Genomic DNA, 54,580 nt, shown 5'->3' on the forward strand with positions numbered 1-54,580 from the left:
TGCGGGCGTCGCGTTCACTGTTATAGTTCCGGCGGTCCCAGTAGTAACCGCCCATATCCTCATCGACATGGTTCACCCGGCCGCGATCCCGCTTGACCAGATAGCTGTCGGCAGAGCGCAAGGTATAGTGGTTCAGCGTGACCAGATCGTAGCCCAGCGACCGCTTGGTCGACCGCCAACTGTTCGAGGCATGCACCTGTTCCGGCATCTCGCGCCCCGATCCGTTGACCCAGCGCACCTCGGAGAGGCGCTCCTGATCCGGGTCCAGCGGCCTGTGTACGCCGATCTTGCCGTAGGGCGCGGATTTGTGGACCATCGTCTTGAATCCCCACCCCATACGGGGCTTTGGGATGAACTGCGGCGCACAGCGATCGAAGGTTTCGATGACCCAGGCGTCTTCGAAATCAGTGACTCCAGCGTTCCCGAACAGTTTCCATGTCATCGAGATCAGGTTCGGTTCATTCATCGCTGCAAACAGCTCGGGCAGGGTACCGTCGCCCACATGGATATTGATGAACTCGTCGCAATCCATGCACATGTACCAATCGGCATCCGAGATCAAAGGATGGGTGATCGCGTGGTTCAACGCGCCGCGCTGCGGCTTTTGCCCTTTGTCCGCCTTGAACGGATTATCCAGCCGCGTCACGTATCCCAGCGCCTGCAACCGGTCCAGCAGCGCGACCGTCTCGTCGGTGCAGTCGTTGGTATAGATCAGAAAATCCGTCACCCCGATTGAGCGATGATAGGCAACCCATTCCAGCAGGAAGGGGGCCTCATTCCGCATCGTTGTCACCAGCGTGATCTTGTCGCGTGACAGTGGGGCGGCGGGTTTGAGCGGCGAGAACAGCGTCTCGACCCGTTTCCGGATGCTCTCATACGCCTCTTGCGCATCATCCCCCAGCAGGATGGGATGGCCCGAGGATTGCAGAACCGGTTGTTCCTCTGGCGACGTATCTTCAGGCGGTGCGGATTCGGGTTTGTCGCTGACAAAGGGTTCACCGGTCAGTGCGGTATGGGACAGCGTCGCAAAGTCCGGCTGCACCTGGTCCGAGACGCTGTGGGACAGGATATCCTGCGCCAGAGTCTGGTAAAGCCGGTTGTACTCGGGCAGATCCTTCAGTGCATTGATCTTGGCACGATGCCAGTTGCAGCTTGCCTCATGCAATTTGGCCAGCCGTGGGTCCGAGAGCAGATCGTCGCGCATCGGTCTGGATTTCTCGAAGTGCGCCTGAATCGAGTCGTCCTGTTCATCATTGCGGTTGTGGATGTTCCAATACCCGATGCCCTGCTCGCGGTTGATGTGGTTGGTGCGACCCCGGTCGCGTTTGACCAGATAGCTGTCAAGCGAGCGGATCGAGTAGTGGTTCAACGTCACCAGATCATAGCCCCAGCTTTCCAGTGACGACCGCCAGCCCTTTTCGCGATAGCGATCGGGCATCTGGTGCCCCGATCCGTTGACCCAATGGGGCATGCCGCCGGAGACCGGTTCCAGCGGGCGGTGGATACCGAATTTCGAATAGCTCGACGGTCTGCGGGCGAAGGTCTTGAAGCCCCAGTTGTGATGCGGCACCCGCACTTTCTGCGGTGCGCAACGGTCAAACTGTTGCGGCACCGGGCTGTCGTCGAAATCGGCCACGCCGGAACAGCCAAAAAATCGCCAGGTCATCGCGATCAGCTCGGGGTTCCCGGTTGCCTCCATCAGGGACCGCAAGGTGCCCTCGGGCGTGTGGATGTTGATGTATTCATCCACGTCAAACACCATATAGGCATCTGCGGCCTGAATGATCGAATGATCCTGCGCCAGCGCCAGCGCCACACGTTGCGGTCGCTCGCCCTTGTCTATGCGCGCCGGGTTGTCGACGCGGGTGACGAGCCCACGTTCCGCCAGCAGGTCCAGAATCTCGTCCGTGCCGTCCGAGCAATCGTTGGTGTAGATCAGGAAATGCGTGAAACCCAGCCACAGGTGATAGGCCACCCAGTCCAGAATATAGGGGCCCTCGTTCTTCATGGTCGTCACACCGACAACCGATTTCAGGGGGGCTGCGTCGTCGGTTGCGGGCGTGGCCGCCGCATATTGTTTACCGTCGATCTCTTCCCTGAACACCTTTGCGAAGGCGCTGTTGGGGTCGGGGTTGGGATAGTCCCGCAAGGGCGCATTCAACGGGTTGATCCTGTGCTTGATCAGCAATTGCCCCAGCAGGCCGGTCGGATCAGGCACGCCCTTGTAGTGTTCCGCCAGAAACTTGCGCATCCGCCGACCGTACAGATGCACCGAATAGGTGTTGTCGGTGACGTAATCGCTGATCTTGTTGTTGGGTTTGACGATCTTGCGCCGGTCCTTGAATGTATAGGGATACAGCCCCTCCTGCGGGAAGGCATAGCGGTCCTCGCCGGTCTTGTGCAGGAAATGCGAGACCGCGTGCGGCCCCCAGACACCCCATGGCTGTTCGCCCGCATGAACCGGGTTGCCCGCGGCCTTCTTCTCTTCCAGTTCCAGGACGTATTTCTTGCCATACCATGTGGGGATGGCAAATTCATCCGAGCAATGGTCCAGCAGCAATTGCAGCGCTTCGCTGTCGCGGGGCAGGCCCAGCACGCCGCCATTGATGTGCTTCTTGCTTTCCCAACCAAAGAAATGACCGGTCGCGGTGACGAAAGGCTTGCGGCAATAGGCGTCCGTATCGGCCCAGATCATGCGGTCCGCACCGCGCAGCATATGATATCGGAACAGATCGGAATGCAGCGCCGGAGAACCGGTGCGCTCATGCACCAGGAACCCGGTTTCGGGCAGGATATCGGCGGCATCGCGGAACTCGACTCCATCGGGCACGCGATCCACATCCTCATATGTGTAAAGGATGGTGTGGTGTCCGGCATCTAGGAAGGATTGAACGCAGAGCTGCTCAAGAAAGCTCAGCGATCCGCGCATCCAGAGCATGCCGATTTGGTGAAGGTCTGTCATGTTCCGCCCTGAAACCTCGCCTTGGTCGTCATGGGTGCCCACCGACCGGATTTTTGACAACTCTATTGGATCAGACCGGGTGCGTCCAGCAAGCCTCAGGGAAAAGGCGGGCAACAAAACATTGCTAGAATTCGCGTGGTGTTGTGGGTAGATATGGCTGCGACAAGAAGGTGCAGTTTCAGCCAACGATAAGCGCCAGAGCAACCGACCTGAGGGTGATATGGCAAGATCGAACCGTGCGCGGCATTTCAACTTTCAACGCACGAACAAAGACACGCCCGAGTTCAGAACATGGTTTCGGGGTGAACACACAAATGCCAATCCGACCGTGGCGCGGATGATCCCGGCAGAAGCGGTGGGAAAATACGTGTTGAAGGGCTGGACCCCGAAAGAGCCGTTTATCACCCCGGACACGCAGATCACGGCATTTGGCAGCTGCTTTGCCGCAAATATCTCGGAATGGCTGTCGCGTCGGAACTACCGGGTCCTGAACAAGGACGAAGAAGCCAAGGACGCCTATGTGGTGACCTGTGGCGAAGGTATGGTGAATTCCTTCGTGATCCGCCAGCAATTCGAGTGGGCGTGGGAAAACAAGGTTTTCGAAGGAGAGCTCTGGCATGGGTACAAGGCTGAATCCTATGGTTATGACCCAGAGGTTCAGGCGGAAACCAAACGCATCTTTGACGAAACCGATGTATTTATCCTGACCTTCGGATTGTCGGAAATCTGGTATGATGAAGTCACCGGAAATGTGTTCTGGCGCACCATTCCCAAGGATGTCTATGACCCGTCACGGCACAAGTTTCGCGTCTCGACCGTTGAAGAGAACAAGGACAATCTGCGCGCAATCTACCATCTGATCCGAAAGCATCGCCCGGATGCCAAGATCCTGTTCACCCTGTCACCGATCCCGCTGATTGCGACATTCCGGGATAACTCGTGCCTGACATCGAACTCGGTCTCGAAAAGTGTTCTGCGCGTGGCTTTGGATGAAGTCGTGCGCGAGTTCAAAGACGAGGGCGTTCTGCATTACTGGCCGTCCTATGAGATCGTCACTGACGTCTTCAAACTGCCCTATGTCGCCGACCGGAGGCATCCGAAACAGGCCCCTCTGCGCTTTATCATGACCCTGTTCGAGCACACCTGGTGCGTGGACGGGGATGCCCCCAAACCTTCGTTGCTGCAAGCCTGGGCGCAAGCCGGTGCCGAGGCCGAGCTGTTCCCGCCTGCCATGTCGCGCTGCATCCTGGCCAAACGCTGGGGCAGGTTGCAGACCCTGATCGACAAGGGCGAATTCGACAGCGAGCCTGCCATCAACACAGCGCTTTTGAAGCTTGCGCAGGAACTGGTCGATGCTGCGGATGAAAGCTGAGGTACGCTGACGATGGTTGCGCCGAACACGCTGTCGATTGACGATTTCAAACTGCGCGGACAGGTCGGTATTCGCGGCACGCGCACTCTGATCAACGTGCAGGAAATTGCATCCAAAGATGGTCCATACCGGTATCTCGAGATTGGCTCGTATCTGGGTAAATCCCTTCAGCCGCATGTGATGGACGACGATTGCCTCAGCGCGCTGTCGATCGACCTGCGGCCCGACATGACCCCGGATGAGCGGGGGGCGCTGGACCAGTATCAGCATGTTACCACCCAGCATATGCTGGACGGGCTGAGGCAATATGCAAGCGACAGCCAGATGCAGAAATTGTCCACGCGTGAGACAACCTCTGCGTCGCTGCGCTCGGACCCGCCTGTGGATCGGTTTGATCTGGCCTTCATCGACGGAGAGCACACGATCACCGCGGCTTTTGCAGATTTTCTGAATGTGCTGACGGTGACGAATGCGCAATGCATCGTGGTGTTCGACGATACCCATATCATCTATCCGGCCGTCCAGAACGCCCTGTCCTATCTTGAGAGCTGCGGAACCGAACACGCGGTGGCCTTTGGGGGCGGGCACATCACTCCGATCTTCATCGGCCCCGATGCTGAAGGCCGGGCTGCGCTGTTCAAGGACAGCAATCGAATGCCGCTTGATGTGCTGGAGGCGAAGTATGACGAGGTGCTTGCCAGCAGCCATATGACGCGCAGCATGACGCGCTTCTTGCGGCAGAGCCCCGATCTGCGTAGCAAAGCTGCCCGTTGCCTACGCAATCTGGGATACCGGATTGCCGCACCCGAGGAGGGTTAGGATGGCAGCAGACAGCTCAGCCCCCGTGCCCATAGCTAACCGCGATATGCCCGACCCTTCGCACAAGTTGGATGACCCCGAAGTTACGGTTTTTACCGTGATGAAGAACGAGGGCCCCTTCATTCTCGAGTGGCTCGCGTTTCACAAATCCATCGGCATTAAGAACTTTGTGATTTTCACCAATCACTGCACCGATGGTACCGATCTGTTGCTCGACCGGTTGGATGAGAGGGGTGTGGTTACCCATCTGCAGAACCCCGCTGTGATGATGGAAAAGACATACTATCATCCCATCGCGATCAAATACGCGTTGCAAATGCCAGTGGTCAGGCGGTCCGATTATATCATCTCAATGGACGTCGATGAGTTCGTCAATATTCGCGTGGGCCAAGGGCATTTCACCGACTTGCTGCGCGCCGCCGGTCCGTTTCACGCCCTGTCGATGAGCGAACTGAACTTCACCTCAAGCGGCCACCAGAAGTTTGAAGATCACTGGATAACCGAGAACTTCAAAGTGCACGAAAATCCCCGGCCCGGGCGATGGAAAGCTGTGCGCGGCGTAAAGACCATTCTGAACGGCACCGGGGCGTTCGAACGCCCTACGAACCATCGCCCTTTATTGCGACCCGGGACAGAGAATGACGTGATCTGGCTGGACGGATCGGCCCGCCCCGTGCCGGAAGAGTTCATGACGGATGAAAAGCTCAAAAGCTACGATTGCCGGGGCGCTTATGATCTGGTTGCGCTGAACCACCATGCTTTGCGATCTGTGGATTCGTTCATGGTCAAGATGGATCGTGGCGACGCGGTCGCCAAATGGCGCAAAGTGAACCGCAAATATTACCGCGTTCGGATGCGGGGCGGGTCATCGGAAAACTGGATCGCACCTCAACTGCCTGCCGCGCGCGCTGCCGGGGCCGAATTGCTCAGCGATCCGGAAACAGCGCGACTGCATCAGCTGTGTGTGGCGCGCCACAAGGCGCGGATCGCCGAAATCGCGGATCAGCCGGAAGTGCGCGAGTTGCGGGAATGGATTGACGACAAGTATTTTTCGGAAGACAGCGACGCTTAAAGCTTGGCGCCGCGCGCCTTTGGTTCTTCCTAAGCTTCAGATTTATTAGAGTATTTGACGATGGCGATGTATTGCCAATCAGATGCACAACCAATCCCGATGTGTTGCCTGTTGAAGTCAAGCGTTCGGAAAACCGGTCGTTATTCTCTTTCGGGGATTTGGTGCCCAGGAGAGGCATTGAAACTCTATATGTGGATGTCTCAAAGAATCTCAGATAGAGATTAACTATATGAAAAAGCTTAACTTACCTCCTTCATTCGATCTCAATTAATCTCGACTAACGGCAGCACATACCATACCTAGGGGTGGACCAATAGGTGGACTGGTAGAGAGCTGTATGGCGAAAAACAAATTGAGCGCGCGCGGCGTTCTTGCATTGGAGAGCGGAAAGCACTGCGATGGCGCTGGGCTCTGGCTTGTGAAGGCAGATTCCAATAGCGGTAAGTGGGTTCTTAGACTGACGGTTTTCGGCAAACGACGGGAAATGGGCCTCGGGCGGTGGCCGGATGTTGGCTTGGCGGAGGCCCGGGAATCTGCCGATGCTGCACGGCGCGAACTGCGAGAAGGTCGAGATCCGATCAGAGAGCGGCAGAAACGACGTGTGGAAGCCCAGCGCAATTTGCATCTGTTTAGAGACATCGCTCGGGATGCGTTTGAAGCGCGGAAGTCTGCGTTGCGGGGTGGCGGAAAGGCGGGGCGTTGGTTTAGTCCGCTGGAGTTACACGTCATACCCAAACTTGGCCATGTGCCAGTTGCGGAAATTACTCAGATCGATCTGCGGGATTGCCTTGCACCTATCTGGCATGAGAAAGCCGAGACGGCTCGAAAGGCGTTGACACGGACATCTATTTGTCTGGAGCATGCAGCAGCGCTGGGCATTGATGTTGATTTGCAGGCCCCCAAGAAGGCGCGTGCATTGCTCGGCAAACCGCGTAAGGCCACCACCAACATTCCTTCGCTTGCCTGGAGTGAAGTGCCTGAGTTCTACAAAAGCTTGGACGAAGGTACAGTCACCCACCTTGCTCTGAAACTTCTGATTTTGACCGGGGTACGGTCACGGCCAATACGGTACTTGAGGGAAGAGCAGATCGACGGTGATGTCTGGACCATTCCGGCAGAGCAGATGAAAGGACGTGAGGGCGCTACTGCTGAGTTCCGTGTACCGCTTTCGAATGAAGCGCTTCATGTTCTTGGAAACGCGCGGCGACATGCTCGCAACGGCTATCTTTTTCCGAGTATTCGGAAAGGTGTGATCTCAGACGCCACGATGTCGAGATTGATGGAGCGTCGTGGCATGAGCGCCCGCCCGCATGGATTTCGTTCAAGTCTCCGTGTGTGGTTGGCGGAGGCAACCGATGCGCGTCACGAAGTTGCAGAAACCATGCTTGGTCACGTAGTGGGCAGCTCTGTTGAACGCGCCTATCGTCGAACCGACTTCCTCGACCAACGCCGTGTGTTGCTGGAGCGCTGGGCGTCCCATCTCCTCGGCAACACCGATACCGTCGTAAAACTGGCCACCGCATGAAACAGGATCGTCGGTATCTTCCCTTGTTCAACGAAGACGGCAGCTGGATAGCCCGCCCAGATCTTTATGTTTTGGTTCGGATGGGTGTGCCGGAGGACGAAGAGGAGGGAACCATATGGCAGGCTCACCAGAGCATGTCGGCACTTTCTAACAACAGCCTCTCCACTTTGAACAAAGTTGAAAGAATGCTGGAACGTCAGATCGTGCGGGGGCACATGACCGAACGTAGGTACGCTGCTTTGGTTGTCTATGAGATGTTGCGGCTCGATGTGAATGGTGTGAAACCAAGCCTGAAAAAAGCAATAAAACTCGTTACACCACTATTGTTGGAGGAACAAAGCGCCAGGCTGGAAAGCTCGGTCTCTGAGCAAGTGAGAAAGGCCTTCAGCCGTTTTCGCAATACTTGCCACCTGGAAGCCGCTTATCGATCGGATGGTCCAAGATTTCAGACATTCGAAAATGACCCGAAGAAGTTCGATGACTTCCTTGCGAAAGCGAAAGCCTTCGAGGGATTTTTAGACAGGGTGGCCGCGCACGGAAACGTGGAATGGAACCCGTGGCGCGTTCCGGAGCAAACTGCTCCTATCTTCAAAGGAAAAGTCACGAAATTGACTGCTCAAGAAAAGGCAGTCATCGGCGTAGCCTAGAAGCTTAGGGGGGGAGAAATTTTTTCTCCCCTCCCAATACCATTTTAGATCGCCTCTAGATGACTCAACGCTCATCACAACGAGGCATCTACTCACATGGCCACTGAAACAAACTCATTTGCGACCGAAATCGACCCGCTGCTTAAAGTGGCGGAGGCTGCAGAGCTGCTTGCAATCAGTGTGCCGAGTTTCTGGCGCCGCATCGCGGATGGATCTGTCCCTAAGCCAATCAAACTCGGTGGATCTTCTCGGTGGCCTCGCTCTGAAATCCTTGCTGTCATCGCTGAAGCCAAAGCCAACCGGTAACAAACCGGCCGCCAACGCTTGCGAGCGGCTATATGTCTTCCGCCGCTCTTCTTCTATCAACTGACCAGTATCCTCACGGTGGACGCTCCTGAGCACACGGTCAGCCAACCTTGTATGGAGCCTCCATGGCTGGACAAATGATTTTCGCCCAACTTTCAATTCAAGATATGCGTCGAACAATACAAGATTTGACGCTTGAAGAGCGCGGATTGCTATTCTCGTTTCTTGTCGAGAATTGTGAGGCGCAAGATTCATTGGAGCGTGACGAGGAAAGGCTTGCGTATCGTGTCGGTCTTGGCAAATCTAAAAAGTCGCTGGCGCGTCTGCTATCGTCGCTCATCAAGACTGGAAAAGTGAAAGCGACCGATGACGGAATAATGGTCGCTCTGGCGGAAAACGCGATCAATCATTTTCAAGCGAAATCCGAAAACGGCAAGTTTGCGAACTCCTGCCGAAACGACAGAGCAAAACCGAAAGCAATCTTGGAGCAAGCAAACGATGTGCAATGTGATCTGTCTAATCAGGCTACGAGCGCGCTCAGCGTGGCGGATTTGCTGAGTCACGCTGAAAAAAATAAACTCACCTTTGAATTTGATCGTCTGATCGCAGCTCTCAGAAATCTAGTGCAGAGCAAGGGCGCGTATACACTCGCTGATGCGCTTGATAGCGACGCGGCAAAACGAACGGTCGAGCGGTGGTGTACGCTCGAACTCAGCCCTGAACAAATCGTTTCAAACGTAGACAATGTGATAGCCAGAAAAGGCGATGGAGCGATAATGTCTTGGCAGTATTTTGACCGAGTGTTCCTGAACTTGGCTGAACGAAAAGCTACTGTGCATGGAATTGCCGGTCGATAGTCAATGCAGGCTTAGGCAACTACGAGTGCAACTGACCAATTCCTTTCTGCCAACAGGCCCCTAGGCAGCTCGTCCAATTTGATGCCGTCTTTTTTTGTGGGCGTATTCAAAGTCCATGGGGTCTTAGGCCGATGCTTAGAATTGCTTACATTTGGAGGTGTTTTTGAGTTTGAATCTAATGCTTCGCGAGGTGTTGTTATCACTCCAGGAAGAGTTCGATAGGGATGAGACACCGAGCTGTCAAATTTGCCCCTTTCGGACAGTTACTGGGCGCGGCAGAGAAAAAACGTGCTCCGAATGTACTGGTGGCCAGTGTCAGAATCTGCAGAACATTGGCTTGGACAATGAGGGGCAACCGCTTCCAACGCATCTACGAGCTCGCTGTGGCGCAAAAACGCGCAAAGGTTCGAGTTGTCAGCTGCCCGTCGCATCTGGGAAACGCCGATGTCGATACCATGGTGGCTTGTCTACTGGTCCTAAATCCGTTGAGGGTCGCGCTCGGATCGCCCAAGCCCAGCGAAAACGATGGGCGAAACAGAATCCCGAAAAGTGATCATGAGCGGTTTCTTGTTGTGGGCCGCAACTCGCGTGCAAAATTTCCGCGATTTTGTCGCTTACACAAGAGCCGTTCGCAAAAATGTACGAATAGTAACCGTTTCAAAGCCAGCCTCGATGTTTCGAACGAGAGCCGAACAACGACGGCTCAGAGCTGCCTTCTTCTCGCGGTAGTGTGGAGAACTAGAAACGCAAAAATCCGCAGAACTAGCCCGTTTCAAGGATTTCGTCATTTCGTGGTTTTGCGAACGCGATTTGATTTTGGCCTGGAATTGCTGCCCTAACTGCGTTGATCTGGTTCAACGCAGTCTCGGGGCCGTCTGAGAAGGCCTGTCTAGCGCGCGCAAGTTGTTCCGCCAGACCACCTGGGCTAGCAGCCGCTTTAAGTTCATTTCCATCGTTAGCAAGCGCAAAAAGGGCAAGAATTGTTGCTGCGAAGGCGAAATAGGCAATGAGTTCAGCCTCTGTTCCAAGAGCTGTCAAAGCTTCGTCTGCTTGGCGAGACTGCAACTTTTTTAGCTCAAAAGTAAGTTCTTGGAGCAGATTGATAGATTCTAACAGCTGTTCCATAAAGGCCATCGCATCGTCACATGTAGCATCGCAGTTCGCTTCAATTCTTCCTAGAACGACAATCAATCGGGCATCACCAAATAAATTACGTTGTTGCGCCGCAGCCTTGGCTCCTGCTAGGCGTGCTTTGACATCGCTTGACACTAGCCTCACGGTCACGGCTGATAGGGTTTCCGCCTCGTCATCTGAGTCCGTTGTGCTCTTCAGAAGCCGACGGCATACGCGGATCAGGTCGCGCGGTAGTCCTCCTGAAAGACAATGGCAAAGCATCAAGAAAGGTCTGGAAAGTCTAAACACGCGCCGTTCGATTAGCTTGATCGAACCGTCAAGGCTCAATGGTTCAACCCGAAGGATGTCGTCTATGGCGCTGTCAAATGCGTCACGGAACGGCAGGCCACGGAGCTCAAAGTTACTCATCGCATTGTCGGAGACAGAAATTAGATAAAAGCACCCTCCTATTCCAAACAACGCCTTAATATCGTTGAGAAACGACTGTGCTTTCTTAACGTCTTCAATCTTATCAAGTTCGTCTATTCCGATCATTACCGCCCCGGGGGAATCGCCCCGTTCATCTGACCCAACGCTCGCTACTATGGCTTCAACAAGTTGCCGATACCCGTCTACGATCTCGGGAACCGAGAGCGGGCGGCGTGCGAGCGATTGTTCGCCACTTAAGGTTCCCTTGAGTCCAAGTGGCAGCTTCAACTCGCCTCCGAATCCATGCTTGAAGTTTTGCTGAAAGGTCAACCGCTCAGCCCACTCTCGTGCCAACCTTACGGATTCTGAGTTAGAAGTTCTGTAGGATGGCCGGTTGAATGCACCTGACCGTTCAAGGCGTTCCCTAGCTGAAGAATACGAGCGAAATAGGAAGAACCCAACCACGGTCAAAAAAATCCCCGCAAGTAAGCATTGCAAAGGCGTGAGGTCTAACACCTCTGCGAGAATCAAAAGGTCGCTCTTATTTCGTTGTGTTTCGCTTTGTGGAGCCGGAGGAACATCTGAATCTATGTTGGATGGCGTATTCGTTCCAACAGTGGCATTAAATTGTGACGGCGCCTGAGTTTCTACGGAAGTTTGAGCCTCCGTACTAGCCAATCGAAAGCCCTCACCGATTTGTGTGAAAGAAATCATTAGCAAAAACAAACCGATCAGCATCGCACACGCGCTAACGTAAGCAAGCCAACGAGCTCTAAATGGAGAAATCCAGCTGCTAGAAGCTGATTTGGCACCGTTACTGAGCCTTGCCAGGTCGTATTCTCTGTCACCCAATACAGAGCGACATAGTCGCGCAAAGAGGTGAAGGATAAATTCAACTGTTTCATATTTAACGGGAGCAGAAACTAGCACCCTTACTACTCCGGGTGCAGGATCAAGCGACGATGGCCGATCACAGTATTGCCGCATCAGCGTCGTCTTACCGGCACCGCGTTCTCCGGCCAGCCCGACGCTACCACCTGGCATTAGTGCGAGCCTCGCTCTGAGATCGAGTTCGGCCTCAGTTTGTATTGCTAGCTTAGGGTCATGTATTTCGGCGAGCTGATTTCGGCTATCGGCACGTAACTCGATCTCCCAAGAAGGAGCCATATCGTTAGCTAAAGACGTTACTACTTCGCTAACGACTCTATGAGCCTCCTTTTCCAGATCCCTAACTGCCTGTTGAAGCGCAACTTCTGCTTGAAGTTTTTGGTGGTAAATTACTGTATCATCTGGTCTGCTTGTTGCCTTTATTGTGCGATAGATGAGCCATCCAATGAAGGGTACTGAGAGGGCAAACACCCAAGTTCCCAGATTTCCGGGTGCAATATTCGAGAGAAAATTCCGTAGCACTTCCGGGACAAAGGTCATCCGATCCGGATTGCCTCCAACTAAACCAGTAAGCGCGAGAGCAAGTACTACGAATCCAGCGAGAAATAGGAGCGTTATTATGGAAAATCGAAGAAAGCTGTTGATGGCGCGAGGTCGATTGGCTTCGTTTTGCAATCTATTTAGGCGTTGTTGCGCCTGAAGCCGTTTTTGCTCAAATTCTTTGAAACTAGCTTCCATTTTCGGCTGCTCAGCGCGCGCCCTTCTAGCAAGCTCCTGTAGATCAAGACCTGGATCAGCAAGGGGCGCAACATTTTGTTCTATGATTTGATCGATCAGTTCCACAATCTCTTGGGCCATCGTAACTTTAACTCCAATTGCTCGAGTGCGGCTAAAGCACCCAACTTTCGCGCGCGTTTTCATTTAATTCTTGCGGCCGTTGTATTTGCGGGCAGCCGTTATCTCGACTAGGTGTCATATCTACTTTGGAAAAAACGGCGAGATCCTACTGCTTGGTGCAGAGCAGTTCCAAATTGAAGCGCGCATGACTGAGTAGCTAAAAAGCCAGTTTAAACAAGGTAGTTGGCAAAAATTAACTGCTTGCTTTGATAACAAGACTCGGTTTGCGTGTCTTTCACCGCGAGCGGTAGAAGCGAGCACACTCTGTGAGTCGCCAAAGATCTTTTGGTTACCGTTCTCTAACATTGACATCAGGCTGCCGCAGCATTGTTTAAGTCACGGACGATTCTGATAATCTCTTGAGCCTGATCTCGACTGAAAATGCCCGCAATCCCCAGATCATCGAAATCTGTATACGGGCTCTCATAGAATGACACGGGATCAACAATGCCGCTTTCGGTCAAACTGTCGACGATCAGATCAAGGAAGTCGGTTTGATCTGCATTTAGCTGATGTCGCGAAACGAAAGTGCTAAAAGCCTGTTTGGCAGCTGCTCGATCCAAACCGGTCAGCGAACGCAGGAAACACCCAAGTCCTCCATCAACTGCCAACTCTTCTAATTGCTTCTCATCAGCGATATCTTGATCAATCAGAATCCGCTCCAATTCATTGATGTCTTGGGATGTAAGAGGCTCGCCGCGGTGTACCTTAATGAGGGTTATGTGGTCTCGATGTCGCTCCAAAAAGCGCCGAACTTTCATCTTGAAAAGCGCTTTATCCACGCCGCTGCCTACATCTGGCATGGTCATAGCACGGCCTTCACCGATCTCGTCTTCAAAGTCTGTTATTACAGTTTTTCGCTCGTTTGGCTTGATGAGCTCGGCCAAATGGCGCAAGCGGCGTCGCACCATCTCAAGAGTTTCAGGGGTAATGTCTTCCCAAAAGCTACCGGTTTGAATTTCTAGGATCAATTCTAACTCTTTTGCAACAAGGGGCACGTTGGACAACTCTTCCAGTCCTGAAGCGTAGCTAACAATACGGTACTGCAAGCGAGCAAACCCGCCCTCTTGTTTCAGGAGTTCAAGTTGCGCGCTAAGGATCAAGAGATCAAATTGTTTCGAGGGTAGGCTACCGTCTTCGTAGGCAGAGGGAAGACCAGCGACGTCTTCTAAAAGTGCCATTCGCTCGTCCAAACTCAGATCTGACCAATTCGCAGAGTCCCTAAACCTTTCAACGCTTCGGCGCTTGGCTCGAACGATGAAGTTGTCGAGCGGCATACCCATAACCTCGTCGTGGAGGCGTGTTTTAGTTGAGCCAATTAACTCCTCATGGGCGTCTTCGCCATTAGTTAGAGCTTCAATAAGCTCCACTCGCGCCACAAATAGTCGTTCGCTGATAGGTTTGGCGCTGGCGCCCTCGACCAGATTTGGATTTTCCTTGAAGAACTCCAGGTTCTGGCAGAAATCGAATATTACAAAAGCTTGCTTATCAGCGCCTGGACCAAAAAGATCCGGGCACAGGCGGGTGCCTCTTCCTACCATCTGCCAGAATTTTGTTTTTGAACGCACGATTTTAAAGAAAACAAGATTGACCACCTCAGGCACGTCAATCCCAGTATCTAGCATGTCCACCGAAACGGCTATGTGAGGCGCTTTTTCTGCTTCCGAGAAGTCGTCGATCAGGGATTGAGCGTAGGAAACGCTGTAGTCTATCAGTTTAGCAAACTCACCCTTGTAGTAGGGGTAGCTCTCATTGAAACGGTCCACGATGAATTGAGCATGTTTGCTGTTCTTGGCGAAGATAATGGTTTTGCCGAGCCTATCACCGCCAGCTACCTTGATCCCGTTTCGCATTAGGTGCTCTAGTACCTTGTCTACGGTATCCACATTGAAGAGCCACTTGTTCAAATCGGCGCTTTCAACGCGGTCGCGCTGGGTACCCTCTTCATCCCATTCAATGGCGTCCCAAGCTTCCTTTTCTTCATCGCTCAACTGATCGTATGCAATCCCTTCTCTCTGAAATTTCAGCGGAACAGATATGGTCGTCGGCGGAACCAGATAACCGTCCGCGACTGCATCATCGAGATCGTAGGCATCAGTCGGCACACCCTTCTCAAGACCAAACAGCGAGTAGGTATCTTTATCAATTTCATCGCGTGGGGTGGCTGTTAGTCCAACCAGCAGGCTGTCAAAATAGCTGAAAATTGCCCGATACTTCCGATAAACTGAGCGGTGTGCCTCGTCGATTACGATCAGATCAAAGTGGCCGGGGCCATAGCGCTTCTCCCCGTCCTTCGACTCTTCGATCAGCCCCATCATGGTGGGATAGGTTGAAAGGCAGACACGCGCACCCGAATGATCGTTTTTCTTGGGATCGTGGCGCTCCAATAGATTGGCGCAAGGTGTTGCGGGCAGATGTGCCTTGAAAGCGCTATTCGCCTGTTTAACCAATGCAATACGGTCGGCCAGAAACAGAACACGTTTGACGCGGTTGGCTCTCATCAGTTGGTCTATGAGAGCGATCACTGTTCGTGTCTTGCCGCTTCCTGTTGCCATAACCAAAAGTGCTTTGCGCTGGGCGTGTTTTTCGAATGCCTCCCCTACGCGCCGAATTGCGCGCTGCTGATAGTGGCGCCCCGCGATATCTACGTCGATATCAACGCGCGACAACGCGCGTACGTTGGTTCGCCTTTGATGAAGAAGCTGTAACTCATCTTTCTTTAGGAACCCGGAAATCTCTCGCGGTGGGTAAGCCATGTCGTCCCAGATCCAATGCTCATACCCATTTGTGGTGAAGATCACAGGCCGCCGCCCATATGCGGCTTCAAGGCAGTCAGCGTACAACTTCGCCTGCTGTTGCCCTGTCCTACTGTCCTTTTTGGTGCGTTTTGCCTCGACCAGGGCCAGAGGCTTACCGTCATCGCCCCAAAGAACGTAGTCGACGAAACCGTCGCCACTCTCGTTTGGCATGCCCTTCACAGTAAACTCGCGATCGCGCTCCTGATCCAGGGGCCAGCCCGCCTCCGCCAAAAGCAGATCGATGAAACTGTCGCGCGTTTTGGCCTCATTGTAGTCGTGAGTGTCCTCGACCCGTTGGTTTGCCTTTCTCAACGCGACGATTTCGGCACGAACCCGAGCCAGTTCCCGATCGAGCTCTTCTCGTCCCTCCTCAGAGGTGCGCAGCGCCTCCTCTGCCTCTTCAGCGCGTTTGCGTTCGGTCTTAATGTCGCCTTCGATCTTCTGGATCTGGGCGACAGTGCTGGCGGTAATGGTCAGCGACTTTTCCAGCCGCTTCACGTCAAAGGTCAAAGCTGGATCAGGACGTGTGGTCTTGGCGTAGGTTCGGGCGATCCAGTAGCACACGTGGAACAGCTCACGCACGCAGGCGGTGGCGTCGTGGGCACTCAGCGGTCTGCCCGAGTCATGTGCGGCCCGGTTGCCCTGATCCTTGATGTAGCGCGCCTTGGTGACGATGGCGGGGCCGGTCAGCGCCTCAAGGCTCGGTTCGGCAATCATCGCCGCCAGCGTGTTGTTATAGGTGCTGCGCAGCGCCGGATCTTTTTGGTAGAGCCACTTGAGCGCTGTCTCCAGCGTCAGGCGGGCCCAGAAACATGCCCCGCGCGGATCGGACAACGCATGGGTCTCCGCCTTGGCGGCATGCTTGTGCAGAGCGGGGAAGTCATCGGCGAGAAATGCAAACTGGGTCATGAGAGATTCCAAACAATAACAGCAACGTAGAAGCGTCTCAGATTGCGATCAACCCGTGAGTGCATTGTTCAGCCCGCTTTCCCCACGCTCTCATGGACCTCTGGTTTGTAGCCGCCACGCAGAACCGGGATCAGCGGTTCCGGTGTCAATACTGTCATGACCCCCTGCGGTTGGTCTCCCAGCGCAGTGTAACCGTCAAAGCTCCACCGATAACTTCGTCCTTGCCACAGCAGGAGTGGCTCAACGCCATCCGTCACAATGGTTCCGTCAGGCAGGTCAGCGCCAACGGCTTCATGGGTGACCTTGGCGCGCTGCCGGGTAATGCGCGCCTTGTGCAACGCGCGGTCGATGGTCTGCGGCAGAGATCGTCCCTCCTCCGCACCGCCATGAACCGCTTTCCAGAGTTCAGTGAAAGCCCGGTAGCGATCCCGCCGACATTCCGCGCAGGGACGATGCCCGGCGGCGAGCGCGGTAGCCTCGTCGAGGAAGAACAGTTCGGTATATCTGCCTTGTGACATGATCTGCCGCTTGCGTCCTTTGAACGACAAAGCGCAGGCGACCCAGTTCTGATGCGCGTGGGTCTTAATTACGTTACGCTTATCATCGTGCAGGATTCCGCGGTTACCCATCAAGGTTCCTCGGGCAGAGTTCGCGTGGAACTGACCAAGGGGATCGACACGGTTTTGAAAGCTCATGTGCGGTCCGGTTCAAAGCTCTCCGCGAAAGGCGCGGTGTTGGAGAGAGGCGAACAGCGTTTCAGACTGAACTTCTTGGCGTTCAAGCAAAGGTTTAAATTCTTCAATCTTATTGACCCGCTCAGCAAACGCATTTTGGGCCGCTGAGCTTGGCCATTTGACAAGTAGCGGATGCAGGTTGTTTCTGTTCAAGCTCGGATTCGCCGCACTGGCTTCATATTCCTTTAATCCAAACTGCAAAAAGAAGTAGTAGACGAATACAGGGTGGTTCCCCCGAAATTCTTTTACGAACAAAGTTGTGTCATGAGGCCAATATGGGCCCTCGACAAAATGAACATTTCCAACAGAGCCCTTTCGCCCAAGGACTACGCCAGGACCGTTCGCTTTGGGCTCATTGTGGAAATACGATACTCCGCCCGACGAAATGACAGGTACTTCACCCTCTCGCACGTCTTTCTTTACGATATCGTATCCCCTTTGGAGAGTGATCTCCTCACCAAGGGTTTTGATATTCAACGCATCGACTTCTGCATTTAGACTTTCGGGATGCGTATCCTTGTACCCTTTTAATGACCCAAACATCTCATGAAAGATCGCCTGGCCGAGGGTGTTGAGTTTGTCGAGGGTGCGGGCGCGGAGGCGGCAGAGGTTTGCGGCCTGATCCAGTATCCCCGCAACCCGCTTCTGTTCCTCCAGCGGCGGGAGGGGGATTTGAACTTCTCGAACGATACCGCTGTTCAAATTCTTCACTGTCGCGCCTGCCGCTCGGGAGGCAAACTTTGCGTAAACCGGTTGAGAACCTAACAGATGATAGAAGTAGTCAGGGCAGATTTGATCGGATTGAGGGCGTAGCAACAACCACCCATCGTGAATGCAGCCATCGATTCCCATGATGTACGGCCTACCGAAACTCATGGAGTTTGAAAGAATGAAGTCACCCGGCTTAACTTGGCGAGTCTTCTTCAAGCCCTCATGCCTTATCTTCTTCTTAGTTGCTTTAATGTACTTCCCGCTTGCAGTAGCGTCGCCGATCATGACCCAGTTTAGACCGTCGGGATCATCGGTAATGAACTTGTCAATCGGGCGAGGTGAGCCGCCACGGGCAACTTCGAAGATATCCCCGATTGGGACTTCCGGCCAGTTCATCCCAGCATTCCTTCCAGCCGATCTAACCCCTGCGAAATCTCGGCCTCTAGGGCGCGTAGGTCGGCGATGATCTCAGTTGGCGAAGCGTGCTCAACCTCCTCGTGCTCAACCTCCTTGAAGCGGTTCAAGCTCAGATCCCACGAGCCGGTAGCAGCAATATCTGACGCCTTGACCATGAAGCTCTGCGCCGTACGAGGGCGGCCAATTTCGGCGTCCAGCGCAGCCCAGCGCGTCAGAATATCGGGCAGGTTGTTCTTGCCGTGCTCGTCCTCCGTCAACACCACAGCAGGCTTCGTACCGAGCTTCTCGGCTTCCATCAGTGGCGTGCGTTTGTCATCAAGGCTGAAGCCGTCGGCTGTCATGTCGTAGAACCAGACATCCTCGGTTCCGCCGACACCGGTCTTGGTGAAAACCACGATGGCACAGGACACGCCTGCGTAAGGTTTGAAGACACCTGAGGGCATCTTGATGATGGCATCGAGCTTGTGCTCCTCCACCAGCATGCGGCGGATGTCCTTGTGCGCCTTGGACGAGCCAAAGAGCACCCCGTCCGGTACAACCACCGCTGCGCGTCCACCCGTTCGCAGCAGCCGCAGGAACAGCGCCATGAACAAAAGCTCGGTCTTCTTAGTCTTGACGATCTTCTGCAGATCTTTGGCTGTGGTGTCATAGTCGAGCGACCCAGCAAAGGGCGGGTTAGCAAGGATCAGGGAATAGGCACCCGCATCTGCCCCATGCTCCTCGGCCAGGCTGTCACGGTAGGAAACATCCGCATTGTCGACGCCGTGCAGGGTCATGTTCATCGCGCCGATCCGCAGCATGGTGGCGTCGAAGTCGAACCCGTGGAACATGTCGTTGTGGAAGTGGTCGCGGCTTTCCTTCTTGCGCAGCATCTCCGGGTGGTGGTCGCGCAGGTACTCACCCGCCGCCACGAGAAATCCGCAGGTGCCCGCTGCCGGGTCACAAATGGTATCAGTGGGCGTTGGTGCCATGAGGTGAACCATCAGCTCAATGATGTGGCGTGGGGTGCGGAACTGTCCATTGGTGCCCGCGCTGGCGATCTTGCCGAGCATGTATTCGTAGACGTCGCCTTTGGTGTCGCGGTCATCCATGGGGATGTCGTCGAGCATCTGCACAACTTTGGCCAGCAGGTTGGCGTTGGAGAAACCCAAACGGGCATCCTTCATGTGGGTGCCGTAGGAAGAGCCCTGTTCACCAAGCTGACGCAGAAAGGGGAAGACATGCTCATCCACGATCCGCATCATCTCACGGGCCTCAAAGTGCTTGAAGCGAGACCAGCGTAGGTTGTCGTAGGGCTCACGCTTATCGTCCTTGCCTTCCGGGAAGATGCGACGCGCCATGGGAATGCCCAGATCCTCGGCCTTGCGTTCCTCGACGGTATGCAGGTCGTCGAGCCGCTTGATGAACATGAGGAAGGTGAGCTGTTCAATTACGGAAAGCGGGTTGGAAACCCCGCCTGACCAGAACGCATTCCAGATCTGGTCGACCTGGTTTCGGATGTTGCCTGTGAGCATTTTTCGCCTCGAAATTTCTTATCGAGACGCTACCCCAAGAGCGGATCGAGCAGCAAGAAGATAGAAGGACAAACATCGGGGTCAGGTGGAAAAAGCTGAACTCTTGCAGCGAATGTTCGGGTGCTGAAGGCTCTTTCAGTTGGCAGGCGTCTTTTCCATTTTTTGTCTTTCGTACGTTGGAAATCGCTCGATCTGCAGTCTCCACAAAATGCAAACGCACCGGTTTCGGTAACAATCAGTGATCGTTAAAACCAAGATGATTTGAGATTTTGCAATGAAATCAATGTGCGTTTTCTACGAACGCAACGCGAACGTTCTTCCATCAAGACATAGACAAAGAACAAGAAAAAGAAATTGATGAAGAGCGTTGCCCGTAATTGAGCGTGCCTCGATCAGCTCTTGTGGGCATACTCTGTTGTACGAAAGCAGCTTAATCCGAAAGCGGCAACCAGATCGTCCGGCCGGTTTTCCTGTCCTTCCCAACCTCCCTTTCTTTCTGGCCATCCTCGCGGGTGCGAGTGCGAGGGTTTTCAATCGGTTCTAGGGTGTTGAGGTAGGGCGTCAGGCAATAGAACTCGTCCGGTTTGTCGACAGTCTTGGTACAGATTTTAGCTAGAAGTAATTTTAGCATTGTCAGCCCTGTAGTTGTTAATCGGATTCTCGCTCGAACAGCTTTTCTTCGGTTAGCAGATTACCCAAGACTGGTAGAACTGTTGTTGGCGCCAAGGGCCATCTCACGCCAAAGAATGCTCTCGCGATGGACGGCGCAGCCCGTGGCCTTTTAGATCAGCCCCTGGACGCCCGTACTCCGCAAAAAATGAGACCGGAGCACTACTTAATCCCGCTGAGCTTTAGCCACACAAACCTACACGTGACTGTTTCGACGCTTCTTCTTGTTCTGTTTGATTACCTTCTTTCGCCTCGTCGTCTCGTCGTAAGGTTTATACACTTCTTTCCAAAAGTGCGTTTCAGCGGTAACAACCACCCACTCATCTTTTGGTGGAACGTCAATGACTCCGAACATGATCACATCTCTTACTAGTCCCCCGTGATTTCGTTGGTTGTATGCTGATTTCGTCAACTCCAGCCCGAGCAGGTCCAGTGAAAGAAGGCCGCGAGTCGGGCCGAAGCTCCGTAACCGCGTAAGCTCGATTGCTTCCTTTAAGCGTTCTTTCGCTTCGTTCCACTCATTGAGATTAATTTGATGCCGCGCTTTTTGGTGGAGCCAAACCGGACGCCAGCGGTCTAACGGGTCAAGCTCTTTCGTTTTATTGAGCAGCTTTTCGACGAGTGCGTGGTCGCCCTTCTGGCGAGCCATTTCAAGCCTAGTCTGGAACCAAACGCCTTCCAGCGCGGTTCCCTTTGCGATTGTCGCGAGTCGGTTTGTCGAGGCGGCTCGGATCACGTCAGGAGCGTTCGTATCCTGCGCGAGATTGTTCAGAAACCAAACGCGCGTTTCCTTGTCTATTTCTTCAACGGCGGCCCGACGATCCAGTCTTTCACAATGCCACAGATGATCCCGGAGCTCTGCGACAACATTTCGTAACGACTGATCTTCGCGTTCGAAGATTTTCCGGAACTCATCGCGATCACCAAAATTTGGAATATAAGCCTGCAAGCGATCACCGTGTTGAATTTCGGAGAAGCGGCGGCTCAGACGTTCGCAAATGCTGTCCTGGTTAGGTTCAACCCGTTGAAAATTTGACGGGTGGATTATTGCCAGAGCACTTACCAACCAGGGTGCGCACTTCTTCAGTTTCTCTTCGAAATACTGGTCCTGCGATTGCGTTCCTTCCTCGGCTTTTGTTCGGTACGCTTCGAGAGTCAAGTTGTAGATCAGCTTGAAGATATGCGTCAGTTCAAGAATGCGATTTTCAAAGGGATCGGCGCATGCGGGCTGAACATCTGGGCAAAGCAGTTTGAGGAGGCGCAAATAGCCGTCCTGCATTGCACGCGCGAACAGCAACATCTGGCGAATGGTCTTCATGCTGGGTCGCGCGAAGCGCCGACCCACAAGAAATGTAAATCTTGCCTTCTCGTGCTCCGGTGGATGTCCATTGAGGGCGCGAGTCAGGGCATCTTCTGAAATGTCCAAGTCAAAACGTAGCCGTGCGATGGAAAGGTTTCGATTCTGAATGAACTCCCGGGCCGATTTGTAGTTGTACTGCAGATCCTCGTCGGTGTTGTACTCCCAACATCCGGAAAACGGCAGCCGAGATTCTCGGTTTGATTCTGCATCCTTGGACTCGGTCAACCTATCAGGAAACGTGCGTTTGATACTGTCCTGGTCCGGAAGAATTTCGCCTTGCTGCCAGCGATAAAGTGCACGCGCGATTTTTGCTTTGGGGTCATTGTTTGGATTGGAGACTCCCTTTTCGCTTTGATCTTCTGCCAATTGAACAGCGTAACTCTCAATTGACAGGCCAATAAGATCGAAGGCCCAATCCAGAACCTGTTGAACCGGAAGCTGCAGCCTTGACGGGTTCTCGTAATCCGGTTCTGGCAAGTACCAAAACCGTCCGTCCGGCAAACCATCATCCGAACGGTCATCGATCATCCAGAATGCGGCCCGTCGAGCGGCGCCCGGCACGTACAGATGAATTAGAAGCTCCCAAATAATGTGTTGGATCGGCGCATCAAAGGTCCAAACCTTCTGCTCGATCGACCAAGAAGACATTACCTCTTCCCAGATGTTTTGTTCGGCATCTCTTTTCGCGCGCTCATCAAACTCAAGAGCAATAAAGAGCTCCCTACAACTTCTACGATGCTCTTTTTCGATCTGCTTCATCGAAAACTCACGCCTAAGAAGGCGCATTTTTTCGCGTTTACCCATTACAGAGCCGAAGAATGATCGGGAAAGCTCAACGAAGATGGCTTCCGGTGGAGGGACTAACGCCAAGCGAATCTCCTATTGCATTGTAACTAATTGAAGATAAACAATATTGCTAAAAGCGCAACGCCGCGAAATTGGTTTGCACGTTTTGTGTCAGATATTTTGAAGCTTGCCAGTGGCAAGTTCGAATCATGTCACGAACATGGAGAACTCAACGTGAAAACTACCCATAAACACAACCTCGACCAGTTAGTAATCAACTGGCACGTCAACGAAGCTTGTAACTACCGGTGCGTGTATTGCTATGCCAAGTGGGAACGAACGCCTTCAGTTCGTGACTTGATTCGCCAGCGTGAAAACACAGCCAATTTATTGAGATCGCTTTGGGCTTTTTTCGACCCCGACAATTTGAAAAACCCTCTGAAGGATAGTTTGAGTTGGCGGCGTGTCCGTCTAAATTTTGCTGGCGGTGAACCGTTACTGTGTCGCTCTGACTTAATTTGTGCCGTTGAGTTGGCCGCCCGAGTTGGATTTGATGTTTCAATAATTACCAATGGCAGCAAGCTTGATGCAGAGACTGTATCCGGCCTAGCGCCGCACCTCGATTGGCTTGGAGTAAGCTTCGATGCAGCTGATATGCGGACGAACAAAGCGATAGGCCGCGAAGATCGTCGCTCTCAGCACTTGGATCTTGTGGCGTTAAGGGACGCCATCGCGATTGCACGCGCAAAGAACCCTGAACTGAAGCTGAAGATTAACACGGTCGTGAGTTCTCTGAACCACAAGGCGGACTTGGCTCGAGAAATTGCGCTACTGTCACCTCAAAAGTGGAAGATCCTCCGTGCGCTTCCGATGACTACTACTACCGGTACAGTGAACGATGAACAGTTCTGGGCGTTTGTGCACAGGCATCGGTCATTGGCAAACATCATACGTGTTGAAGACAACGCAGACATGCTGGGTTCGTATCTGATGATCGATCCCAAAGGCCGTTTTTATCAAAACCACAATGGTGCCCTGAAGGAAGGTTACCGATACAGCAAGCCCATATTGGATGTTGGGCCGGGTGCGGCCTTAGAGGCTATCGATTTCTCGGCGCTTGGTTTCACCAACCGTTACCGGTGAGATTCTCGATGCAGAAGTATTGCAGCGATAAGGACATAAACAAGGCGATCAGGAAGCTACTTAAGACTGGCTGGACCTTCAAGCGCGGTCGCGTTCATGGGCGCGTTTACCCGCCATTCGGCAAAGGATTTATCGTCATCCCATCAACGCCAAGTGATCGTCGTTCGCGTCTACACATCCGATCCTACGTTCGTAGGTTTCAGAAGAGAGACGCCTCTATTACCTGAAGACGCGGGTGCATATTGGCACTGGAAGTATCGTGAGGAAAGCAGATGCCCTCAAACCTTATAGCATAGCCATTTCGGACATTTGGAAGGGTGCGGGCTGGTTGCTTACAAAACACTTGGCATCGAGTGCGAGTCATTCGATGCCAAAACGCAAACAAGAAACTTTTCTGAAGTAAGAAGTGCTGCGGTCAAGGAACCCGAAACCAAAAGGTGGTCCACGAGGTGGACTGCAAAACCAAACACAATCATAACATATTGATCTTGCGAATATTTTTCGAATGATTTGGTGCCCAGGAGAGGACTCGAACCTCCACGTCCATACGGACACTAGCACCTGAAGCTAGCGCGTCTACCAATTCCGCCACCTGGGCAGGTGTCGTGGGGGGGCGTTTAAGCTGACTGGCGAGGGGCGTCAACCAGATTCGCATCAGATTTTTGAAGTTTTTTCACATGTCGTCTTCGGATCGGTCTTCGAGCCTCAAATTCAGCGGTGCGCGGCGTTATTGCGCCTTGTTCACCGGGCGCATGGGCGCTAGATCAAATTAGACCCAGACAGCAGGAGCGCCATCATGTCCAAACTGGTCACGATTTACGGTGGATCGGGCTTTGTCGGCCGCTATATCGCGCGCCGTATGGCCGCAGAGGGCTGGCGCGTGCGCGTGGCCGTAAGGCGTCCCAATGAGGCGATGTTCGTCAAGCCATACGGCGCTGTGGGTCAGGTTGAACCTATTTTGTGCAACATTCGTGATGATGCCTCGGTTGCCGCTGCGATGCATGGTGTTGATACAGTGGTCAATTGCGTTGGTGTACTGAACGAGCTGGGCAAAAACGCGTTTGACGCCGTGCAGGCGGATGGGGCTGAGCGGATTGCCCGACTGGCCGCGGCGCAGGGCATTGAGCGGATGGTGCATATCTCGGCGATTGGCGCGGATCTGGACGCGGACAGCGACTATTCGCGCACCAAGGCCGAGGGCGAGGCTGCCGTTCTTCAACACATGCCGAACGCAATCATTCTGCGCCCGTCGGTGATTTTCGGCACCGAAGATCAGTTCTTCAACCGTTTTGCCGGTATGACCCGGATGAGCCCGTTCCTGCCTCTGGTTGGGGCCGAGACGCGGTTTCAGCCGGTTTATGTGGATGACGTGGCGCAGGCTGCGGTGCTGGGTGTACTGGGCAAGGCGGCGCCGGGTGTCTATGAACTGGGCGGGCCCGAGACCAAGACGTTCCGTGCGCTGATGCAGCAGATGTTGGGTGTGATTCATCGCCGTCGTGTCATTCTGGGCGTTCCGTTTCTGGCCGCGAAGGTCATGGCGGGAGTTCTGGATATTGCGAAATTCGTCAGTTTCCAACTGTTCCCCAACAACATCCTGACCCGTGACCAGCTGAAAAACCTACGGCGCGACAATGTCGTTGCCGATAGCGCAATGGGATTTGCCGAACTGGGGATTGAACCCACGGCTCTGGATTCGGTACTGCCGGATTATCTGTGGAAGTTCCGCCCCTCGGGCCAATATGACGACATCCAGAACTCGGCAAAGAACCTGCGGATCTGATCAGCTGTAGGCGATCACCAGCAGGACGCAGCCCAGAACAACGCGATAGATCACATAGGGTGTGAAGCTGACACTGCGCAGCAGTCGCATCATCAGGCTGAGCGCCAGCAGGGCCGCAACAAAGGCGAAGGCAGCGGCAATCGCTCCGTCCTTTGCCAGCTGAGCATCCGCTTGTTGGATCACATCGACCGACAACAGCGCGCCCGAGGCCAAAATGGTCGGGATCGACATCAGCATTGCAATCCGGGCGCCGTCTTCCCTTGTATATCCTAGCTGCCGGGCGCCCGTAATGGTGATGCCCGAACGCGAAGTGCCGGGAATGAGCGCCAGAACCTGCCAGAGCCCCATGATGATCGCATCGCGCGCGCCCCAATCCGCCGCCTGTTTGGTCTGTGGTCCTCTCTGATCCATCCAGTACAGCAAAAGCCCAAAGCCGAGCATTGCCCAGCCGATCACAGCAATCGATCTCAATGCCTGCTCCAGCCCGGTCAGATACAGGATTGCACCTGCGATCACGGTTGGGATTGTCGCAATGATTAGGCCGAGCGCCAGGCGGGCCTCGGGCCGGTCAAGCCGACCTCGAATCGCATCGGGCAGGCCCCGGATGGCTTGTCTCACATCCGTCCAGAAATACAGAACAACAGCGCCAAGCGTGCCAACGTGTACCGCAACATCAATTGCAAGGCCCTGATCATCGATGCCAGCGAGGCGTGGAAGCAGGATCAGATGTCCGGACGAAGACACGGGCAGAAACTCGGTTACGCCCTGAATGATCGCCACGAGAATCAGGTGGAAAAGGCTCATCTGCTCGACCCTGCTCTTTGGTCATTTTGTTGTGATCCATGGGTATAAGTGTGGTGTGGGAAAGGAAAGCGCTCAAATAGGTCCGTATCGGAACTAAAAAATGGGAAAAATCCCTGACTTAGCGTTCCATTTCTGGAAAATTCCCAATATACGTCAGCATTACTTACTTTTCATCCTGTGTTCCATCTCTTAAAGAGGCGTGACCTAGCCAATTCATGGAGTCTGACCCGTGGCCAAGCAACCGATGCTGAAATTTGTGCAGATTGACCGGGACATGCCTGCAAAGCGTGCCGCCGATGATCGACGGGAAGACTTTGACGAAATCTATGCCGAATTCGCCGCCGAAAAGGCAGCCGAACAGGCCAGCCGTTGCAGCCAGTGCGGTGTGCCTTATTGTCAGTCGCATTGCCCGCTGCACAACAACATCCCGGACTGGCTTCGCCTGACCGCGACAGGACGTCTGGAAGAGGCTTATCAAACCAGTCAGGCAACCAATACCTTCCCCGAAATCTGCGGCCGTATCTGCCCGCAGGACCGTTTGTGTGAAGGCAATTGCGTGATCGAGCAATCGGGCCACGGCACCGTCACGATCGGCACAATCGAGAAATACATCACCGACACCGCCTGGGACAAAGGCTGGGTAATGCCCGTGACGCCCACTGCTGAACGCAGTGAAAGCGTGGGTATCATCGGGGGTGGCCCCGGAGGTTTGGCGGCGGCGGATATGCTGCGCCGTGCCGGGATTCAGGTCACCGTCTATGACCGCCACGACCGCGCCGGTGGTCTGCTGATGTACGGTATCCCCGGCTTCAAGCTGGAAAAGGACGTGGTTCAGCGCCGCAATGATCTGTTGGCGGATGGTGGCGTAAGCTTTGAGCTGAATTGCGATGTTGACGCCGACAAGTTTGAGGAAATCCGCGCCAGACATGACGCGGTGATCATCGCGACCGGCGTTTACAAATCGCGTGATCTGTCGATGCCCGGCAGCGGTTTGGCCGGGATCGAAATAGCCATCGACTTCCTGACCGCCTCGAACCGCAAGAGCTTTGGTGACGAGGTCGAGGATTTCGACAATGGTCGCCTGAATGCCGATGGCAAGAAGGTTGTCGTGATCGGTGGTGGCGATACCGCGATGGACTGTGTGCGCACATCGATCCGTCAGGGCGCGACCTCTGTCAAATGCCTGTACCGCCGCGACCGCGCCAACATGCCGGGTTCGCAGCGCGAAACCCAGAACGCCGAAGAGGAAGGCGTGATCTTCGAATGGCTCAGCGCGCCCAAGGGCTTTACCGGCGATGACAAGGTCGCAGGCGTGATGGTGCAGAAGATGCGTCTGGGTCAGCCCGATGCCTCGGGCCGTCAGGCGCCCGAGGTGATCGAAGGCGCGGATTACGTGGAAGAGGCCGATCTGGTGATCAAGGCGCTGGGTTTCGAGCCCGAGGACCTGCCCACACTGTTTGGTCAGCCCGACCTGCCCGTGACCCGCTGGGGCACTGTGAAGGCGGCGTTCCAGACCGGCGAGACCGAGATGGATGGCGTTTACGCAATCGGTGACATCGTGCGCGGGGCCTCTCTGGTGGTTTGGGCGATCCGCGATGGCCGCGATTGTGCCGATGCAATCATCGACCGGTTCAACGCCAAGGCGGCTGTTGCCGCCGAGTAATCCAACGTCGCGCGACAGGAGGGTCTGATGTCCGAATTGCAAGGTCAATGCATGTGTGGCGCGGTCACGGTGACCGCCACTCCGGCGCGGGATGCGCTGGGGGCGTGCCATTGCGACCAATGCCGCCGCTGGACCAGTTCAATGCTGGTGACCTTTCAGGCCGAGGAAGGGTACGCCGCGCTGGGACCGGTCAAAACCTATACCTCGTCCGAGTGGGCCGAGCGCGCCTTTTGCGCAGACTGCGGATCGGCACTTTGGTACCGGATCACCCTTCCTGGCGAAGTGCACGGACAAACACAAATGGCAGCTGGACTGTTTGAAGACACAGGTCAGGCGCTGAAACTGGAACTTTATATCGATAAAAAGCCCAAGGGCTACGCGTTCGCAGGCGACCGCCGGCAAATGACCAAAGCTGAGGTCGAAGCCATGTACGCCATGCCGCAAGAAGGAGACAGCCAATGACCAAATTTGATGCCGATTGGGTGCGGGGCGAAGAAACCAAGCGCAAATGGATGGCAGAAAACGGTCTCTATTCCGAGGAAGAAGAGCATTCTTCCTGTGGTGTGGGCCTGGTCGTTTCCATAGACGGTAAGAAAAGCCGCAAAGTGGTGGATGCGGGCATCGACGCGCTCAAGGCGATCTGGCATCGCGGCGCGGTGGATGCGGATGGCAAGACCGGCGATGGCGCGGGTATCCATGTGCAGATCCCGGTGCCGTTCTTCTATGACCAGATCCGCCGCACCGGGCACGAACCCAATATGAACGAGTTGATCGCTGTTGGTCAGGTGTTCCTGCCCCGCACCGATTTCGGCGCGCAGGAACGGTGCCGGACCATTGTCGAAACCGAAGTCCTGCGCATGGGCTATTACATCTATGGCTGGCGTCATGTGCCGGTGGATGTCACCTGCCTGGGCGACAAGGCCAATGCGACCCGGCCCGAGATCGAGCAGATTCTGATCTCGAATTCGAAGGGTGTGGATGAAGAGACGTTCGAGCGCGAGCTGTATGTCATCCGCCGCCGCATCGAAAAGGCGGCGCTGGCCGCCGGGATTTCCGGCCTGTATCTGGCGTCGCTGTCCTGCCGGTCGATCATCTACAAGGGCATGATGCTGGCCGAGCAGGTGGCGGTGTTCTACCCCGACCTGATGGATGAGCGCTTTGAGTCGGCCTTTGCGATCTATCACCAGCGCTATTCCACCAACACGTTCCCGCAATGGTGGCTGGCGCAGCCCTTCCGCATGTTGGCCCATAACGGCGAGATCAACACGCTGAAGGGCAACATCAACTGGATGAAAAGCCATGAGATCCGCATGGCCAGTGGCACCTTTGGTGACTATGCCGAAGATATCAAGCCGATCATCGCGGGTGGATCGTCGGATTCGGCCGCATTAGACTCGGTTTTTGAGGTTCTGGTACGTGCAGGCCGTTCGGCCCCGATGGCGAAAACCATGCTGGTCCCGGAAAGCTGGTCCAAGCAGGCGGTGGAATTGCCGCAGGCGTGGCGCGACATGTATTCCTACTGCAACTCGGTGATGGAGCCGTGGGATGGCCCTGCCGCGCTGGCGATGACCGATGGCCGCTGGGTCTGCGCCGGTCTGGACCGCAACGGGCTGCGCCCGATGCGTTATGTGGTGACCGGCGACGGGCTGGTCATTGCGGGTTCTGAGGCCGGGATGGTGCCGATTGACGAAGCCAGCGTGACCGAAAAGGGCGCACTGGGTCCGGGTCAGATGCTGGCCGTGGACATGAAAAAGGGCAAACTGTTCCGCGACACCCAGATCAAGAACAAACTGGCCCGCGCACTGCCCTTTGGCGAATGGGTCAGCAAAATCCACGACCTTGACGACACGCTGGCCGGTGTGACCGAACAACCGATCTTTACCGGGCAAGACCTGCGCAAGCGTCAGATCGCGGCGGGCTATTCGGTTGAGGAACTGGAACAGATTCTGGCCCCCATGGCCGAGGACGGCAAAGAGGCGCTGGCCTCGATGGGCGATGACACGCCTTCGGCTGTGCTGTCCAAGCAATACCGCCCGCTCAGCCATTTCTTCCGGCAGAACTTCAGCCAGGTGACCAACCCGCCCATCGACAGTTTGCGGGAATACCGGGTGATGTCGCTGAAAACGCGGTTCGCCAATCTCAAGAACGTGCTGGACGAAGACAGCAGCCAGACCGAGATCGTGGTGCTGGAAAGCCCCTTTGTCGGCAACGCGCAATGGGACAAGCTGGTCGAGAGCTTTGACGCGCCGCTGGCCGAGATTGACTGCAGCTTTGAACCCGGTCAGGGCGCGCTGAGCGCGGCCTTGATCCGGGTCCGGGCCGAAGCGGAAGAGGCCGTGCGCTCAGGCGCCGGGCATCTGGTGCTGACCGACATGCGCTCGGGTGAAGGCCGGGTGGCGATGCCGATGATTCTGGCGACCAGCGCCGTGCATTCGCACCTGACCCGTCAGGGCTTGCGCACCTTCTGCTCGCTGAACGTACGCGCGGCCGAGTGTGTGGACCCGCATTATTTTGCCGTGCTGATCGGCTGTGGCGCGACCGTTGTGAACGCGTATCTCGCCGAAGATTCGCTGGCCGACCGCATTGATCGCGGCCTATTGGATGGCACCCTGACCGAAAACGTCGCCCGCTATCGCGAGGCCATTGATCAGGGACTGCTGAAGATCATGGCCAAGATGGGGATTTCGGTGATCTCCTCCTATCGCGGTGGTCTGAATTTTGAGGCCGTGGGCCTCAGCCGTGCCATGGTGGCCGAGTATTTCCCCGGTATGACCAGCCGGATTTCCGGCATCGGTGTAACCGGTATTCAGACCAAGGCCGAAGAAATCCACGCCAAGGGCTGGGACAGCGGTTTGGACGTTCTGCCCATCGGCGGTTTCTACAAGGCGCGCAAGTCGGGTGAGACCCACGCGTGGGAAGCGACCTCGATGCATATGATGCAAATGGCCTGTAACAGAGCCTCATATGAGCTGTGGAAACAGTATTCGGCCAAGATGCAGTCGAACCCGCCGATCCATCTGCGCGACCTGATGGATTTCAAACCGCTGGGCAAACCGGTGCCGATTGAGGAAGTGGAATCGATCACCTCGATCCGCAAGCGGTTTGTCACGCCGGGCATGTCGCTGGGCGCGCTGAGCCCCGAGGCGCATAAGACGCTGAACGTGGCGATGAACCGGATCGGCGCGAAGTCAGATTCCGGTGAAGGCGGCGAAGATCCGGCACATTTCGTGCCAGAGCCCAATGGCGACAACCCATCGGCCAAGATCAAACAGGTGGCCTCGGGCCGGTTCGGTGTGACTGCTGAATACCTGAACCAGTGTGAAGAGCTGGAGATCAAGGTGGCCCAAGGCGCGAAACCCGGTGAGGGTGGTCAGCTGCCGGGCATGAAGGTCACCGACCTGATCGCGCGTCTGCGGCACTCGACCAAGGGCGTGACGCTGATCTCGCCTCCGCCGCACCACGACATCTACTCGATCGAGGATCTGGCGCAGCTGATCTATGACCTGAAACAGATCAACCCGCGCTGCAAGGTGACGGTCAAGCTGGTGGCGTCCTCTGGCGTGGGCACGATTGCCGCCGGTGTGGCCAAGGCGAAAGCGGATATTATCCTTATTTCGGGTCACAATGGTGGTACGGGCGCATCGCCCGCGACATCGATCAAATACGCCGGTCTGCCGTGGGAGATGGGCCTGACCGAGGCGCATCAGGTTCTGGCGATGAACAACCTGCGCGACCGCGTGACCCTGCGCACCGATGGCGGGTTGCGCACCGGTCGCGACATCGTCATGGCCGCGATGATGGGGGCCGAGGAATACGGCATCGGCACCGCCGCGCTGATCGCGATGGGCTGTATCATGGTGCGTCAGTGCCAGTCGAACACTTGCCCGGTTGGAGTCTGTACGCAGGACGAAGACCTGCGCGCCAAATTCACCGGTAATGCGGACAAGGTCGTCAACCTGATCACCTTCTACGCACAGGAAGTGCGCGAGCTGCTGGCCAGCCTTGGTGCGCGGTCAATTGATGAAATCATCGGTCGGGCGGACCTGTTGGCTCAGGTCAGCCGCGGTTCGGCCCATCTGGATGATCTGGATCTGAACCCGCTGCTGATTACCGTCGATGGGGCACATGACATCGTGTACAACCGCGACAAGGATCGGAATGCAGTGCCTGATACGCTGGACGCCGAGATCGTGCGCGATGCGGCCCGGTTCCTGAAGGACGGCGAGAAGATGCAGCTGTCATATGCCATCCAGAACACGCACCGGACCGTCGGCACCCGCGTCTCCAGCCATATCGTGCAGAATTTCGGGATGCGGAACACCTTCCAGGATGACCACCTGCATGTGAAGCTGCAGGGCTCGGCTGGTCAGTCTCTGGGCGCGTTCGCCGCGCCGGGGCTGAAACTGGAAGTATCGGGGGATGCCAATGATTATGTCGGCAAGGGCCTGTCGGGAGGCACCATCGTAGTGCGCCCGCCTCAGGTCAGCCCGCTTAAGGCGGACGACAACACCATCATCGGCAACACCGTCCTTTACGGCGCCACCGATGGACACCTGTTCGCAGCAGGCCGTGCGGGCGAGCGGTTCGCGGTGCGCAACTCGGGCGCCACGGTGGTGATCGAGGGCTGCGGCTCGAACGGGTGCGAATACATGACCGGCGGTGTCGCGGTGATTCTGGGCGATATCGGTGCCAATTTCGGGGCCGGTATGACCGGCGGGATGGCCTATTTGTATGACCCCGAAGGCAAGGCCGAGGCGTTGATGAACATGGAAACGCTGGTGACCTGCCCGGTCACGGTAGACCACTGGGTGGATCAGCTGAAATCACTGATCACGCGTCACGCCGAGGAAACGCATAGCCGCAAGGCTGCGGATATCCTGCAACATTGGGATGTGGAAAAAACGCATTTCCTGCAGGTTTGCCCGAAAGAGATGCTGAACAAGCTCAGCCATCCTCTGACTTCGGAAATGGCGGCAATGCCTGCTGAATAAACCCTGATACAGACAAAATCCTGACCCTGCGTGTTTGAAATGACACGCAGGGTTTTCTTTTGCGCGCTCAGAACGCGCCAGAATCTTGCCCGAAATTGCAGAAAACGTCTAGCTTTGGTCACAGATTGTTCGGGAATTGCAGCCAAGCTGCGGGCCTGTAGATATGAGTGAAGTGGAGTTGTTGGATGCCAACGACCTATACAGATCAGTTTTATTCCTTCGACCCGGCAAACCCGCCACCTGTCGGAACCGCGATAACCGTCGACAGTTTCGACTTTGTTGATTTTGACGACGACGATGAGATCGACGCGCCAAGCGGGGATACAGTAAACGGTCAGGATGTGACGGCGTCCTGGCCAGGTGATACGGTGACCATCAACGTGGCTGGTGTTGGGAATGTTACCTATACCGGAACGACGTTTTATCTTGCAGATGGAACCCGGGTGTTTACGCCGACCGATGGCCAGGTCCTTCAACCTGGAACGCTTGTCTCAACAACTTTCGTGAACACGCAGGGACCGCTGGACGTTGGTACACTGGGGCCGCCTTGTTTTACCCCAGGAACCCTGATCGACACCCCGGAAGGCCCGCGTCTGATCGAAGACCTCAAGCCTGGGGACCTGGTGACAACCGCTGACAGCGGCGCCAAGCCCTTACTTTGGATTGGTCGCAAAACAGTGGCCGCAATCGGAAAACTTGCGCCGATCCGGTTCGAGGCCGGGATGTTCGGCCTGACGCGACCGTTGCTGGTGTCGCCTCAGCACCGGATGCTGATCGATGATTGGCGCGCATCGTATCTGTATGGGCACGCCGAAGTGCTGATCGCAGCGCATTGTCTGGTGAACGGGACCACTGTGACGCGGGTTGAAGGCGGAGAAGTCGAGTATATCCACTTGCTGTTCCGATGGCATGAGATCGTTATTGCGAACGGTGCCAAAAGCGAAAGCTACTATCCCGCCCACGCGGTTTCGCGGTCGGAACGTGAAACGCAGGCTGAGGTACTTTCACTGTTCCCCGAGTTGAAGGCCCGCGGGGCCGTTGCAGCCAAAACGGCACGTCCGGTGATTCGGCCGCGCGATGGTCGGCTGATGGCGAAATAATCCGTTTCAAATACGCCGGTCGCGGCGTATAGCAGGGCATGGCAAAAAAAGCAGGCCGCAAGACAGGCGGGAAGAAAAAACAGGCATCCAAGAGCAACAGAATAACTGGCGCAATCGCATGGCTTCGGCGCTGGGCGCTGCGTGCTGTTCTGGCGGTGTTTGCGGTTTTCGCGGCTTTGGTGGTGCTCTACTCGGTCGTGAACCCTCCGATCACGCACACAATCTGGTCAGAATGGCGGCGGCTGGGCAAGGTCGAGCGTGAATGGGTCCCGATCGAAGAGATTGCGCCCGTCATGGCAAGGTCGGTTGTGGCCGCCGAGGACGCCAATTACTGCCTGCACTGGGGCTTTGACGTCGAAGCGATCCGGGATGCGCTGGAGGATGGCGGCAATCGCGGTGCCTCAACCATCACGCAGCAGGTGGTTAAGAACGTGTTCCTGTGGCAAGGGCGCAGCTGGGTGCGCAAGGCATTGGAGACGTCGATGACCCCTGTGGTTGAGCTGGTCTGGAGCAAGCAGCGCATTCTTGAGGTCTATCTGAATGTCGCTGAAACCGGACAGGGCGTCTTTGGGGTCGAGGCGGCGGCGCAGAAATTCTATGGCGTGAGTGCCGCGAAGATGTCGCCCGTTCAGGCGGCGCGTCTGGCGGCGATACTGCCATCCCCGCGCAACCGGTCGGTCACAGATCCGTCGGTACGAACACGCAGGCGCGCGGCCTCGATCATGGACGGGGCGGCCACCATCCGCGCAGATGGACGCGCCGATTGTTTCGAGGATTGAAACCCCGCCCCGTCAGCGGCTAAAGCTGAGGGGGTATTCTACTGGTTCGAATGGAAGTCCATGGCGCGTCTGTTTCACGTTCCCCTCTCACCCTATTGCCGCAAAGTTCGCCTGTCTCTGGCCGAGAAGAAGATCGAGGTGGAGCTGGTTGAAGAACGATACTGGGAACAGGACCCGGATTTTCTGCGCCGCAACCCGGCTGGCAAGGTTCCGGTGCTGCGGCTGGATGGTCAGATCATGGCCGAGAGTGCGGCGATCTGCGAATACATCGAAGAGACACGGCCCGAGCCGCCCCTTATGCCCAAAAAGCCCGAAGCGCGGTATGAAGTCCGGCGTCTGGTGGGGTGGTTTGATGACAAATTTCATCACGAGGTGACCTCGAAGCTGCTGTATGAGCGGGTCAACAAGAAGGTGACCGGGCAGGGCTATCCGGACAGCAAGAACGTCAAGGCCGGCGCAAAGGCGATCAAATATCATCTGGATTACATGGCCTGGCTGTTGGACCATCGCCGCTGGCTGGCCGGGGATCAGATGACATTGGCCGATTTTGCCGCTGCGGCGCATCTGTCGGCGCTGGATTATATCTCGGACGTGGATTGGAATCGCAGTGCGGCGGTGAAGGACTGGTACGCCAAGATCAAATCCCGACCGGCGTTTCGGTCGATTCTGGCGGATCAGGTTCCGGGGTTCCGGCCGCCGCCGCATTACGCCGATCTGGATTTCTGATAGGGTAGTGCCAAAAGGGGGGCTGTCTGCCCCCCATCGCGCCATGGGCGCGATTCCCCCCGAGGATATATTGAGCCAGATGAAGAGCGGATCAGAACTGAAAGAACGGTTGGTGGCGCAAGCTCTGTCCGAAGGGTTTGTGGCCTGCCGGGTGTGTCGTCCGTGGGATGTGCCTCAGGTGCCTGAGCGTTTGGATGCGTTTCTGGAGGCCGGGTATCACGGCCAAATGGGGTGGATGGCCGAGCGGAGCCATTGGCGCGGCGATCCATCTGTGCTGTGGCCAGAGGCGCGGTCGGTGATCATGCTTGCCGAGAGCTATGCGCCCGAACATGATCCGACAGAGGTGTTGGCGCATCCTGAGCTGGGTGCGATTTCGGTCTATGCGCAGAACAAGGATTATCATGATCTGGTTAAGAAGCGCCTGAAGCGTCTGGCCCGGTGGCTGATTGCCGAGGCCGGAGGTGAGGTGAAGGTATTCGTCGACACCGCGCCGGTGCCAGAGAAGGCTTTGGGGCAGGCCGCCGGTTTGGGATGGCAGGGCAAGCATACCAATCTGGTGAGTCAGGATTGGGGAAATTGGGCCTTTTTAGGGTCTGTTTTCACGACATTGGAGCTGCCCGATGACAGGGCCGGGATCGACCATTGCGGATCGTGCAAAGCGTGTTTGACCGCCTGTCCGACCGATGCATTCCCAGCGCCCTATCAGTTGGATGCGCGGCGTTGCATTTCCTATCTGACCATCGAACACAAAGGTCCGGTGGATGAAGAATTGCGGGCGCTGATGGGCAATCGGATCTATGGCTGCGATGACTGCCTTGCCGCCTGCCCCTGGAACAAGTTTGCGGTTGCGGCCAGCGATCTTCGCTATGCGGCGCGGGAAGAGTTGAAAGCGCCGCGGCTGGCAGAGCTGGCACAGCTGGATGATACCGCTTTCCGGGCGATGTTCTCGGGGTCGCCAATCAAACGGATCGGACGGGATCGGTTTGTGCGGAACTTGCTTTACGCGATCGGGAACTCCGCGCTGCCCGATTTGCGGCCGGTTGCGCAGGGGCTGACCGATGATCCTGATCCGGCTGTTGCCGATGCGGCGCGATGGGCCGTGTTCAGGTTGTCGTAAACGGGCTGGACGCGCCGCAGGAAAACGCTACACCCGGTTCTGGCGAACAGATGGAGGACCCGATGGCGTTGGCTTTGGGGGTAGATACGGGTGGAACCTATACTGATGCGGTGCTGATCCGGGATGAACGCGAGGTGATCGCCTCGGCCAAATCTCTGACCACGCGGGCGGATCTGGCGATTGGGGTTGGTCGGGCAGTTTCTGCGGTGCTGGAAACGGCTGAGGTTTCGCCGGATCAGATCGGCATGGCGTCCTTGTCGACCACTCTGGCCACTAACGCTCTTGTCGAGGGACAGGGCGGACGCGTGGGGCTGATTTATGTCGGGTTTCGGGAAAGTGATCTGGAAAAGCATGGGCTGAAGGACGCTTTGAAAGGTGATCCGGCCTTGGTGCTGGCTGGCGGGCACAATCATGCAGGCGGTCAGGTGGCAGAGTTGGATATTCCGGCGTTGGAGGCCTTTTTAGACTCTCATAAAAGTATTTCCGGTTATGCGGTCGCCGCGCAGTTTGCCACCAGGAACCCGGCGCATGAATTAGAAGTGGCCCGTGTGATTGCTGAGCGGACGGGTGTTCCGGTGACCTGCTCGCATCACCTGTCGGCCAAGCTGAACGGGCCGAAGCGGGCGGTTACGGCTGTGTTGAATGCGCGATTGATTGGGATGATCGACCGGCTGATTGGGCGGGCACAGGATCAGTTGCACGCGCAGGGTATTACCGCACCGATGATGGTGGTGCGCGGCGACGGCGCGCTGATGAGCGCCGAACAGGCGCGGGAGCGACCTATCGAAACGATTCTGAGTGGCCCCGCAGCCTCGATCGTCGGCGCGCGCTGGTTGACCGAGACCGAGAATGCGCTGGTCTCCGATATTGGGGGTACGACCACCGATGTGGCGCTGATTCGGGATGGGAAACCTGCGATTGACCCGGCTGGCGCGCAGGTTGGCGGCTTCCGAACCATGGTTGAGGCAGTGGCGATGCGCACACATGGACTGGGTGGTGACAGTCAGGTGCATGTGGTGACCGAAGGTTTGGGCGGCGGTGTCTTTCTCGGACCGCGCCGGGTGTTGCCTGTGTCGCTGATTGCGGCCGAGGCCCCGGATGCGGTGCATGCCGCGCTGGATGAGCAGTTGCGCGCCACAACGGTCGGAGAACATGATACACGATTTGCCCGCCGCGTGCCGGGTATCCCTGCCGACGGGGTCGGGCCGCGCGAATCCGTATTGCTGGACAGGTTGGGGGACCGCGTGTTGCCCCTTGACCGGTTGCTGCAGACTCGGATGGAACATGGAGCGCTGAACCGTCTGGTAGATCGCGGGATCGTGCAGGTGTCGGGTGTGACACCCTCGGATGCCAGCCATGTGCTGGGGCGGCTTGAAGACTGGGACAGCTCGGCTGCGCATAAGGCTTTGGAACTGGTTGCGCGCAAGCGGGTCGGATCGGGGGATCGGTTGGCGCAGTCGCCCGAAGCGTTAGCTCAAGTCATTGTCGACCAGTTGACGGATCAGACCGCTTTGACCTTGTTAGAGACTGCTTTTGCCGAGGAAAGCGACGGGTTTGGCCTGCCTGCCAAAGAACTTGCGCGGCATGTTCTGACCCAGCGCGGGTTGGCAAAACATCGTGGACTGGTGGCGATGGATGCGGCGCTGAATGTGGATGTGGTGGGTCTTGGGGCCTCGGCGCCCAGCTATTACCCGGCGGTGGGAAAGCGGCTGCATTGCAACATGATTCTGCCGGAACATGCCGGCGTCGCCAATGCCATCGGTGCGGTTGTCGGACGTTTGACCCTGCGGCGGACCGGTTCCGTTACCTCTCCGGCCGAAGGGCGATTTCGGGTGCATCTGGAAGAAGGGCCGCAGGATTTCTCGGATTCAAACTCTGCCCTGCAATTGCTGGAAGAGGTGTTGCGCGCCGAGGCTGAAGGCGCCGTGCGTGAAGCGGGCGCCGAAGATATTCGCGTGACTGTGGACCGCGACCTGCGCACCGCCAAGGTCGAGGCGCAAGAGGTGTTTGTCGAAGCGCTGATCACTGTTGAGGCCAGCGGCAGACCCCGGGTCGCGGTCGGGTAGCCCCTTGCAGGGCTACCGCTGCATCTATTCAGCCGCGCTGGAACGCTTGGGCAGCACCCAGTCCGGGCGTGGGAAGTGGCAGGTATAGCCGTTCGGGATGCGTTCCAGATAGTCCTGATGCTCAGGCTCGGCTTCCCAGAAATCACCGACCGGTTCGACCTCGGTTACGACCTTGCCCGGCCAGATGCCGCTGGCGGTCACATCGGCAATGGTGTCTTCGGCAACCTGTCTCTGGACATCGTCCACGTAGTAGATGGCCGAGCGATAGCTCATGCCGCGGTCATTGCCCTGGCGGTTTGGGGTGGTGGGGTCGTGGATCTGGAAGAAGAACTCCAGCAGATCGCGATAGGTGATCCGGGACGGGTCAAACCAGATCTCGATCCCCTCGGCATGTGTACCATGGTTGCGATAGGTCGCATTGGGCACGTCACCGCCGGTATAGCCGACGCGGGTGCGTGAGACGCCCGGCAGCTTGCGGATCAGGTCCTGCATACCCCAAAAGCAGCCCCCGGCCAGAACGGCGCGTTCATCGGTCATCGGATTTCCTCCAAATGGATCAGATATTCGCCATAGCCTTCGGCCTCCATCTCGTCGCGATGGATGAACCGCAGCGAGGCGGAATTGATGCAATACCGTAGCCCACCATGTTCGCGCGGGCCATCGGGGAACACGTGGCCCAGATGGCTGTCCCCGTGTTTCGAGCGTACCTCGGTCCGGATCATGCCATGGGTGGTGTCGCGGAATTCTTCCACATGTTCATGGATGATGGGTTTGGTGAAACTGGGCCAGCCGCAGCCTGATTCGTACTTATGCGTCGAGGCAAACAGCGGCTCACCCGAGACGATATCCACGTAGATGCCCGGTTCCTTGTTGTTCAGCAGCTTTCCGGTGCCCGGACGTTCTGTGCCGCTGCGCTGGGTTACGTGGAACTCTTCCGGCGACAGGGCGGCGATGGCGTCGGGGTCCTTGGTATAGCGGGACATGGCTCCTCCGATTCTTATGGTTCGGCCTAGTAAATGGGGTTCTTTCGGCGAAAGCAAAGGCTTGTTACGCCGGCTCGCGCAGACGTGCGCGCTCAGGCCGGTTTGACAGCAGGTTGGCGTGACAGCTGCACAGCCAGAATGCCCAAAGTGGTGATCAGAACTCCGATCGCATCCAGCGGGCCTAGCTTTTCGCCCAGCAAGAGGGCGGCAATGGTGACGCCAAAAACGGGGTTGAGAAAGTGGAAGGTTGCGGCCCGAATAGGTCCGATGCGGTCCAGCAACAAGAACCAGATCAACGTAGCCAGCAGACCGGGGAACAGGGTCGTATAGGTAAATGCCAGCGCGAAGGGCAGGGTGGGACGGATATAAATCGTCTCGAACACAGGTGCCGCAAGGAAGAGGACCGCTGAGCCCACCAGCATTTGCAGGCCGACCACCATCATGAAATTCCCGCCCGACGTAGCCCCGCGCACCGCCAGTGTCGCAAAGGTCAGCGCCAGCGCGCCGATTCCGCAGAGCAGGACGCCAAACAGATCAACACCAGCGCTGATCCGGCTGCTCATGATCAAGGCGACGCCGACAAACCCCGCCAGCAACCCGAGGATGCCCAAGGGGCGCAACCGCTCGCTCAGCAGCAGCCACCCGGCCAGCGCGACCAGCAGCGGCATGGTCGAGGCGATGATCGCGGCCACCGAAGCTTCGACCGTTTGCATGGCATAGAAATTCAGACCCAAATACAGGGCATTTTGGCAAATCCCGAACAGGATCGTTGCGCGCCACTGCGGTCGTGTCAGGTTCCAGGTTTGCCCCATGACGCGTGCAATCGCCACGCCCAGAAGCCCCGAAATCAGGAATCGCAGCGCCAGCGAAAACAGGGGCGAGGCGTCGGCCACAATGATGCGGGCAGAGGTGAAGGCCGAAGACCAGATCAGGGCAAAAACAAGCCCCTTGGCGATGGCGCGCAGATCCAAATCGGCCTCCTGTTTATATCCGGGCGACTGTCACCGGTTTTGGCCCCAACCGCAAGGAAAAGGGGCCGCCCGATGGCGACCCCCTCGATCTTGTGATCAGTCTTCGGCGATTAGCCGTTGACGCTGTCTTTCAGAGCTTTCGCAATGGTCATCTTGACCACCTTGTCGGCTTCTTTCTTGAACTGCTCGCCGGTGGCGGGGTTGCGCACCATGCGCTCGGGGCGCTCGCGGCAGTAGATTTTGCCAACACCGGGCAGGGTGACGGCGCCACCGGCGGAAACTTCGCGGGTGATCAGGCCGGTCATGGCCTCCAGTGCGGAATTCGCGGATTTCTTGTCAGTTCCCATTTCCTCAGCGAGAGCAGCCACCAACTGAGTCTTTGTCATAGGCTTTGCCATTTCTTGGTCTCCTTAACGTGCCCGATAGATAGGGCCTCACCGCGTAACTGTAACGGGATATTGTGGGCGAACACAACGAATAGTAGCGTTGAAAACCCTAAAAATAGGGGGAAAACGTTGCTTTTTTGCTTCAGAGAAAGGCCGTTTCGTCGAAGGAACGCAATTTCCGGCTGTGCAGGCGTTCCAGCGGCATACCGCGCAGATGCTCCATCGCCCGTATTCCGATCGCCAGATGGCGGCTGACCTGTGTTGTATAGAACGCCGATGCCATGCCGGGAAGCTTCAATTCGCCGTGCAGTGGCTTGTCCGAAACACATAGCAACGTGCCGTAAGGGACCCGGAACCGATAGCCGTTGGCTGCAATCGTTGCACTTTCCATATCCAGTGCAATCGCGCGCGACTGGCTGAGGCGTTGTACCGGGCCGGACTGGTCGCGCAATTCCCAGTTGCGGTTGTCGACCGACGCGACGGTGCCGGTGCGCATGATCCGTTTCAACTCATAACCCGCAAGTTCGGTGACCTCGGCCACGGCCTGTTCCAGCGCCACCTGAATCTCGGCCAGTGGCGGGATCGGCACCCAGACCGGCAGATCGTCGTCCAGCACTTTGTCTTCGCGCAGATAGGCATGGGCAAGGACGAAATCGCCCAACGCCTGCGTGTTCCGCAAACCCGCGCAGTGACCCACCATCAGCCAGGCATGGGGGCGCAGCACCGCGATATGGTCTGTCGCGGTTTTGGCATTCGACGGCCCCACACCGATATTGACCAGCGTGATCCCCGACCCATCCGCGCGTTTCAGGTGATAGGTCGGCATCTGCGGCAGTTTCAGCGGCTGTTCAAGGACGCCATCCGGGTCGGTGATCTCGGCATTCCCAGTCGAGACAAAGCTGGTATAGCCGCTCTCGGGATCTGCCAATTGCGCCCGGGCGTAGTTTTCAAATTCCGAGACATAGAACTGGTAGTTGGTGAACAGCACGTGGTTCTGGAAGTGGTTCGGATCGGTCGCCGTATAATGCGACAGTCGCGCCAGCGAATAATCCACCCGTTGCGCTGTGAACAGGGCCAGCGGGCCAATCTCGTCCTCGGTATCGTATACGCCATTGACGATGTCGTCATTGGTGGTGGTCAGATCCGGCACGTCGAACACATCGCGCAGGGTGAACCCGGCAGCCCCCTGATGCGGCACGATAAGATCGGGGTTGTTGGCCACTGCAAAATGCACCGGGATCGGCGTATCCGAGGCCCCGATCGTCACCGGCTGATCGTGGTTCTTGATCAACAGCGCGATTTGCTGGGTCAGATAAGACCGGAACAGATCGGGACGCGTGACGGTGGTGACATGAGTTCCGGGCTCGGACACATGTCCAAAACTCAGACGGCTGTCGACCTGCGCATAGGACGCCGTTTTGATGCGAATTTCCGGGTAATAGGCTCTGAATCGCTCGGCCGGGGCGTCGCCCTCCATGGCCTTGGCAAAGCTGTCGCACAGGAACCTGGTCGCCAGATCATAGAGCTGTTCAAGGCGGGCGACGGCTGCGACCGGATCGGTGAATTTTTCAGGTGTCGGAACGTCGGGTGTTCTTATGATTGTCATGCAAGGGGTTCCAGAAGGTCAATCTTTTCAAATGTGCGCACATCCACCAACCCAAGGTCCGAGATCCGCAATTCAGGGATCACCACGAGGGCCAGAAGAGAGTGCTGCATATAGGCGTTGTTCAACTGACAGCCGCAGGCCTGCATCGCCGCAACCATCTGTTCCGCCTTGGCGGCAACCTCGGTGGCAGGGCTGTCGGACATCAGGCCGGCAATGGGCAGTTCCACCAAAGCCAGTCCTTCACCGTCGCGGAATATAGTAATGCCACCACCCACCTCGGCCAAACGATTGGCGGCCAAGGCCATTTGTTCGCGATCGGTGCCGACAACGATCATGTGGTGGCTGTCATGCGCCACGGTCGAGGCCATGGCCATCCTGCCCTCATATCCAAAGCCCGAAACAAAGGCATTCGTTACCCCGCCCGTTGCCCGGTGCCGCTCGACCAGCGCAATCTGGCATACGTCGCCTTCCCCTTCGACCAGACCGCCGATGATTGGCAACTCGGCCTTCAGGGCCTTGGTCGGGGCCTGATTTTCCACCACGCCGATGACGTTGGCCTGGACCCGGTTGGCCCCGGCGGGGGCGTTGATCTCAAAATCCGTTTCAGTCAGTTGGTGGCCAAGATGCACGGTGTTGCGGGCTGAGTCGGGCCAATCCAGGTGCGGGCAATCTACGGTGATCACGCCGTTCTCGGCCACGACCTGACCGCGCGCAATCACCACCTCGATGGGCAATTCAGACAGATCAGAGCTTAGGATCACATCCGCACGCCGCCCGGGCGTGATTGAGCCGATCTCACGTTCAAGCCCGAAATGGGTGGCGGTGTTGATCGTGGCCATCTGCAGCGCGATCAGGGGATCGCAACCGCACGCGATGGCGTGGCGCACGACCCGGTTCATGTGGCCGTCATTCACCAGCGTGCCGGAATGGCAATCATCCGTACACAGGATAAAGCCGCGCGGATCGAGTCCCTTCTCGGTCACTGCGGTGATCTGGCTTTCCACGTCATACCAGGCTGAACCCAGCCGCATCATCGACCGCATGCCCTGCCTGACCCGTGCAATGGCGTCGGCTTCGCAGGTGCCCTCATGATCATCCGCAGGACCACCTGCCACATAAGCAGCGAAGTCAGACCCTAAATCAGGCGAGGCATAGTGTCCGCCCACGGTTTTGCCCGCCCGTTGGGTTGCCGCGATTTCCGCCAGCATCTTCGGATCGCCATGGATCACACCGGGGAAATTCATCATCTCCCCCAGTCCGACGATGCCGGGCCAGCTCATCGCCTCGGCCACATCTTCAGGGGTGATCTTATAGCCCGTCGTTTCAAGCCCCGGCGCCGATGGCGCGCACGAGGGCATCTGCGTGAAGATATTCACCGGCTGCATCAGCGCCTCGTCATGCATCATCCGCACACCGTCCAGCCCCAGCACATTGGCAATCTCGTGCGGATCTGTGAACATCGAGGTCGTACCATGCGGGGTCACGGCGCGGGCGAATTCGGCAGGGGTCAGCATGCCGGATTCAATATGCATGTGTCCGTCGCACAGGCCGGGGATCATAAAGCGGCCCTTCGCCTCGATGACCTGTGTATCGGGGCCGGTGCAATGCGCGGCGTCAGGCCCGACATAGGCCACACGCCCGGCGGCAATCGCAACATCATGATCCGGCAGCAATTCACGCGTATGCACATTCACCCAGGTCCCGCCACGGATGACCATATCGGCGGCCTCGCGGCCTGCAGCAACGGCGATGAGACGGGGGGCGGTATCGGGCCAGCTTGGGAAAGTCTTATGTTCCATGGCCCAACTTTCCCGAATGCGGCGGAAGGTGCAACCCCTGCCAGCCGGGTATCATAAAATCATCACAAACCGAATTTCAGGATTGATTGCAGCGCGTCAGCGCTGCCACGCCCAACCAGCGGAGATGCCCCGCAGGGGCCTCGACGATGGGCGGGAGCACGCTGCCTCATGCCTGAACATCTGCTGCAATCTCGGCTCGCAGCCACTCGGCAAAGGCGATGGCGCCGGGGTTTTCTTCGGCCTGAGGTGATAGCAACAGGTAATACGCCTCGGGCATTTCGGCGCGGTGAGAGAACGGGGCGATCAGCCTGCCTTGTTCGATCAGATGTTGCGCGATGGTGTCGTGGGCCAGACACAGCCCTCCGCCCGCCATGGCGATGGACATGCTGACCAGATAGGTTGTCGCATAGGTAATCTGCGGTTTCCCCCAGTTTAGACCCTGTTCTTCGGCCCAGTTTGCCCAGTTCGACAGCAAATTCGAGCAATCGAACAAAGGCAGTTGCTGCAGATCGTCCATCGATACCGGAAAATCCGGCGCGCAGACCGGATAGTAATGATCCGTCCGCAACAACTCGGTCCGCACCGTATCAGCAGGGCGCAGGGAATAGCGGATTTCAACCGCCGCTCCCTGGGCCATTTCGCGTGGCTCCCAGAGCTCGGTGAAGATGCTCAGATGCACCTCGGGATGCTGCGCGCGAAATCGGGGCAGGCGGGGTGACAGCCAATTGACCGCAAAGCTGATGTTGCTTTGCACCTGCACGGTATTTTGCTGCGCGCCCGTCACCGCCTGAGTACCACGCACAAGCGTTCGAAACGCTTCGCGCACGACCGGCAGATAGGTGATGCCTGCCTCGGTCAGTTCCAGCGCGCGGGGACGGCGCCGGAACAAGGGCTGCCCCAGATACCCTTCCAGCGATTTGATCTGCTGGCTGACCGCGCTCTGGGTCATGTTCAGATCGCGCGCGGCACCGGTAAAGGAAAGGTGTCTGGCTGCGGCCTCGAACGTGCGCAGCCAACCCAACGGAGGAAGCTGTTTCTGCATCTGCATAACCTTGCCATTAGTTTGGCTAATGCAATAGGCGCGTTTTTTTCGTTGGTCAAACCGTCGCGGAGCAGGCACGATTTTCCGAACCTCTTGCCTTTAAGGAGCCCGACATGAGCGTCACCAACCTGCGCCCCAATATGGATCACTGGCCTGAACGCGTCGACATGGCTGCCGCCTTTCGCTGGACCGAGCGGCTGAACATGCATGAGGGTGTGGCCAATCATTTCAGCCTTGCTGTGAATCCCGAAGGCACGCAGTTCCTGATGAATGCCAACCAGATGCATTTCTCGCGTGTAAAGGCGTCGAACCTGCTGGTGCTGGATGCCAATGACGCCGGGGTGATGGATCAGCCGGGCGCGCCGGACCCAACGGCCTGGGGGTTGCATGGCTCGATCCATCGTCATTGTCCTCATGCGCGCTGCGTCATGCATGTTCATTCGATCTTTGCCACGGTGCTGGCGTCGCTGGCGGACAGCACCCTGCCGCCGATCGATCAGAACACCGCCACGTTCTACAACCGATATGTCATCGATGAAGAGTTCGGAGGGCTGGCGTTTGAAAGCGAAGGTGAACGCTGCGCCTCGATGCTGTCTGACCCGAAGAAAAAGGTGATGATCATGGGCAATCACGGGGTTCTGGTGATCGGCGACAGCCCCGCAGATGCCTTTAACAGGCTCTATTATTTTGAACGGGCGGCAGAAACATACATTCGCGCGCTTCAAACAGGGCAGCCACTGCGCGCGCTGTCCGATGAGATCGCCGAGAAGACGGCGCAGGAGCTGGATGACTATCCCGGACAGGCCGAGGCGCACCTGCGCGAGATCAAATCCGTTCTGGATGCCGAAGGCTCGGACTACGCCACCTGATCAAAGGCTGAACCGTTAGTCGTTCATCCCTGAGCGGAGGTCTCTCCGCTCGGCCCGCTGATGCATAGGAAATTCTGACGTGACCGATAATCCTCAGATGCAAGACATGAGCCGCGAGTGGAATTACCACCCGGAGTTGCCCCTGCATAACCCGTCCATATTCCAGTGGCCGCCGCGCCCGGCCTATCTGGCGGGGTGGCTGGCCCGCAACTGGTTGACGCTCAGTGAACGAGTGCTGATGCTGGGTCTCGCCGTACTGCTTTGGGCCGTCTTTTACCCGCCGCTGGCAGAAGCCCAGAGCTTTGCCTTTGGGTGGATCTTCCGGATCTGGCTGGTGAACTTTGTCATGATCTTTGCGGTGACCGGCGGGTTGCACTGGTATTTCTACATGCGCAAGGCGCAGGGAAAGAAGCTGAAGTTCGAGCGGCGCGATCAGGGCAAGAACAACAAGCTTTGGGATTTCAGCGATCAGGTGCTGGACAATATGTTCTGGTCGCTGGGTTCAGGCGTATTGCAACTGACGGGGTTTCAGGCGGTCACCATGTGGCTGATGGCCAACGGCTACGCTCCGGTCATTACCTTTGCCGAGAACCCGGTTTGGTTTCTCTTGTGGCTCGTCCTGATCCCGATGTGGTCGGCCTTTCACTTCTATTGGGTGCATCGGCTGCTGCATCAGCCATTTCTGTACAAGAAGGTTCACAGCCTGCACCACCGGAACGTGAATATTGGCCCCTGGTCCGGATTCTCGATGCACCCGGTCGAGCATTTCTTCTACCTGACCACCCTGTGCATTCATTGGATCGTGCCTTCGCATCCGATCCACCTGTATTTTCACATCGTGTTTCAGGGTCCGGGTGCGGCGATGACCCATACAGGGTACGAAGACCTGCTGATCAAGGACAAAAAGCGGTTGGCGCTGGGCACTTTCTATCACCAGCTTCATCACCGGTATTACGAATGCAACTATGGCAATCAGGAAATGCCGTGGGACCGCTGGTTCGGTACTTTCCATGATGGCTCGCCCGAGGCGACCGCGGAGACCCGCGCGCGGAAGAAGCGGATGTTCGGATAATTCTGCGATGGCGGGATGCTAGCGGCGTTCGAACAGGGCGATGAAGGCTGTATCGTTCTGGTTCGGGCCCGCGGCCAGCTCGCCGTAGATTCGAACCTCGGGCAGAGACAGGTTGATGATCCGATCCTCTTCAAGATGTCGGAAAGCCTCGGCAAACCCCATCGTTTCAAAGTGCTTGGCGTTGATCGACAGGGCAAATTGCGCTCCGGGGCGGGCGACGCGCAGCAAGGCGGGCAGCACCTCGGGGCCCAGATGGCCGTGGGTGAAGGTGCCCGAGGAGACGACGCCCGCGTAGCTTTCGCGCGGGACCGGAAGGCCATCGTTCAGGTCGGCTTCGATCGCATCGCGATAGATATCCTTGCGCATCGCCTGATCCAGCATTTCGCCGCTGATATCGGTGGCATCGATCGGCCCAACGCCCAACCCGGCCAGAATGCCGCCGCACAGCCCGGTACCCGCTCCGACGTCCAGAACCGGGCCTTGCCCTCCGGCGCCGACAAAGGCGCGGGCCGTGTGGATGTACAACTGGTAATCTTCCAGCGCGGCAAACCCGTCATCGTAATCCCCTGCCCATTCCGCATAGAGGCGCTTGTTGTCCTCGGGTGATTTCAATGCGTAAGCGGCGCGCAGGTTTGGGGTTTTGTCACTCATACATCAATGAATGCGCATCTCAGGATTCGAATCAAGTGCGTCCATCCGGCGCTTGCATCCCTGCGGCGGGCGGACCATCAAAGGGGCATGACACAATGTTTATTCTCCTTCGGTCACGGCTATTCGGCCCGCGCCATGTCGAAACAGCTGGACCCGAAAGCCTGGCGCATCATCGGGACCACGCGAGATGACAGCCAGCTTGGGACGATCCGTGCCTCTGGCGCAGAACCACGTGTCTGGCCCGGAGAGACGCCCGATCTGGACGGCGTAACCCATCTGCTGATCTCTACCGCGCCCAACGCCGGCGGAGACCCGGTGCTGGCGCAGCTTGGCGATGAAATCGCGGCCCGCGCCGGACAGTTTCAATGGGTCGGGTATTTGTCGACAACGGCGGTCTATGGCGATCATCAGGGTGGTTGGGTGGACGAAACCACACCCGCCACCCCCACGGCGGAACGCGGCCGCTGGCGCATGCTGGCCGAGAACCAGTGGGCCCAGATTCCCGGCCTGCCGCTGCACATATTCCGGCTGGCGGGGATCTACGGGCCGGGGCGGGGGCCGTTTTCAAAGCTCAAACGCGGTGGCCTGCGGCGTATCATCAAGCCTGGGCAGGTGTTTTCGCGTATCCACGTGGATGACATCGCGCAGGTTCTGATCGCTTCGATGGCGCGGCCCAATCCGGGGGCGATTTATAACGTCTGCGATGATGAGCCGGTCCCACCGCAGGACGTCATTGGCTATGCCGCTGAGTTACAGGGTCTGCCGATGCCGCCCGCCGTGTCGTTCGATGAGGCTGATCTGACCCCGATGGCACGCAGTTTCTATAATGAAAACAAGCGTGTCCGGAATGATCGGATCAAATCCGAACTGGGCGTCTCGCTGCTCTATCCCAACTACCGCGTCGGGTTGGAGGCTTTGATGCAGCAGTAGCAGCACAATACGGTTGCGACCGGGCGCTGAACCTTGTCAACAAAGCGCTGCGGGTTGTAAGGGGGTCCGATGGATGACCGCTCTGCCCACCTCAAGATCACCGTGTCGACGCTGACCCGTCAGCGTCCCGAGATGTTGGCGGCGCTGATCCAAAGCTGGGGAAAAATGGTTCTGCCGCCGGATTGTTCCGTCCGCTGCCTGGTGGTCGAGAATGACGCCGCGCCCAATAGTGAATCCACGGTACGTGCGGTGGGTGAGTTCCTGCCCAACGGCGCTGCGCTGGATTATATGCTGGAAACCGAACCCGGAATCCCGTTTGGGCGCAACCGCGCTGCGCGCGAAGCGCTGGCGCAGGGGTCCGATCTGCTCTGCTTTGTGGATGATGACGAGGTCGTGGCCCCCGATTGGCTGGAGCGTCTGGTCGCCGGGTACCGGACAAGCGCGGCGGTTTTGCTGGGCGCTCCGCTTCGGGCGGCGGGGCCGTCAGGTGAAGAAACCGCGCTGCAACGGTTGATGCTGCGCAATATCAGCAATCGCTATCTCGACAAGGAACGCGCCGCAGCCAGGAAGGCCAGCCTAAATGACACGGGCGGGGTGACCATCGTTACCAACAACTGGTTGGGCGAAACGCGACTGTTCAGCGAAACCTGTCTGTGGTTCGACGAGGCCATGCGCATGACCGGCGGTACGGATGCCAAGTTTTATGCTGAAACAGTGGCGGCCGGATTGCCGGTGGGCTGGGTCGCGGACGCGTTTGTGTACGAAACCATTCCACCAGCAAGGCTGTCATTCTGGTATCAGGCCGCGCGCGGGCGGGATCAGGCCAACACCCATATGCGGCGTAAATTGGATCAGAAACCAGTGCGCGCCGTGATCGGGTTTCTCAGTGCTCCGTTCCGGTTGGTGACGCTGTTGGTGCTGATGCTGCTGTTCCCGTTTCAGCCGGACCGACGACTGATCCAGATCGCCCGCACCGCCGGTTGGCTGGTGGGTGTTCTGGGCATTCCGTTCGGGTATAAATCAGCGCTGTATAAGAAAGTAAGCGGACATTAGTCCCCAAGCAGGCGTTTGCGAGCATCGTCTGCCTCGGACCGCATCGCATTGGCAAACAGAATCACATCAATCGCCGTAGCCAGGAAGGTCACGCCCAGCTCAGCGCAGCGTTTCTGCATATTCGGATCAAGGGTCAGGATGCCGGCCGCTTTGCCAGCTTTCACAATCCGGTCCAGCGCATCCACGATTGCGGCGTCCACATCGGGGTGATCGGCATTGCCGATATGGCCCAGATCGGCGGCCAGATCCGCAGGTCCGATGAAAACCCCGTCCACACCTTCGACCGCCAGAATATCGTCCAGCGCCGCAAGCCCTGCTCGGTTTTCGACCTGTACCAGCAGGCAAATCTGGTCATCCGCAGTCTGCAGATAATCAGGAATGGCCGAGAATTTCGAGACCCGCGCAAGCCCCGCGCCCACACCGCGCGCGCCATTCGGCGGGTAAGTCACGGCGCGGACAAGTTCGCGGGCCTGTTCAGCGCTTTCGACCATCGGGATCAGCAGCGTTTGCGCGCCTGCATCCAGCACCTGCTTGATCATCCAGGTTTCACCAATCGGCAGGCGGACCGCTGCGTGCGCATCCGAGGCCTGAATGATCTGCAACTGCCCGAGGATCGAGCGCAGGTCATTGGGCGCGTGTTCGCCATCGATCAACAGCCAGTCGAAACGGGCGGTTGCCGCGATCTCGGCAGCATATGTGTCGGCCAGACCCAGCCAGCAGCCCAATTGCAGGCGTCTATCCTTGAGAGCTTGCTTGAAGGTATTTGTCGGTGCTGGCATCGATCTCTCTCCCTTATGCTATAGCGGTGTAGAGATTTCCGCCGCCTGCCTCAACGCATGTTTCCTTCAGGCTCGCGATCGTGTCGGCCCAGGTACTATTAACGTGGTACGGCGATGATGCTGTTTTCTTGGAAGCGATAGGTTTTAGTTATTAAAATCATCAAAAAACAAAACTTATTTGCATGGCGTAGATTTGCTACATCTACGCCAAGACAGAAAAGATTGAGTCGTTAATGCAATTTTCCAGAAAGAAGGCAGGGCAGACCGGCAAAACGCTGCGCGATGCCCGGACCGGGGAAGCCCGCAAAGACACTCATGACCCCTGTTTCTCGTACCAGAGTTAACCGCGCGACGCACACTTACAGCCAGGACTGGAGATCGATATGGACGGAAGTGATACCCCCAACACGGGCAAATGCCCGGTAATGCATGGCGCCGAGGCCCGGACCAACCGGGATTGGTGGCCGAACCAACTGAACCTTTCGATCCTCCATCAGCACGGGGCCGCCTCGAACCCGATGGGTGAAGCATTCGATTATGCGGAAGCGTTCAAATCGCTCGACCTGAAAGCGCTGAAGGATGACCTTTACGCGCTGATGACCGACTCGCAGGATTGGTGGCCTGCGGATTATGGCCACTATGGCGGTCTGTTCATCCGCATGGCCTGGCACGCAGCGGGCACCTACCGGACGGCGGATGGCCGTGGCGGTGCGTCGACCGGTAACCAGCGTTTCGCGCCGCTGAACAGCTGGCCGGATAACGGCAACCTGGACAAGGCGCGTCGTCTGCTCTGGCCGATCAAGCAGAAATACGGCAACCAGATCTCCTGGGCCGACCTGTATATTCTGGCGGGCAACTGCGCCATCGAATCCATGGGCGGCAAGACCTTTGGCTTCTCGGGTGGCCGCGAAGATATCTGGGCGCCTGAGGAAGACATCTATTGGGGGGCCGAGACGGATTGGCTGGCGCCGACCGATAACCCGCACAGCCGCTATTCGGGCGAACGTGATCTGGAAAACCCGCTGGCCGCCGTGCAGATGGGCCTGATCTATGTGAACCCCGAAGGCCCTGATGGTGAGCCGAACGTATTGGCATCGGGCCGCGACATCCGCGACACGTTTGGCCGGATGGCCATGAATGACGAGGAAACGGTGGCTCTGGTCGCCGGTGGTCACACCTTCGGTAAAGCGCACGGTGCGGGCGATCCGGCTCTGGTCGGCCCCGAACCCGAAGCTGCCCCGATCGAGGCGATGGGCTTTGGCTGGATCAACGATTTCGGCAGCGGCAAGGGTGACGACACCACGACCTCGGGGATCGAGGGCGCATGGACCGCGAACCCGATCAAATGGGATAACGGCTATTTCGACCTGCTGTTCGGCTATGACTGGAACCTGACCAAAAGCCCCTCGGGCGCGTGGATCTGGGAACCGGTCGGCGTGAAAGACGAGGACATGGCCCCGGCGGCGCATGATCCGTCCAAGAAGGTCAAAACCATGATGACCACCGCCGACATGGCGATGCGCATGGACCCGATCTATGGCCCGATCTCGAAACGCTTCCACGAAAACCCGGAAGAGTTCGCCGATGCCTTCGCCCGCGCCTGGTTCAAACTGACTCACCGCGACATGGGTCCGCGGGCGCGCTATTTGGGTGCCGAGGCGCCCAGCGAAGAGTTGCTGTGGCAGGACAACGTTCCGGCCGTGGATCATGAACTGATTGACGATGCAGATGCGGCGGATCTGAAATCCAAGATTCTCGCAACCGGGCTTTCGGTCTCTGAACTCGTTTCGACCGCATGGGCTTCGGCCTCGACCTTCCGCGGGTCTGACATGCGTGGCGGTGCCAACGGTGCGCGCGTTCGTCTTGCCCCGCAGCAAGACTGGGATGTCAACGAACCGCTGAAACTGTCCAAAGCGCTGGAGGCGCTGGAAGGCGTTCAGAAAGCGTTCAATGACGCGCAGTCCGGCGGCAAAAAGGTGTCGCTGGCTGATGTCATCGTCCTGGGTGGCGCGGCGGCCATCGAACAGGCTGCCAAAGCTGCGGGTCACGAGGTGGATGTGCCTTTCGCTCCGGGCCGCACCGATGCCTCGCAAGAGCAGACGGATGTCGCGTCTTTCGCGGTGATGGAACCCATTGCCGACGGTTTCCGCAATTACCTGCGCAAGGAATACTCGGTCCCGGCCGAGGCCCTGCTGGTGGACAAGGCGCAACTGCTGACGCTTTCGGCGCCGGAAATGACGGCGCTTGTCGGAGGGATGCGCGTGTTGGGTGCGAACTTCGGCGGCACGTCTCATGGTGTGCTCACGGACCGGGTCGGAACGCTCAGCACCGATTTCTTCGTGAACCTGCTGGATATGAGCACTGAATGGAAACCGTCCGGTGACGGAGTCTATGAAGGTCGCGATCGCAGCAGTGGAGAGGTGAAGTGGACCGGCACCCGTGTCGATCTGGTCTTCGGCTCGAATTCGCAGCTGCGGGCGCTGGCCGAGGTCTATGGTCAGGACGATGCGGGCGGTAAGTTTGTCTGCGATTTCGTCTCGGCCTGGAACAAGGTGATGAATGCGGATCGTTTTGATCTGAGCTGATCACCCCGCCACTCACAAAATGACGCCGCCTTGGGAAACCCTGGCGGCGTTTTTCACGTCCGAGTCTGCGAGGCAGAACACGATTCCACCTGATTGTCCGGTCTTGAGCGATTCAAGGGGGCCATCAGCAGCCTCTGGGGGTGGGTGAAAGCCTGAATTATGAAGGTAACCCTTTGTTTTTATTAAGAGTGAGAAGAAACTGACCGGAAAATTGAAGTTTTTTCAAAATGGGGGTTGCAGGTCCCAGACCTAATCCGTAAATACCCCTTCACCGGCGCTGCTGAGGCGGTGTTGACGGGTCGGAGAGACGGCCTGACGGACTGGAAAGACGGTTGAGACGCATCGGAGAGACGGTGGGCATCTTGGGTTAGGGTTTAGGCGGTTGCGCTAAGGGATTGGCGTTGCGGTCTGGTTTTTGGCTCTGGGTGTTTGTTCTTTGACATTGATGGATAACTGAAGAGATATGTGGGCGGTTTGGTTCGTTTCGACGGATTGGATGTCTGTATATCGCGCTGGTAGGGGTGAATGTCCCGATGACCAGTGTCAGCTTCACTGTTTGAGTGGTTCACTGATTTCTTAGGAGATCTGTGTACATCAAACAGATGACTTTTAGTGCGTTCTCTGGCCTAGCCGGGTTGGGGGAAGCTTATTCGCGCTCAAGTAGCCGAATAGGCGGTAGCGCACTAAAGATGTGCAGAGGTTCGAACGTCAAGGATAGTGCAGCAATGTGCTTTCAACTTGAGAGTTTGATCCTGGCTCAGAACGAACGCTGGCGGCAGGCCTAACACATGCAAGTCGAGCGCGCCTTTCGGGGTGAGCGGCGGACGGGTTAGTAACGCGTGGGAATATGCCCTTTGGTACGGAATAGCCTCTGGAAACGGAGAGTAATACCGTATGAGC

General features: G+C 57.0%; 40 protein-coding genes, 1 tRNA gene and 1 rRNA gene (2 of these 42 cut by a window edge). 24 read left to right on the plus strand and 18 right to left on the minus strand.

Annotated elements, in window-relative coordinates; genetic code table 11:
• Nucleotides 1-2,962: the 5' portion of a glycosyltransferase family 2 protein gene (locus ACR3E4_RS08515; protein ID WP_480535729.1), read on the minus strand. The gene continues 221 nt to the left of window position 1, outside the view; 2,962 of the gene's 3,183 nt are visible here — the first part of the coding sequence; the start codon lies at nt 2,960-2,962; the stop codon falls past the left edge of the window.
• Nucleotides 2,963-3,182: 220 nt separating this feature from the next.
• Here ACR3E4_RS08515 and ACR3E4_RS08520 point away from each other — a divergent pair, with 220 nt between their 5' ends.
• The 8 genes from ACR3E4_RS08520 to ACR3E4_RS08555 all read left to right on the plus strand — a co-directional run bounded on the left by ACR3E4_RS08520 (nt 3,183) and on the right by ACR3E4_RS08555 (nt 10,113).
• Nucleotides 3,183-4,334 (plus strand): GSCFA domain-containing protein, encoded by a 1,152-nt coding sequence (locus ACR3E4_RS08520; protein ID WP_480535728.1) that lies wholly within the window; start codon nt 3,183-3,185, stop codon nt 4,332-4,334.
• A 12-nt stretch (nt 4,335-4,346) separates the two neighbouring features.
• On the plus strand, nt 4,347-5,153 hold the full coding sequence (locus ACR3E4_RS08525; protein WP_480535727.1) for a class I SAM-dependent methyltransferase: 807 nt from the start codon (nt 4,347-4,349) through the stop codon (nt 5,151-5,153).
• A gap of 1 nt (nt 5,154) precedes the next feature.
• Nucleotides 5,155-6,225: a glycosyltransferase family 2 protein gene (locus tag ACR3E4_RS08530; protein ID WP_480535725.1), complete on the plus strand. Its 1,071-nt coding sequence runs from the start codon at nt 5,155-5,157 to the stop codon at nt 6,223-6,225.
• A gap of 337 nt (nt 6,226-6,562) precedes the next feature.
• The gene (locus ACR3E4_RS08535) at nt 6,563-7,750 is read left to right on the plus strand and encodes a tyrosine-type recombinase/integrase (RefSeq protein WP_480535724.1); all 1,188 of its coding nucleotides are present in this window, start codon (nt 6,563-6,565) and stop codon (nt 7,748-7,750) included.
• Nucleotides 7,747-8,397, plus strand: a complete 651-nt coding sequence (locus tag ACR3E4_RS08540) for a hypothetical protein (protein ID WP_480535722.1) — start codon at nt 7,747-7,749, stop codon at nt 8,395-8,397. Before ACR3E4_RS08535 ends, ACR3E4_RS08540 begins: the two co-directional genes overlap by 4 nt.
• A gap of 96 nt (nt 8,398-8,493) precedes the next feature.
• A complete protein-coding gene (locus ACR3E4_RS08545) occupies nt 8,494-8,703 on the plus strand; it encodes a helix-turn-helix transcriptional regulator (protein WP_170411714.1) in 210 nt (69 codons plus the stop codon).
• A gap of 125 nt (nt 8,704-8,828) precedes the next feature.
• Entirely contained in the window at nt 8,829-9,560 is a 732-nt protein-coding gene (locus tag ACR3E4_RS08550) for a hypothetical protein (RefSeq protein ID WP_480535721.1), read from the plus strand.
• A 178-nt stretch (nt 9,561-9,738) separates the two neighbouring features.
• The gene (locus tag ACR3E4_RS08555) at nt 9,739-10,113 is read left to right on the plus strand and encodes an HGGxSTG domain-containing protein (RefSeq protein WP_480535772.1); all 375 of its coding nucleotides are present in this window, start codon (nt 9,739-9,741) and stop codon (nt 10,111-10,113) included.
• A gap of 209 nt (nt 10,114-10,322) precedes the next feature.
• On the opposite strand, the gene ACR3E4_RS08560 is transcribed toward ACR3E4_RS08555, so the two are convergent.
• The 6 genes from ACR3E4_RS08560 to ACR3E4_RS08585 all read right to left on the minus strand — a co-directional run bounded on the left by ACR3E4_RS08560 (nt 10,323) and on the right by ACR3E4_RS08585 (nt 22,869).
• On the minus strand, nt 10,323-12,848 hold the full coding sequence (locus ACR3E4_RS08560; RefSeq protein ID WP_480535719.1) for a hypothetical protein: 2,526 nt from the start codon (nt 12,846-12,848) through the stop codon (nt 10,323-10,325).
• Nucleotides 12,849-13,198: 350 nt separating this feature from the next.
• Entirely contained in the window at nt 13,199-16,594 is a 3,396-nt protein-coding gene (locus tag ACR3E4_RS08565; protein ID WP_480535718.1) for a DEAD/DEAH box helicase family protein, read from the minus strand.
• Nucleotides 16,595-16,662: 68 nt separating this feature from the next.
• Nucleotides 16,663-17,223 (minus strand): hypothetical protein, encoded by a 561-nt coding sequence (locus tag ACR3E4_RS08570; protein WP_480535717.1) that lies wholly within the window; start codon nt 17,221-17,223, stop codon nt 16,663-16,665.
• Nucleotides 17,224-17,301: 78 nt separating this feature from the next.
• Nucleotides 17,302-18,435 (minus strand): restriction endonuclease subunit S, encoded by a 1,134-nt coding sequence (locus ACR3E4_RS08575; RefSeq protein WP_480535716.1) that lies wholly within the window; start codon nt 18,433-18,435, stop codon nt 17,302-17,304.
• Nucleotides 18,432-19,970: a type I restriction-modification system subunit M gene (locus ACR3E4_RS08580; protein ID WP_480535715.1), complete on the minus strand. Its 1,539-nt coding sequence runs from the start codon at nt 19,968-19,970 to the stop codon at nt 18,432-18,434. The genes ACR3E4_RS08575 and ACR3E4_RS08580 overlap by 4 nt, the downstream gene beginning before the upstream one ends.
• A gap of 865 nt (nt 19,971-20,835) precedes the next feature.
• The gene (locus tag ACR3E4_RS08585) at nt 20,836-22,869 is read right to left on the minus strand and encodes a hypothetical protein (protein WP_480535713.1); all 2,034 of its coding nucleotides are present in this window, start codon (nt 22,867-22,869) and stop codon (nt 20,836-20,838) included.
• Nucleotides 22,870-23,019: 150 nt separating this feature from the next.
• Between ACR3E4_RS08585 and ACR3E4_RS08590 the strand changes: the two genes are divergently transcribed.
• On the plus strand, nt 23,020-23,928 hold the full coding sequence (locus ACR3E4_RS08590) for a viperin family antiviral radical SAM protein (RefSeq protein WP_480535712.1): 909 nt from the start codon (nt 23,020-23,022) through the stop codon (nt 23,926-23,928).
• Between the two features lie 511 nt (nt 23,929-24,439).
• On the opposite strand, the gene ACR3E4_RS08595 is transcribed toward ACR3E4_RS08590, so the two are convergent.
• Nucleotides 24,440-24,526: transfer RNA gene (locus tag ACR3E4_RS08595), tRNA-Leu, on the minus strand.
• A gap of 198 nt (nt 24,527-24,724) precedes the next feature.
• Here ACR3E4_RS08595 and ACR3E4_RS08600 point away from each other — a divergent pair.
• Nucleotides 24,725-25,708 carry a complex I NDUFA9 subunit family protein gene (locus ACR3E4_RS08600; protein ID WP_480535711.1) on the plus strand — a complete coding sequence of 328 codons (984 nt, stop codon included), beginning with the start codon at nt 24,725-24,727 and terminating at the stop codon, nt 25,706-25,708.
• Here ACR3E4_RS08600 and ACR3E4_RS08605 read toward each other — a convergent pair whose 3' ends face one another.
• The gene (locus ACR3E4_RS08605) at nt 25,709-26,512 is read right to left on the minus strand and encodes an undecaprenyl-diphosphate phosphatase (protein ID WP_480535709.1); all 804 of its coding nucleotides are present in this window, start codon (nt 26,510-26,512) and stop codon (nt 25,709-25,711) included.
• 229 nt (nt 26,513-26,741) lie between these two features.
• Between ACR3E4_RS08605 and ACR3E4_RS08610 the strand changes: the two genes are divergently transcribed.
• The 8 genes from ACR3E4_RS08610 (at nt 26,742) to ACR3E4_RS08645 (ending at nt 38,954) form a co-directional block, all read left to right on the plus strand.
• Nucleotides 26,742-28,175, plus strand: coding sequence for an NAD(P)-dependent oxidoreductase (locus ACR3E4_RS08610; protein ID WP_480535707.1), 1,434 nt, complete (start codon nt 26,742-26,744; stop codon nt 28,173-28,175).
• Nucleotides 28,176-28,202: 27 nt separating this feature from the next.
• Complete coding sequence (locus tag ACR3E4_RS08615) at nt 28,203-28,637, plus strand: GFA family protein (RefSeq protein WP_480535705.1); 435 nt, start codon at nt 28,203-28,205, stop codon at nt 28,635-28,637.
• Nucleotides 28,634-33,166 carry a glutamate synthase large subunit gene (gltB, locus tag ACR3E4_RS08620; protein WP_480535703.1) on the plus strand — a complete coding sequence of 1,511 codons (4,533 nt, stop codon included), beginning with the start codon at nt 28,634-28,636 and terminating at the stop codon, nt 33,164-33,166. The genes ACR3E4_RS08615 and gltB overlap by 4 nt, the downstream gene beginning before the upstream one ends.
• Nucleotides 33,167-33,351: 185 nt before the next feature.
• Entirely contained in the window at nt 33,352-34,266 is a 915-nt protein-coding gene (locus ACR3E4_RS08625) for a Hint domain-containing protein (protein WP_480535702.1), read from the plus strand.
• Nucleotides 34,267-34,304: 38 nt separating this feature from the next.
• Nucleotides 34,305-35,045: a monofunctional biosynthetic peptidoglycan transglycosylase gene (gene mtgA, locus ACR3E4_RS08630; protein WP_480535701.1), complete on the plus strand. Its 741-nt coding sequence runs from the start codon at nt 34,305-34,307 to the stop codon at nt 35,043-35,045.
• A 60-nt stretch (nt 35,046-35,105) separates the two neighbouring features.
• On the plus strand, nt 35,106-35,771 hold the full coding sequence (gene fzlA / locus ACR3E4_RS08635) for an FtsZ-binding protein FzlA (RefSeq protein WP_480535700.1): 666 nt from the start codon (nt 35,106-35,108) through the stop codon (nt 35,769-35,771).
• A gap of 79 nt (nt 35,772-35,850) precedes the next feature.
• Nucleotides 35,851-36,888, plus strand: a complete 1,038-nt coding sequence (gene queG / locus ACR3E4_RS08640) for a tRNA epoxyqueuosine(34) reductase QueG (protein WP_480535698.1) — start codon at nt 35,851-35,853, stop codon at nt 36,886-36,888.
• A 62-nt stretch (nt 36,889-36,950) separates the two neighbouring features.
• A complete protein-coding gene (locus tag ACR3E4_RS08645) occupies nt 36,951-38,954 on the plus strand; it encodes a hydantoinase/oxoprolinase family protein (RefSeq protein ID WP_480535770.1) in 2,004 nt (667 codons plus the stop codon).
• Between the two features lie 24 nt (nt 38,955-38,978).
• Here ACR3E4_RS08645 and msrA read toward each other — a convergent pair whose 3' ends face one another.
• The 7 genes from msrA to ACR3E4_RS08680 form a co-directional block, all read right to left on the minus strand.
• Nucleotides 38,979-39,491: a peptide-methionine (S)-S-oxide reductase MsrA gene (msrA, locus tag ACR3E4_RS08650; protein WP_480535696.1), complete on the minus strand. Its 513-nt coding sequence runs from the start codon at nt 39,489-39,491 to the stop codon at nt 38,979-38,981.
• Nucleotides 39,488-39,937: a peptide-methionine (R)-S-oxide reductase MsrB gene (gene msrB, locus ACR3E4_RS08655; protein WP_480535695.1), complete on the minus strand. Its 450-nt coding sequence runs from the start codon at nt 39,935-39,937 to the stop codon at nt 39,488-39,490. The genes msrA and msrB overlap by 4 nt, the downstream gene beginning before the upstream one ends.
• Nucleotides 39,938-40,029: 92 nt before the next feature.
• The gene (locus ACR3E4_RS08660; protein WP_480535694.1) at nt 40,030-40,908 is read right to left on the minus strand and encodes a DMT family transporter; all 879 of its coding nucleotides are present in this window, start codon (nt 40,906-40,908) and stop codon (nt 40,030-40,032) included.
• Nucleotides 40,909-41,018: 110 nt separating this feature from the next.
• Nucleotides 41,019-41,306 carry an HU family DNA-binding protein gene (locus tag ACR3E4_RS08665; protein WP_480535693.1) on the minus strand — a complete coding sequence of 96 codons (288 nt, stop codon included), beginning with the start codon at nt 41,304-41,306 and terminating at the stop codon, nt 41,019-41,021.
• 130 nt (nt 41,307-41,436) lie between these two features.
• On the minus strand, nt 41,437-42,900 hold the full coding sequence (locus tag ACR3E4_RS08670) for an AMP nucleosidase (RefSeq protein ID WP_480535692.1): 1,464 nt from the start codon (nt 42,898-42,900) through the stop codon (nt 41,437-41,439).
• Nucleotides 42,897-44,699, minus strand: coding sequence for an adenine deaminase (gene ade, locus ACR3E4_RS08675; protein WP_480535691.1), 1,803 nt, complete (start codon nt 44,697-44,699; stop codon nt 42,897-42,899). Before ade ends, ACR3E4_RS08670 begins: the two co-directional genes overlap by 4 nt.
• 166 nt (nt 44,700-44,865) lie before the next feature.
• Nucleotides 44,866-45,741, minus strand: coding sequence for a LysR substrate-binding domain-containing protein (locus ACR3E4_RS08680; protein ID WP_480535689.1), 876 nt, complete (start codon nt 45,739-45,741; stop codon nt 44,866-44,868).
• Nucleotides 45,742-45,854: 113 nt separating this feature from the next.
• On the opposite strand from ACR3E4_RS08680, the gene ACR3E4_RS08685 reads away from it, so the two are divergent.
• Nucleotides 45,855-46,610 carry a class II aldolase and adducin N-terminal domain-containing protein gene (locus tag ACR3E4_RS08685; RefSeq protein WP_480535688.1) on the plus strand — a complete coding sequence of 252 codons (756 nt, stop codon included), beginning with the start codon at nt 45,855-45,857 and terminating at the stop codon, nt 46,608-46,610.
• Between the two features lie 79 nt (nt 46,611-46,689).
• Nucleotides 46,690-47,682, plus strand: a complete 993-nt coding sequence (locus tag ACR3E4_RS08690) for a sterol desaturase family protein (RefSeq protein ID WP_480535686.1) — start codon at nt 46,690-46,692, stop codon at nt 47,680-47,682.
• A gap of 18 nt (nt 47,683-47,700) precedes the next feature.
• Here ACR3E4_RS08690 and ACR3E4_RS08695 read toward each other — a convergent pair whose 3' ends face one another.
• Nucleotides 47,701-48,333 carry a class I SAM-dependent DNA methyltransferase gene (locus ACR3E4_RS08695; RefSeq protein ID WP_480535685.1) on the minus strand — a complete coding sequence of 211 codons (633 nt, stop codon included), beginning with the start codon at nt 48,331-48,333 and terminating at the stop codon, nt 47,701-47,703.
• A gap of 87 nt (nt 48,334-48,420) precedes the next feature.
• Between ACR3E4_RS08695 and ACR3E4_RS08700 the strand changes: the two genes are divergently transcribed.
• Together ACR3E4_RS08700 and ACR3E4_RS08705 are read left to right on the plus strand one after the other, a co-directional pair.
• Nucleotides 48,421-49,263 (plus strand): SDR family oxidoreductase, encoded by an 843-nt coding sequence (locus ACR3E4_RS08700; protein WP_480535684.1) that lies wholly within the window; start codon nt 48,421-48,423, stop codon nt 49,261-49,263.
• Between the two features lie 69 nt (nt 49,264-49,332).
• Nucleotides 49,333-50,316: a glycosyltransferase gene (locus tag ACR3E4_RS08705; protein WP_480535683.1), complete on the plus strand. Its 984-nt coding sequence runs from the start codon at nt 49,333-49,335 to the stop codon at nt 50,314-50,316.
• On the opposite strand, the gene ACR3E4_RS08710 is transcribed toward ACR3E4_RS08705, so the two are convergent.
• Nucleotides 50,313-51,095, minus strand: coding sequence for an aldolase/citrate lyase family protein (locus ACR3E4_RS08710; RefSeq protein WP_480535682.1), 783 nt, complete (start codon nt 51,093-51,095; stop codon nt 50,313-50,315). The two genes, ACR3E4_RS08705 and ACR3E4_RS08710, sit on opposite strands and share 4 nt — an antisense overlap.
• A gap of 383 nt (nt 51,096-51,478) precedes the next feature.
• On the opposite strand from ACR3E4_RS08710, the gene katG reads away from it, so the two are divergent.
• On the plus strand, nt 51,479-53,680 hold the full coding sequence (katG, locus tag ACR3E4_RS08715) for a catalase/peroxidase HPI (RefSeq protein WP_480535680.1): 2,202 nt from the start codon (nt 51,479-51,481) through the stop codon (nt 53,678-53,680).
• A gap of 734 nt (nt 53,681-54,414) precedes the next feature.
• A 16S ribosomal RNA gene (locus tag ACR3E4_RS08720) occupies nt 54,415-54,580 on the plus strand (it continues 1,295 nt past the right edge of the window).

Source organism: Ruegeria sp. AP11 (genome assembly GCF_056535865.1).

Excerpts from the sequence above, each read along its gene's own strand:
- ACR3E4_RS08680 (WP_480535689.1), bottom strand. The coding sequence starts at position 45,741 with ATGCAGAAACAGCTTCCTCCGTTGGGTTGGCTGCGCACGTTCGAGGCC.
- ACR3E4_RS08570 (WP_480535717.1), bottom strand. The coding sequence starts at position 17,223 with ATGGGTAACCGCGGAATCCTGCACGATGATAAGCGTAACGTAATTAAG.
- ACR3E4_RS08710 (WP_480535682.1), bottom strand. The coding sequence starts at position 51,095 with ATGCCAGCACCGACAAATACCTTCAAGCAAGCTCTCAAGGATAGACGC.
- mtgA (WP_480535701.1), top strand. The coding sequence starts at position 34,305 with ATGGCAAAAAAAGCAGGCCGCAAGACAGGCGGGAAGAAAAAACAGGCA.
- ACR3E4_RS08695 (WP_480535685.1), bottom strand. The coding sequence starts at position 48,333 with ATGAGTGACAAAACCCCAAACCTGCGCGCCGCTTACGCATTGAAATCA.
- katG (WP_480535680.1), top strand. The coding sequence starts at position 51,479 with ATGGACGGAAGTGATACCCCCAACACGGGCAAATGCCCGGTAATGCAT.
- ACR3E4_RS08705 (WP_480535683.1), top strand. The coding sequence starts at position 49,333 with ATGGATGACCGCTCTGCCCACCTCAAGATCACCGTGTCGACGCTGACC.
- ACR3E4_RS08550 (WP_480535721.1), top strand. The coding sequence starts at position 8,829 with ATGGCTGGACAAATGATTTTCGCCCAACTTTCAATTCAAGATATGCGT.
- ACR3E4_RS08665 (WP_480535693.1), bottom strand. The coding sequence starts at position 41,306 with ATGGCAAAGCCTATGACAAAGACTCAGTTGGTGGCTGCTCTCGCTGAG.
- ACR3E4_RS08555 (WP_480535772.1), top strand. The coding sequence starts at position 9,739 with ATGCTTCGCGAGGTGTTGTTATCACTCCAGGAAGAGTTCGATAGGGAT.
- ACR3E4_RS08600 (WP_480535711.1), top strand. The coding sequence starts at position 24,725 with ATGTCCAAACTGGTCACGATTTACGGTGGATCGGGCTTTGTCGGCCGC.
- ACR3E4_RS08520 (WP_480535728.1), top strand. The coding sequence starts at position 3,183 with ATGGCAAGATCGAACCGTGCGCGGCATTTCAACTTTCAACGCACGAAC.
- fzlA (WP_480535700.1), top strand. The coding sequence starts at position 35,106 with ATGGCGCGTCTGTTTCACGTTCCCCTCTCACCCTATTGCCGCAAAGTT.
- ACR3E4_RS08530 (WP_480535725.1), top strand. The coding sequence starts at position 5,155 with ATGGCAGCAGACAGCTCAGCCCCCGTGCCCATAGCTAACCGCGATATG.
- gltB (WP_480535703.1), top strand. The coding sequence starts at position 28,634 with ATGACCAAATTTGATGCCGATTGGGTGCGGGGCGAAGAAACCAAGCGC.
- ACR3E4_RS08575 (WP_480535716.1), bottom strand. The coding sequence starts at position 18,435 with ATGAACTGGCCGGAAGTCCCAATCGGGGATATCTTCGAAGTTGCCCGT.
- ACR3E4_RS08700 (WP_480535684.1), top strand. The coding sequence starts at position 48,421 with ATGACACAATGTTTATTCTCCTTCGGTCACGGCTATTCGGCCCGCGCC.
- ACR3E4_RS08535 (WP_480535724.1), top strand. The coding sequence starts at position 6,563 with ATGGCGAAAAACAAATTGAGCGCGCGCGGCGTTCTTGCATTGGAGAGC.
- ACR3E4_RS08685 (WP_480535688.1), top strand. The coding sequence starts at position 45,855 with ATGAGCGTCACCAACCTGCGCCCCAATATGGATCACTGGCCTGAACGC.
- ACR3E4_RS08525 (WP_480535727.1), top strand. The coding sequence starts at position 4,347 with ATGGTTGCGCCGAACACGCTGTCGATTGACGATTTCAAACTGCGCGGA.
- ACR3E4_RS08605 (WP_480535709.1), bottom strand. The coding sequence starts at position 26,512 with ATGAGCCTTTTCCACCTGATTCTCGTGGCGATCATTCAGGGCGTAACC.
- ACR3E4_RS08625 (WP_480535702.1), top strand. The coding sequence starts at position 33,352 with ATGCCAACGACCTATACAGATCAGTTTTATTCCTTCGACCCGGCAAAC.
- queG (WP_480535698.1), top strand. The coding sequence starts at position 35,851 with ATGAAGAGCGGATCAGAACTGAAAGAACGGTTGGTGGCGCAAGCTCTG.
- ACR3E4_RS08565 (WP_480535718.1), bottom strand. The coding sequence starts at position 16,594 with ATGACCCAGTTTGCATTTCTCGCCGATGACTTCCCCGCTCTGCACAAG.
- ACR3E4_RS08670 (WP_480535692.1), bottom strand. The coding sequence starts at position 42,900 with ATGACAATCATAAGAACACCCGACGTTCCGACACCTGAAAAATTCACC.
- msrA (WP_480535696.1), bottom strand. The coding sequence starts at position 39,491 with ATGACCGATGAACGCGCCGTTCTGGCCGGGGGCTGCTTTTGGGGTATG.
- ACR3E4_RS08580 (WP_480535715.1), bottom strand. The coding sequence starts at position 19,970 with ATGCTCACAGGCAACATCCGAAACCAGGTCGACCAGATCTGGAATGCG.
- ACR3E4_RS08545 (WP_170411714.1), top strand. The coding sequence starts at position 8,494 with ATGGCCACTGAAACAAACTCATTTGCGACCGAAATCGACCCGCTGCTT.
- ACR3E4_RS08645 (WP_480535770.1), top strand. The coding sequence starts at position 36,951 with ATGGCGTTGGCTTTGGGGGTAGATACGGGTGGAACCTATACTGATGCG.
- ade (WP_480535691.1), bottom strand. The coding sequence starts at position 44,699 with ATGGAACATAAGACTTTCCCAAGCTGGCCCGATACCGCCCCCCGTCTC.
- msrB (WP_480535695.1), bottom strand. The coding sequence starts at position 39,937 with ATGTCCCGCTATACCAAGGACCCCGACGCCATCGCCGCCCTGTCGCCG.
- ACR3E4_RS08540 (WP_480535722.1), top strand. The coding sequence starts at position 7,747 with ATGAAACAGGATCGTCGGTATCTTCCCTTGTTCAACGAAGACGGCAGC.
- ACR3E4_RS08615 (WP_480535705.1), top strand. The coding sequence starts at position 28,203 with ATGTCCGAATTGCAAGGTCAATGCATGTGTGGCGCGGTCACGGTGACC.
- ACR3E4_RS08560 (WP_480535719.1), bottom strand. The coding sequence starts at position 12,848 with ATGGCCCAAGAGATTGTGGAACTGATCGATCAAATCATAGAACAAAAT.